Origin of the sequence: Streptomyces lancefieldiae, from assembly GCF_031845825.1 — a bacterium.
Classification (GTDB): domain Bacteria; phylum Actinomycetota; class Actinomycetes; order Streptomycetales; family Streptomycetaceae; genus Streptomyces; species Streptomyces lancefieldiae.
On sequence record NZ_JAVRFH010000040.1, the window covers coordinates 1 to 52,826 of the forward strand.

The 52,826-nt window shown below is 70.3% G+C and carries 71 protein-coding genes and 2 pseudogenes (1 of these 73 running past the window's edge); 15 read left to right on the plus strand and 58 right to left on the minus strand.

Annotated elements, in window-relative coordinates; translation table 11 throughout:
- On the minus strand, positions 1–643 hold a 643-nt coding region (locus tag RM812_RS29905), incomplete at its 3' end, for an HNH endonuclease family protein (protein ID WP_311579169.1).
- A gap of 277 nt (positions 644–920) precedes the next feature.
- Here RM812_RS29905 and RM812_RS29910 point away from each other — a divergent pair.
- Both RM812_RS29910 and RM812_RS29915 read left to right on the plus strand, forming a co-directional pair.
- Entirely contained in the window at positions 921–1,130 is a 210-nt protein-coding gene (locus RM812_RS29910; protein ID WP_311579172.1) for a DUF6207 family protein, read from the plus strand.
- A gap of 18 nt (positions 1,131–1,148) precedes the next feature.
- Positions 1,149–1,841, plus strand: a complete 693-nt coding sequence (locus tag RM812_RS29915; protein WP_311579176.1) for an ATP-dependent DNA ligase — start codon at positions 1,149–1,151, stop codon at positions 1,839–1,841.
- A 190-nt stretch (positions 1,842–2,031) separates the two neighbouring features.
- Here RM812_RS29915 and RM812_RS29920 read toward each other — a convergent pair whose 3' ends face one another.
- The 5 genes from RM812_RS29920 to RM812_RS29940 all read right to left on the minus strand — a co-directional run bounded on the left by RM812_RS29920 (position 2,032) and on the right by RM812_RS29940 (position 4,391).
- Positions 2,032–2,427: a DUF6415 family natural product biosynthesis protein gene (locus tag RM812_RS29920; protein ID WP_311579179.1), complete on the minus strand. Its 396-nt coding sequence runs from the start codon at positions 2,425–2,427 to the stop codon at positions 2,032–2,034.
- A gap of 44 nt (positions 2,428–2,471) precedes the next feature.
- Positions 2,472–2,654: a hypothetical protein gene (locus tag RM812_RS29925; RefSeq protein WP_311579182.1), complete on the minus strand. Its 183-nt coding sequence runs from the start codon at positions 2,652–2,654 to the stop codon at positions 2,472–2,474.
- Between the two features lie 94 nt (positions 2,655–2,748).
- Entirely contained in the window at positions 2,749–3,597 is an 849-nt protein-coding gene (locus RM812_RS29930) for a helix-turn-helix domain-containing protein (RefSeq protein WP_311579185.1), read from the minus strand.
- Between the two features lie 16 nt (positions 3,598–3,613).
- Complete coding sequence (locus RM812_RS29935) at positions 3,614–4,156, minus strand: DUF6879 family protein (protein WP_311579188.1); 543 nt, start codon at positions 4,154–4,156, stop codon at positions 3,614–3,616.
- Complete coding sequence (locus tag RM812_RS29940; RefSeq protein WP_311579190.1) at positions 4,116–4,391, minus strand: hypothetical protein; 276 nt, start codon at positions 4,389–4,391, stop codon at positions 4,116–4,118. The genes RM812_RS29935 and RM812_RS29940 overlap by 41 nt, the downstream gene beginning before the upstream one ends.
- 240 nt (positions 4,392–4,631) lie before the next feature.
- On the opposite strand from RM812_RS29940, the gene RM812_RS29945 reads away from it, so the two are divergent.
- Entirely contained in the window at positions 4,632–5,336 is a 705-nt protein-coding gene (locus tag RM812_RS29945; protein WP_311579192.1) for a hypothetical protein, read from the plus strand.
- Positions 5,337–5,405: 69 nt separating this feature from the next.
- Here the strand turns inward: RM812_RS29945 and RM812_RS29950 are convergent, their stop codons facing one another.
- Together RM812_RS29950 and RM812_RS29955 are read right to left on the minus strand one after the other, a co-directional pair.
- Complete coding sequence (locus RM812_RS29950) at positions 5,406–5,948, minus strand: hypothetical protein (RefSeq protein ID WP_311579194.1); 543 nt, start codon at positions 5,946–5,948, stop codon at positions 5,406–5,408.
- Positions 5,949–6,012: 64 nt separating this feature from the next.
- Positions 6,013–6,639 carry a TIGR02391 family protein gene (locus tag RM812_RS29955; protein WP_311579197.1) on the minus strand — a complete coding sequence of 209 codons (627 nt, stop codon included), beginning with the start codon at positions 6,637–6,639 and terminating at the stop codon, positions 6,013–6,015.
- A gap of 273 nt (positions 6,640–6,912) precedes the next feature.
- On the opposite strand from RM812_RS29955, the gene RM812_RS29960 reads away from it, so the two are divergent.
- On the plus strand, positions 6,913–7,434 hold the full coding sequence (locus tag RM812_RS29960; RefSeq protein ID WP_311579451.1) for a DUF6233 domain-containing protein: 522 nt from the start codon (positions 6,913–6,915) through the stop codon (positions 7,432–7,434).
- A gap of 10 nt (positions 7,435–7,444) precedes the next feature.
- On the opposite strand, the gene RM812_RS29965 is transcribed toward RM812_RS29960, so the two are convergent.
- Positions 7,445–8,056: a hypothetical protein gene (locus RM812_RS29965; RefSeq protein WP_311579200.1), complete on the minus strand. Its 612-nt coding sequence runs from the start codon at positions 8,054–8,056 to the stop codon at positions 7,445–7,447.
- Between the two features lie 87 nt (positions 8,057–8,143).
- On the opposite strand from RM812_RS29965, the gene RM812_RS29970 reads away from it, so the two are divergent.
- On the plus strand, positions 8,144–8,368 hold the full coding sequence (locus tag RM812_RS29970; RefSeq protein WP_311579203.1) for a hypothetical protein: 225 nt from the start codon (positions 8,144–8,146) through the stop codon (positions 8,366–8,368).
- A gap of 10 nt (positions 8,369–8,378) precedes the next feature.
- On the opposite strand, the pseudogene RM812_RS29975 reads toward RM812_RS29970, so the two are convergent.
- Both RM812_RS29975 and RM812_RS29980 read right to left on the minus strand, forming a co-directional pair.
- Positions 8,379–8,670, minus strand: a pseudogene (locus RM812_RS29975) (hypothetical protein).
- A 79-nt stretch (positions 8,671–8,749) separates the two neighbouring features.
- Complete coding sequence (locus tag RM812_RS29980) at positions 8,750–9,829, minus strand: replication-relaxation family protein (RefSeq protein WP_311579206.1); 1,080 nt, start codon at positions 9,827–9,829, stop codon at positions 8,750–8,752.
- A 301-nt stretch (positions 9,830–10,130) separates the two neighbouring features.
- On the opposite strand from RM812_RS29980, the gene RM812_RS29985 reads away from it, so the two are divergent.
- From RM812_RS29985 to RM812_RS29995, 3 genes are all read left to right on the plus strand, one after another.
- Entirely contained in the window at positions 10,131–10,568 is a 438-nt protein-coding gene (locus RM812_RS29985; protein WP_311579209.1) for a hypothetical protein, read from the plus strand.
- A 69-nt stretch (positions 10,569–10,637) separates the two neighbouring features.
- Positions 10,638–10,787, plus strand: coding sequence for a hypothetical protein (locus tag RM812_RS29990; RefSeq protein ID WP_311579212.1), 150 nt, complete (start codon positions 10,638–10,640; stop codon positions 10,785–10,787).
- A gap of 9 nt (positions 10,788–10,796) precedes the next feature.
- Positions 10,797–11,240, plus strand: coding sequence for a hypothetical protein (locus RM812_RS29995; RefSeq protein ID WP_311579215.1), 444 nt, complete (start codon positions 10,797–10,799; stop codon positions 11,238–11,240).
- A 582-nt stretch (positions 11,241–11,822) separates the two neighbouring features.
- On the opposite strand, the gene RM812_RS30000 is transcribed toward RM812_RS29995, so the two are convergent.
- Entirely contained in the window at positions 11,823–12,170 is a 348-nt protein-coding gene (locus RM812_RS30000; protein ID WP_311579218.1) for a hypothetical protein, read from the minus strand.
- Positions 12,167–13,927 carry a MobF family relaxase gene (mobF, locus tag RM812_RS30005; protein ID WP_311579458.1) on the minus strand — a complete coding sequence of 587 codons (1,761 nt, stop codon included), beginning with the start codon at positions 13,925–13,927 and terminating at the stop codon, positions 12,167–12,169. The genes RM812_RS30000 and mobF overlap by 4 nt, the downstream gene beginning before the upstream one ends.
- Before the next feature lie 219 nt (positions 13,928–14,146).
- Here mobF and RM812_RS30010 point away from each other — a divergent pair, with 219 nt between their 5' ends.
- Positions 14,147–14,344 (plus strand): hypothetical protein, encoded by a 198-nt coding sequence (locus RM812_RS30010; protein ID WP_311579221.1) that lies wholly within the window; start codon positions 14,147–14,149, stop codon positions 14,342–14,344.
- Positions 14,345–14,775: 431 nt separating this feature from the next.
- Here the strand turns inward: RM812_RS30010 and RM812_RS30015 are convergent, their stop codons facing one another.
- The 3 genes from RM812_RS30015 to RM812_RS30025 all read right to left on the minus strand — a co-directional run bounded on the left by RM812_RS30015 (position 14,776) and on the right by RM812_RS30025 (position 17,850).
- Complete coding sequence (locus tag RM812_RS30015; protein ID WP_311579224.1) at positions 14,776–15,771, minus strand: DUF4238 domain-containing protein; 996 nt, start codon at positions 15,769–15,771, stop codon at positions 14,776–14,778.
- Between the two features lie 150 nt (positions 15,772–15,921).
- Positions 15,922–16,446, minus strand: coding sequence for a hypothetical protein (locus tag RM812_RS30020; protein ID WP_311579227.1), 525 nt, complete (start codon positions 16,444–16,446; stop codon positions 15,922–15,924).
- Positions 16,447–16,713: 267 nt separating this feature from the next.
- On the minus strand, positions 16,714–17,850 hold the full coding sequence (locus RM812_RS30025; protein ID WP_449657850.1) for an IS701 family transposase: 1,137 nt from the start codon (positions 17,848–17,850) through the stop codon (positions 16,714–16,716).
- Positions 17,851–18,037: 187 nt separating this feature from the next.
- Between RM812_RS30025 and RM812_RS30030 the strand changes: the two genes are divergently transcribed.
- Positions 18,038–19,186, plus strand: coding sequence for a ParA family protein (locus tag RM812_RS30030; RefSeq protein ID WP_311579230.1), 1,149 nt, complete (start codon positions 18,038–18,040; stop codon positions 19,184–19,186).
- Complete coding sequence (locus tag RM812_RS30035) at positions 19,183–20,157, plus strand: ParB/RepB/Spo0J family partition protein (RefSeq protein ID WP_311579233.1); 975 nt, start codon at positions 19,183–19,185, stop codon at positions 20,155–20,157. The genes RM812_RS30030 and RM812_RS30035 overlap by 4 nt, the downstream gene beginning before the upstream one ends.
- Positions 20,158–20,218: 61 nt before the next feature.
- Here the strand turns inward: RM812_RS30035 and RM812_RS30040 are convergent, their stop codons facing one another.
- Positions 20,219–20,746 carry a hypothetical protein gene (locus RM812_RS30040; RefSeq protein ID WP_311579236.1) on the minus strand — a complete coding sequence of 176 codons (528 nt, stop codon included), beginning with the start codon at positions 20,744–20,746 and terminating at the stop codon, positions 20,219–20,221.
- A 322-nt stretch (positions 20,747–21,068) separates the two neighbouring features.
- Between RM812_RS30040 and RM812_RS30045 the strand changes: the two genes are divergently transcribed.
- Positions 21,069–21,809 carry a Type 1 glutamine amidotransferase-like domain-containing protein gene (locus RM812_RS30045; RefSeq protein WP_311579239.1) on the plus strand — a complete coding sequence of 247 codons (741 nt, stop codon included), beginning with the start codon at positions 21,069–21,071 and terminating at the stop codon, positions 21,807–21,809.
- Positions 21,810–21,869: 60 nt separating this feature from the next.
- On the opposite strand, the gene RM812_RS30050 is transcribed toward RM812_RS30045, so the two are convergent.
- The 21 genes and pseudogenes from RM812_RS30050 to RM812_RS30145 form a co-directional block, all read right to left on the minus strand.
- Entirely contained in the window at positions 21,870–24,359 is a 2,490-nt protein-coding gene (locus RM812_RS30050) for a tyrosine-type recombinase/integrase (RefSeq protein WP_311579242.1), read from the minus strand.
- Complete coding sequence (locus RM812_RS30055; protein ID WP_311579244.1) at positions 24,356–25,327, minus strand: tyrosine-type recombinase/integrase; 972 nt, start codon at positions 25,325–25,327, stop codon at positions 24,356–24,358. Before RM812_RS30055 ends, RM812_RS30050 begins: the two co-directional genes overlap by 4 nt.
- Positions 25,328–25,335: 8 nt before the next feature.
- Positions 25,336–25,542 (minus strand): annotated as a pseudogene (locus tag RM812_RS30060) (site-specific integrase); the annotation flags it as partial.
- A 104-nt stretch (positions 25,543–25,646) separates the two neighbouring features.
- Positions 25,647–25,907, minus strand: a complete 261-nt coding sequence (locus RM812_RS43115; protein ID WP_394816538.1) for a RapZ C-terminal domain-containing protein — start codon at positions 25,905–25,907, stop codon at positions 25,647–25,649.
- A 176-nt stretch (positions 25,908–26,083) separates the two neighbouring features.
- Positions 26,084–26,275: a hypothetical protein gene (locus RM812_RS30065; RefSeq protein ID WP_311579249.1), complete on the minus strand. Its 192-nt coding sequence runs from the start codon at positions 26,273–26,275 to the stop codon at positions 26,084–26,086.
- Positions 26,275–26,757, minus strand: coding sequence for a hypothetical protein (locus RM812_RS30070; protein WP_311579252.1), 483 nt, complete (start codon positions 26,755–26,757; stop codon positions 26,275–26,277). The genes RM812_RS30065 and RM812_RS30070 overlap by 1 nt, the downstream gene beginning before the upstream one ends.
- Positions 26,754–26,963, minus strand: coding sequence for a hypothetical protein (locus RM812_RS30075; RefSeq protein WP_311579255.1), 210 nt, complete (start codon positions 26,961–26,963; stop codon positions 26,754–26,756). The genes RM812_RS30070 and RM812_RS30075 overlap by 4 nt, the downstream gene beginning before the upstream one ends.
- Positions 26,964–26,982: 19 nt before the next feature.
- Positions 26,983–27,285 (minus strand): hypothetical protein, encoded by a 303-nt coding sequence (locus RM812_RS30080; RefSeq protein ID WP_311579258.1) that lies wholly within the window; start codon positions 27,283–27,285, stop codon positions 26,983–26,985.
- Positions 27,282–27,716 (minus strand): ASCH domain-containing protein, encoded by a 435-nt coding sequence (locus RM812_RS30085; RefSeq protein ID WP_311579260.1) that lies wholly within the window; start codon positions 27,714–27,716, stop codon positions 27,282–27,284. The genes RM812_RS30080 and RM812_RS30085 overlap by 4 nt, the downstream gene beginning before the upstream one ends.
- The gene (locus RM812_RS30090) at positions 27,713–28,390 is read right to left on the minus strand and encodes a GGDEF domain-containing protein (RefSeq protein WP_311579263.1); all 678 of its coding nucleotides are present in this window, start codon (positions 28,388–28,390) and stop codon (positions 27,713–27,715) included. Before RM812_RS30090 ends, RM812_RS30085 begins: the two co-directional genes overlap by 4 nt.
- Before the next feature lie 90 nt (positions 28,391–28,480).
- Positions 28,481–28,786 (minus strand): hypothetical protein, encoded by a 306-nt coding sequence (locus RM812_RS30095; RefSeq protein ID WP_311579268.1) that lies wholly within the window; start codon positions 28,784–28,786, stop codon positions 28,481–28,483.
- A gap of 111 nt (positions 28,787–28,897) precedes the next feature.
- Complete coding sequence (locus tag RM812_RS30100; RefSeq protein WP_311579271.1) at positions 28,898–29,203, minus strand: hypothetical protein; 306 nt, start codon at positions 29,201–29,203, stop codon at positions 28,898–28,900.
- 14 nt (positions 29,204–29,217) lie between these two features.
- A complete protein-coding gene (locus RM812_RS30105) occupies positions 29,218–29,412 on the minus strand; it encodes a hypothetical protein (RefSeq protein ID WP_270882822.1) in 195 nt (64 codons plus the stop codon).
- Positions 29,409–29,909, minus strand: a complete 501-nt coding sequence (locus tag RM812_RS30110) for a hypothetical protein (RefSeq protein ID WP_311579278.1) — start codon at positions 29,907–29,909, stop codon at positions 29,409–29,411. Before RM812_RS30110 ends, RM812_RS30105 begins: the two co-directional genes overlap by 4 nt.
- Before the next feature lie 110 nt (positions 29,910–30,019).
- Entirely contained in the window at positions 30,020–30,865 is an 846-nt protein-coding gene (locus RM812_RS30115) for a hypothetical protein (RefSeq protein ID WP_311579280.1), read from the minus strand.
- An 89-nt stretch (positions 30,866–30,954) separates the two neighbouring features.
- The gene (locus RM812_RS30120; RefSeq protein WP_311579283.1) at positions 30,955–31,914 is read right to left on the minus strand and encodes an ATP-binding protein; all 960 of its coding nucleotides are present in this window, start codon (positions 31,912–31,914) and stop codon (positions 30,955–30,957) included.
- Between the two features lie 95 nt (positions 31,915–32,009).
- Positions 32,010–32,177: a pRL2-8 gene (locus RM812_RS30125; RefSeq protein WP_311579286.1), complete on the minus strand. Its 168-nt coding sequence runs from the start codon at positions 32,175–32,177 to the stop codon at positions 32,010–32,012.
- Positions 32,177–32,530, minus strand: a complete 354-nt coding sequence (locus RM812_RS30130; RefSeq protein WP_311579289.1) for a hypothetical protein — start codon at positions 32,528–32,530, stop codon at positions 32,177–32,179. Before RM812_RS30130 ends, RM812_RS30125 begins: the two co-directional genes overlap by 1 nt.
- The gene (locus RM812_RS30135; protein ID WP_311579292.1) at positions 32,527–32,988 is read right to left on the minus strand and encodes a Pycsar system effector family protein; all 462 of its coding nucleotides are present in this window, start codon (positions 32,986–32,988) and stop codon (positions 32,527–32,529) included. Before RM812_RS30135 ends, RM812_RS30130 begins: the two co-directional genes overlap by 4 nt.
- Positions 32,989–33,044: 56 nt before the next feature.
- Complete coding sequence (locus RM812_RS30140) at positions 33,045–33,329, minus strand: hypothetical protein (RefSeq protein WP_311579295.1); 285 nt, start codon at positions 33,327–33,329, stop codon at positions 33,045–33,047.
- A 4-nt stretch (positions 33,330–33,333) separates the two neighbouring features.
- Complete coding sequence (locus RM812_RS30145; protein WP_311579298.1) at positions 33,334–33,891, minus strand: hypothetical protein; 558 nt, start codon at positions 33,889–33,891, stop codon at positions 33,334–33,336.
- Between the two features lie 338 nt (positions 33,892–34,229).
- On the opposite strand from RM812_RS30145, the gene RM812_RS30150 reads away from it, so the two are divergent.
- A complete protein-coding gene (locus tag RM812_RS30150; protein ID WP_311579301.1) occupies positions 34,230–34,742 on the plus strand; it encodes a YrhB domain-containing protein in 513 nt (170 codons plus the stop codon).
- Here RM812_RS30150 and RM812_RS30155 read toward each other — a convergent pair.
- A complete protein-coding gene (locus RM812_RS30155) occupies positions 34,724–35,173 on the minus strand; it encodes a DUF3885 domain-containing protein (protein WP_311579305.1) in 450 nt (149 codons plus the stop codon). The genes RM812_RS30150 and RM812_RS30155 overlap by 19 nt on opposite strands.
- A gap of 353 nt (positions 35,174–35,526) precedes the next feature.
- On the opposite strand from RM812_RS30155, the gene RM812_RS30160 reads away from it, so the two are divergent.
- The gene (locus RM812_RS30160; RefSeq protein ID WP_311579308.1) at positions 35,527–36,144 is read left to right on the plus strand and encodes a DUF6000 family protein; all 618 of its coding nucleotides are present in this window, start codon (positions 35,527–35,529) and stop codon (positions 36,142–36,144) included.
- Positions 36,145–36,199: 55 nt separating this feature from the next.
- On the opposite strand, the gene RM812_RS30165 is transcribed toward RM812_RS30160, so the two are convergent.
- From RM812_RS30165 to RM812_RS30185, 5 genes are all read right to left on the minus strand, one after another.
- Positions 36,200–37,270 carry a hypothetical protein gene (locus tag RM812_RS30165; protein ID WP_311579311.1) on the minus strand — a complete coding sequence of 357 codons (1,071 nt, stop codon included), beginning with the start codon at positions 37,268–37,270 and terminating at the stop codon, positions 36,200–36,202.
- 1,181 nt (positions 37,271–38,451) lie between these two features.
- On the minus strand, positions 38,452–38,775 hold the full coding sequence (locus tag RM812_RS30170) for a helix-turn-helix domain-containing protein (RefSeq protein ID WP_311579314.1): 324 nt from the start codon (positions 38,773–38,775) through the stop codon (positions 38,452–38,454).
- The gene (locus RM812_RS30175; protein WP_311579317.1) at positions 38,772–39,881 is read right to left on the minus strand and encodes a tyrosine-type recombinase/integrase; all 1,110 of its coding nucleotides are present in this window, start codon (positions 39,879–39,881) and stop codon (positions 38,772–38,774) included. Before RM812_RS30175 ends, RM812_RS30170 begins: the two co-directional genes overlap by 4 nt.
- A 94-nt stretch (positions 39,882–39,975) precedes the next feature.
- On the minus strand, positions 39,976–40,407 hold the full coding sequence (locus RM812_RS30180; protein WP_311579320.1) for an RRQRL motif-containing zinc-binding protein: 432 nt from the start codon (positions 40,405–40,407) through the stop codon (positions 39,976–39,978).
- 257 nt (positions 40,408–40,664) lie between these two features.
- Entirely contained in the window at positions 40,665–41,447 is a 783-nt protein-coding gene (locus RM812_RS30185; RefSeq protein ID WP_311579323.1) for a hypothetical protein, read from the minus strand.
- Positions 41,448–41,540: 93 nt separating this feature from the next.
- Here RM812_RS30185 and RM812_RS30190 point away from each other — a divergent pair, with 93 nt between their 5' ends.
- Positions 41,541–41,759 carry a hypothetical protein gene (locus RM812_RS30190; protein ID WP_029380831.1) on the plus strand — a complete coding sequence of 73 codons (219 nt, stop codon included), beginning with the start codon at positions 41,541–41,543 and terminating at the stop codon, positions 41,757–41,759.
- A gap of 80 nt (positions 41,760–41,839) precedes the next feature.
- Here RM812_RS30190 and RM812_RS30195 read toward each other — a convergent pair whose 3' ends face one another.
- The 14 genes from RM812_RS30195 to RM812_RS30260 form a co-directional block, all read right to left on the minus strand.
- A complete protein-coding gene (locus RM812_RS30195; protein WP_311579331.1) occupies positions 41,840–42,325 on the minus strand; it encodes a hypothetical protein in 486 nt (161 codons plus the stop codon).
- Positions 42,326–42,411: 86 nt separating this feature from the next.
- Positions 42,412–42,603: a hypothetical protein gene (locus RM812_RS30200; protein ID WP_311579334.1), complete on the minus strand. Its 192-nt coding sequence runs from the start codon at positions 42,601–42,603 to the stop codon at positions 42,412–42,414.
- 43 nt (positions 42,604–42,646) lie between these two features.
- A complete protein-coding gene (locus RM812_RS30205; RefSeq protein ID WP_029380917.1) occupies positions 42,647–42,835 on the minus strand; it encodes a hypothetical protein in 189 nt (62 codons plus the stop codon).
- Between the two features lie 39 nt (positions 42,836–42,874).
- Positions 42,875–45,178, minus strand: a complete 2,304-nt coding sequence (locus tag RM812_RS30210) for a hypothetical protein (RefSeq protein ID WP_311579339.1) — start codon at positions 45,176–45,178, stop codon at positions 42,875–42,877.
- An 82-nt stretch (positions 45,179–45,260) separates the two neighbouring features.
- Positions 45,261–45,689, minus strand: a complete 429-nt coding sequence (locus RM812_RS30215; RefSeq protein WP_311579342.1) for a conjugal transfer protein TraB — start codon at positions 45,687–45,689, stop codon at positions 45,261–45,263.
- 11 nt (positions 45,690–45,700) lie between these two features.
- The gene (locus RM812_RS30220) at positions 45,701–48,346 is read right to left on the minus strand and encodes a hypothetical protein (RefSeq protein ID WP_311579345.1); all 2,646 of its coding nucleotides are present in this window, start codon (positions 48,344–48,346) and stop codon (positions 45,701–45,703) included.
- Positions 48,347–48,469: 123 nt separating this feature from the next.
- Complete coding sequence (locus RM812_RS30225) at positions 48,470–48,673, minus strand: hypothetical protein (RefSeq protein WP_311579348.1); 204 nt, start codon at positions 48,671–48,673, stop codon at positions 48,470–48,472.
- Positions 48,670–49,218 carry a hypothetical protein gene (locus tag RM812_RS30230; RefSeq protein WP_311579349.1) on the minus strand — a complete coding sequence of 183 codons (549 nt, stop codon included), beginning with the start codon at positions 49,216–49,218 and terminating at the stop codon, positions 48,670–48,672. The genes RM812_RS30225 and RM812_RS30230 overlap by 4 nt, the downstream gene beginning before the upstream one ends.
- Positions 49,219–49,354: 136 nt before the next feature.
- Positions 49,355–51,223 (minus strand): DUF2637 domain-containing protein, encoded by a 1,869-nt coding sequence (locus RM812_RS30235; protein ID WP_311579352.1) that lies wholly within the window; start codon positions 51,221–51,223, stop codon positions 49,355–49,357.
- Positions 51,224–51,463: 240 nt separating this feature from the next.
- Positions 51,464–51,823, minus strand: coding sequence for a hypothetical protein (locus tag RM812_RS30240; RefSeq protein ID WP_311579355.1), 360 nt, complete (start codon positions 51,821–51,823; stop codon positions 51,464–51,466).
- Between the two features lie 111 nt (positions 51,824–51,934).
- Positions 51,935–52,246, minus strand: coding sequence for a WhiB family transcriptional regulator (locus tag RM812_RS30245; RefSeq protein ID WP_103543095.1), 312 nt, complete (start codon positions 52,244–52,246; stop codon positions 51,935–51,937).
- Between the two features lie 167 nt (positions 52,247–52,413).
- Complete coding sequence (locus RM812_RS30250; RefSeq protein WP_311579363.1) at positions 52,414–52,593, minus strand: hypothetical protein; 180 nt, start codon at positions 52,591–52,593, stop codon at positions 52,414–52,416.
- A gap of 16 nt (positions 52,594–52,609) precedes the next feature.
- A complete protein-coding gene (locus RM812_RS30255) occupies positions 52,610–52,789 on the minus strand; it encodes a hypothetical protein (protein ID WP_311579366.1) in 180 nt (59 codons plus the stop codon).
- Positions 52,786–52,826, minus strand: the 3' portion of a protein-coding gene (locus RM812_RS30260; RefSeq protein WP_311579368.1) for a hypothetical protein. The gene runs 421 nt beyond the window's last position; only the last 41 of its 462 coding nucleotides appear in the window; the start codon falls outside the window, past its right edge — the gene reads right to left on this strand; it ends in the stop codon at positions 52,786–52,788. Before RM812_RS30260 ends, RM812_RS30255 begins: the two co-directional genes overlap by 4 nt.

The following is a 52,826-nucleotide window of genomic DNA, read 5'->3' on the forward strand; positions in this document are numbered from 1 at the left end:
ACGTCACACTCTGGTCCGAACACCCGGCCGCCACCTCACGCAGGGCCGCCACCTCCGTCTCATCGGCCGCCAGGCTCCAGCGCAGCTTCGTGCCCACCCACTCCGCGACGTACCGGCAGTGCACCTCAACGGCAGGCGGCAGCCACTCGGCAGGATCCCGGTCCGCCTTCGCACGATTCGAACGTGCCGTGACCGCCACCAGACTGGCCTCGGCGCCCTGGTCGTTGGCATACGCCTCACGACGCTGCGCCGACCACCCGGACGCCCCGCTGTCCCAGCTCTCCGCCAGGGGCACCATATGGTCGATGTCCAGGCTCGAGGCAGACGTCACCCACACCTGGTCGTAGTACGACCACCACTGCCCGCCCGTCAGACGACAGTTCGGTCCGACAGTTGGTGGTTCGACCGCTTCGGAGATCAGGACCTCGTTCCGCGTGGAGCAGCCGTCGGAGGGATCGGCGCCGGTGTTCCAGTGGCGGAACGCGGTCCGGCTGTAGCCGTCGCGGGACTCGGTATCCACGGGCAGGGCGGCGACGGCATCAGCCAGTGGGAGCGTCTCCGCCGCGTGCGCGGGCGCGGGGACGGTGAGGGGCAGGACGGCGAGGGATGCGGCGGCCAGGCCGCGCAGCATGGTCTTGAGCATGAGCCGTTGATAGCGGCCGCCGAGGGGGCGCTGTCCGGTGTTCCGCGAGTGCGCCGCCCGTGTGGGTGGTAGGTCGTACCGGAACCGGCGCGGCACGGTGCTCCTGCAGCACACGGCAGTGGGACGTGTGCCGCTGGTCGGCTGCCAGGGATGTGGGGCTGATCAGGCGGTACGCGATCGCGCGGCGGAAGGTCAGCACGCATGTTTCGCCGTACTCAGTCCGGGTGACGCTGCCCGGACGGGAAACTTCGGCGAGCGTCAGGGCGTCGTGCCGGGTATGAGGCCGATCAACGACGGGCACGTGGCGGAGCCAGGACTTGCGGTGGTGGAGGTCGCGGCCGCCGATGACGAGACAGCGTTCGCGGTCCAGGAACTGCTCGCCGCACAGTGGGCGATCGCGCCGGCAGACCGCACCACCCGCGAGCCCGGCGAGCCGGGTGTACGGCTGCGCTGCTTCCTCGACCTGCGCCAGCGGCCCGACTCATAGAGGTGGAAGAAATCCGGGGTGACGTGGACACTGCCGGAGCCGATGCTGAGCGTACCCAGCCCTGATCTGCGGCCGGGCTGGGCGGGCGAGCCCAAGTGGGACGGCTTCCGGGCGGTCGTTTCGGTGGATGCGGGCCGGGTGGTGCTGCGCTCCCGGCGTGGCACGGAGACGGGGCCGGCGTTTTCAGAGATTGTGGCCGGAGCCGTGCAGCTGCCGGATGCGACCGCGATGGACGGCGAGCTGGTCGTGTGGGACACCGCAGGTCGTCTCGCCTTCGAGCGGTTGCAGAACCGGCTCGCCCGGCGGGGTGCCGGTGCGGTCCGGGCATCTGAGGAGTGGCCGGTCCACTTCGTGGCGTTCGATCTGCTCAGGCTGTCCGGGACCGTGACGACGGAATGGCCGTACTGGCGGCGGCGGGCGGCGCTGGAGTCGGTGTTCGCCGACCGCCGGCTCCTGGCCCCGTGGGCGCTGTGTCCGTCGACCACTGACCCGGACACCGTGCACGAGTGGCTGTCCTGGGCGTCGGTCGGGATGGAGGGCGTGGTCTTCAAGCGGCTCACCGATGCCTATAAGCCGTCGGTGAGGGGGTGGGAGAAGTACAAGGTCCGCGAGACGAGTGAGGCGATCGTCGGCGCGGTCACCGGGTCCCTGACCGACCCGCGGACGCTGATGGTGCCCAGTCGCTCGCCGAGCGGGACGGCACCGCGCTAGCCGAAGGGCTGTTGTCCGCCATGGCCTCAACGGCGGCCCTTCCGGGCAGCCACCTCCTGGTGCTCCACGAGGTGGGCGACGTCTCGCCGAACGGCACTGGACTGCAGTGGTGCCGTTCGGCGATGGACAAGGCGGCTAAGGGCTCCGCTCCCTGACGGGCCGCAGGCCGGCTCGCCTCAGCGTCGATGGGTCAGACGGTCCGGGTGACGGCCGCGGCCTCCAGGCGGTCCAGGCGTTCGTAGAGGGCGCGCACGAGGCGGGCGCGGTTCTGGACGCAGCGCACGGTGCCCTCGATCGGCACGGACAGCCGGCCTTCTGCCTCGCGCAGGACGACGTCGGCGAGCGCCCGGGGGCCGCTGTCCTTGGGCATCTGGTCGGCGCGGCGGCGGACGTCGGAGGCGACGGCGCGGGCGTGGCCGGTGAGCTGGAGGGCGATCTGCTCCAGGTCGCGGGCGGTGAGGGTGTCCTGGTCGGTCCAGGCGAGGACGGCCTTGACGAGGCTCTCGTACGGTTCGCGATCGAGCGGGAGCCCGGCTTCGATCAGGCCGTCGGGGTCGTGCAGGACCGTGTGGCTGCTGGTGTGCATGGCGGGCCTCGCTGCCGGGAGCGTCGTGTGCGGGTGGCCGGCGGTCACCGCTGGGTGTCCTCGCCGCCGTCGGCTCCGTCGTCCTGGTCCTCGTCGTGCTGGCCGAGGAACCGGGCGAAGCCGCAGTCCGCGCGGGCCAGCAGGGCCGGAGAGGGGACGCCGTAGGCGGGCGACTGGAGGCCGCGGCCCTCCCCGGCCGGGGCGGTGGAGTCGGTGTGTACGCGCATGAAGCCCCGCCTTTCCGGCTTGGTCCGTCGGTGCCGTCGACGCTACGCACCTACAGTCCGCGCCCTCAACGAAGTTGCGGAGAATTGCGGGACTTCACTCCAGGGCGTCGATCGCGGCCTCGATGAGCGCGCGGGCGGCGACGCCGTACACAGCCATCTCCGCGAGGCCGGCAAACGCCTTCGCGTAGTCGTCGAGCTCGCGCGGCTGTGTCACCTTGATCTCCGCCGTGAGGGTCTCCACCACGGCCATGGTGTCGTCGTGGACGTAGAAGGCTTCCAGCGGCCACACGGTGCGCTGCGCGGTGAACGGGATGATCCCCAGCGAGACGGAGGCGAGGGGCATCACGGCCAGGAGGTGGCGCAGCTGCCCGCGCATCGCCTCGGGGTCGGCCGTTCGGTAGCGCAGGACGGACTCCTCCATGAGCACGACGTAGCGGTGGCCGCCCTCGTAGAGGAAGCGGGAGCGGGCGACCCGGGCCGCGACGGCTTCGGCGACGTCGTCGGGGGTGCCCTGGAAGCGGGTGATCTGGTTCATCAGAGCGGTGGCGAACGCCGGCGTCTGGAGGAAGCCGGGCGGCACGTTGGAGAGGTAGACCCGGCAGTGGCGGGTCCGCTCGTGGAGGGCGAGCCAGTCCTCCTGGACCTGCCGCATGCCGTTGCGGTGCAGGCGGCGCCACTCCATGTACATCGAGTCGACCGCGCGAGCGGTGGCGATGAGGTCGTCGGCCTGGTCGTCGGCGCCGCACGCCGCGCACCAGGTGCGGATGTCGTTGTCGGAGGGCGCGGCCGCGCCTTTTTGGATGCGGGTGGTCTTAGCGGGGTGCCAGCCGCACCGGGAGGAGAGTTCCTTCCCGGTGAGGCCGGCGTCCTTGCGCAGGTGCGTGAGCCGCACGGCGAGCGCTTCACGGGCGGCATGCGCGCTGGAGGAGGGAGAGACGGTCACGGGCTACTCAAGGGGTCTAGACAACGTACTTCTCGTGCGGGATGCCGCGCTCCCACACTGTCTCGAACGCCGTGGCGCACAGTGCGGCCGCGGCCGGGGCGTCGGTGCGTTCCTTCCCGTCCGTTGCCCAGTCGCCGGCGCCGGTGAAGTGGTGGAACTGCACGATGCGGCCGTCCAGGAGCCAGAAGTCGTTGCCGGGCAGCGGAATGTCGCTCGCGTGACGACGGGGCAGCCAGCGCACGTCTTCCCCGGCCTGGAGGTTGAGCGGAGTGATGGCATGCTCGTAGCGGATGTAGTCGGTGACCGGCTCGGAGACAATCCGCGCGCGGCGCATCACCACACCGCGGGCGACCGCGCCCTTGACGAGTGGCATCCACTGCGGCCAGAAGGAACGGGCCGGGTCAAGGTTCGGGACGCCGGTGCGCAGGAAGTTCTCGAAGTCGTCCCGTTCGTCGCCCACCGCGTAGACGTCGCGCATCTCCAGATGGACGGCGCTGCGATGGGTGGCCGCGAGGAGGTCAGCGAACGTCGCGCTGTCCAGCAGCTCGTTCCGCCGCATCGCATGCCTCCCTCACGATCGACACCATGTGGGCCGGAATCCGGATCACCCGCTCGTGCGGGGGGATCCCGGTCCTGTGGCCGGGCACCCACTGAACGGAGCCGACCTCGGCCTTGAGGAGTTCGTCGGCCTCCTCACCCTGGAAGATCAGATCCGAGCTCTCCTCTTCCACCCACACCGTGGGCGATCCTTCGCCGCCGGTGTTCGGGTCGATCCCGACGAACCGTAACGTCATCGCGTACTCCCGTGTCGAGTCGGTTGCGCTTAGTTGCGCCGACCGTCCCGCGTCCCGGCCCCCTCGGTCAAGACCGGGGCCGGGTCAGTCCCTCGTACGGACAGAAGCGCGCCGAAAGCGACAGCCGGATGGGCCGGACGGGTTGCCGGTGGGACCGGCGCGTACCGGGGCTGGCGGGTTGCCGGTTGGAGGTTCAGCGGACCGATCGGCCGCGCACAGGGCACGTCTGCGAAGCAGAGCATGGGACGTCACAAGCAGCACAAGCCGCGCCGCTCACGGGGCGAGAACGACCGGCCGGCCACGGAGTGGTTCGGCACCGCTTTCCACTCCACCGAGGGGATACAGCACCTGGACGTTCGCCAGTCCGGCAACGGCGTCCTGATTACCTCCTCCCCTGCCGAGATCGACGGCGTGCCGGCCTCGTGGCCGCTGCGCCTGCGTAACGACGTCGACGGCGGGCTGAACGAGGTAGGCGCGGCCCTCGCGGCCGGGCGCGGCAACGTCTTCGGCGTGACCGAGGGACCCGGCCACAGGACCGCCCTGGCGTTCTTGCCCGACCACCCCGAGGAAGGCGTCGGCACGCTGGCCCGGGTCTGCACTCCCGAGGACCCGGACGGCGACGTCGTCTTCGAGCGGAGCGCGGAACGACCGATGGGGCTGTGGGCCGAAGCAGGGGAGAACCTCCTGCGGATCGTGCCGCTGCTCGGTCCGGACGCGCCGCCGGCGGACGAACTCGAGGACTGCCGCCTGTGCCCTGGCTGCTACCGGCCCGTCTATGAGAGCTCTTCCTCGCACACCCTGATCGGGGCCGGTCCGCTCCCGCTGATGGGGCTGTGCAGGCTGTGTGCCGAGGGATCCACGCTTCGCTCGCTGCGCCAGGCCGACGTGCCCATCGACACCCGCCAGCGCGCTGTCCTGGAGACGGTGGCCGCCGCCCTGGCGTAGGGGTACGGCTCGTGGCTTGTGTGTATGCGGTTCGGGCGGTGCCGCATCGCGGCACCGCCCACGCACGGATCAGGCAGGGTTGTCGACGGTCACGAAGCCCGCGTCCTTGTAGTACTGGTCGAAGTCCTCGCCCGGTTCGGCGTTGTGGACCAGTCGGGCGAAGGCACGCTCGAAGCGGGTCACCTCGAAGCGGGCCACGATGGTCTTGCCTTCCCGCTTGTCGTAGATGGGCTTGGGAACCGGGAGGATGACACGGCCTCCGTCGACCGAGACGAGCAGGTGGCGGTCGACGAGGGCGCCGTTCCAGAAGACGTCGCCCACCTGATAGTCCACCGGCCTGTCGTCGGGGAAGGTATTCCAGTCCGGCGTCATTCCCTTGTTCACGGTGATGCCCCAGGCGATGGTGAGCGCGACGTTCTCGCGGTTCACGAGGGTGTTCCCGTGGGACTCGAGGTCCAGGGACCACTTGCTCAGCTCGTCTCCCCCCAGCGTGCCCCAACGCTCCCACCTGTCGTGGAAGGAGGGCCCGGAGCCGCCGCCCCAGCACCCGATGTGATGCCAGTCCTCGTTGGTGGACTGCTCGATGGTGTTCCGTATGTCTGCGAGACGCACGTAGATCCTCCCCTAGATGGTCAGCCGTACGGGATGTGCCGCCCGGCCGTTCTCTCCCTGGCTGTCATGATGCGTCAGGCGGTGACTGTGCACGTTGTTTGGCCCGGTCGACCTGGCGTAGCAGCAGGTCGGCGAACTGGATGATCTCAGCGGCTTCGATCGGGTCGTCGAACTTCACGGTCCGATGGCTGGGCGGGTTCTTGTACGCGCCCATGGCGCCGGCGAAGAGAGCCGAGGCGGCTTCCTGCTCGCCGCCTTCGGCTTCGGCGTCAGCCAGCGGCCCGCCCGCCTTGCCGTTCTTGTGGGGCTGGAACGCCGCGCGCATGAGGTGCACTCCGACCAAGGAGTTGTCGAGTCCGGAGGCTTCACGGACGGCGACTTCGACTGCCTTCATGGCTGCGAAGCTGGCGAGCTCGTACTCGCCCAGGTGGAAGTTGGTACGCACCGGCCCTTCCAGGGCCGGGTGCAACGGGCCTGAGAGCCGTTCGCCGGCCTCGAACCGCTCCAGGCCGGTGGGGTTCTTCGCCAGCTCCATTCCTTCGCGCGAGACCCGGCGGAAGGCTTCGTTCTGGGTCCGGTCCCGGGCGAGCAGTGCCCGGGACTCGAGCCACGACCAGGCATCAGTCAGGACATCGAGGAGCGCGTCGACGTCCGGCTCGCCCTCGTATGCGCGGGCCGCCGTCGAGCCCACGATGCTGTTCAGCTGCAGAGCACGCCCGTTCCCGCTCGCCAGATGCCGGAGCAGAAGCAGGGCGACATCCCGTATCGGTAGCTCCCGTACCTGCTGGGCGGGAACCGGAGCGTGGTAGGTAAAGGTCACGTCGTCACAGTACGAGCACGCACCGACAAAGGAGATCGCTTTACCAGGTGCCCTGAATCGGAAGCAGCGTCGGCGGAGGCACGGCGGCTGCTTACGGTAGGAATCGTGACGCCCCTTTCCGACGCCGCACCCGAGCCGGCACCCGTGCCGGTGCGGGTCGTGCTGCCCGCCGACCCGGTGCTCGGGCACCCGGAGCAGGAGGTCGTGGCGCGGCTCTGGAGGCGGCGGCAGACCGAGGCGGGCTGGCTGTACCTCGTGGGGCTGCCGTCGTACCGGGACCTCGAGGACGGCGGCGTGGAGGCGGCGGAGTACCGGGTATGGGTCCGGGCGCCCGAGCACGTGCGGCCGGTCGACGACGTCGACTACGACCAGGTCCCCACCGAGCCTCTTCCGCCGGCGCCGCCGACGACGGTGGTCCGCGAGGTCCTCGGGGAGCGCCGGCCATCGGGCTGGGTCCTGGCAAAGGTCCGCGAGGGGCGGGGCCCGGCCCGCGGTGTGCTGCACACACCGGACTGCGAAGAGGCACCCGAGGGCGCGCCCCTGCTCGATGTCCAGCGGGCCCTGGACGTCGCGGAGAACCCGGGGACTCAGCTGTGCACGCTGTGCGGATGCGCTCAGGAGCTGACGCCGCTGCTGAGCGGCTTCGACCACATCACCGACTCCTGACCTGCCGTGGTCAGGAGCCGGTCTCGATGGTGACGGGGACCTCCAGCGGCACGGTCCACTCGCTGCCCTTGGACCTGGCGGTGATGCTCAGGCGCACCGGCTCGTTCGCGTAGTCGCGGTGCCAGGCGTCCGTGGTGGTCGTCGACCAGGGCGGCGGGGTGGTGGGGGTCAGGCCGTATCGCGTCCACTCGCCGATCGCCAGCTGCTGCGGGGCGACCGTCCGACCGGTGTCGTCGCGTCCGTCCGCGCTGAACTTCCACGGCCCCCAGATGTGGGCGCGGACCTCTTCGGGCGGCCGGGTGCCGGCGAGCTGGGGCCCGTCGCCTCGGTGCGGGTTGTCGTTGCGCAGGGACGCGGTGATCTCGATGGTGCCGTGGGACAGCAGGCCGGGCGGGCCTTCGAGGTGGACCCGCAGCATGGCGGTGGAGCGGGCCTCGTTGGCCACGACCGTGCAGCGGAAGTGCGGGGTGAGATCGGCGTGCAGGCGCTGCTGCTCTATCCGGGACAGGGTCTGCGCGGCCCCGTTGGCGTTGCGCGCGGCTCTCCAGGAGCCGATGGCGGCAACGGCAGCGACGACCGCGACGGCCAGAGCCAGGGCCGCGATCGTGTCGGTGGTGGTCATGAGGCAGGACGCTATCGCCACCACACGTCACAGGTCAGCGCCCTGGAGACATGGCCATCAGCGGGGGACGTCGTCCAAGGTGGGGCGATGAGCTCACTGCGACCCGGTGACATCACCGACGAGATGATCCAGGCCATGGACACGGCCAAGCGGCAGGGACTGCAGAAGGACCTGCGCGCCCTTGCCGCCAATATCCGCGCCGACGCCGAAGGCCGCTACGACAGTGCGGAGCCCGGGTGGCGGGCCGGTGTCGAGTGGACGCTGCTGTGGATCGAGAACACCGCCGCTCAGCTGACCGAGGGCAGGCCGTAGACAGCGGGCGTCAGGGTGTGTCTCCGAAGTAGTAGAAGCGGCAGCTCACACCCGGGCCGGGCTACGGGGTTCGCCGGGGCGTGGGTCGTACAGGGCGCGGCCGCCGGGCCACCGGGACAGCTCCGTCGTTAGGCGCCGTCGTCTACTTCCTCGGTCCGCCAGCCGTGGATGTCCAGCAGCAGGCCGTCCAGCGGGCCGCAGACCAGTTCGGCGTAGGTCCGGTGCGGGAGCGGGCCGGGGTTGGGGGCGTCGTGCTCCGCGCCGTAGACGCGGCCGTTCAGCAGCTGCTCGTCTCCGTTCATCCGGTCAGCTTCCCAGCCGCTACCGACAACCGGGGAGAGCCGGCGGGCCCGGCCTGGGTGGAGGCCGGGCCCGCTGTGCTCACCGCGGCTTGGGCGCTGCGGCCAGCACCCGCCGGTCCTCCTCGCCGCGGCCGACGATCCGCCACACCGGCCGGTCGGCCCCGTCATGGGTGAGCTGGTGCAGGGTCGTCGTCGCCACGGTGATCTGCCAGTTCGGCCGGGCGCGGTCGTGGAAGGCGGCCTCCCTCGTTTCCGGGGCCGCGCGGCGCTTGGATGGGGCGAAGACGAACAGCAGCAGCGGGAAGGTCCGCTCCAGTGACGGACCGGCGTAGGTCTCCTGCCAGTGGTTGCGCGGGGGGCGGGCGGCGTTGCCGCGCCCGGACGCCGGTGCGTTGCGGTAGGCGTCGTAGCGCTCCAGTTTGGCGAGCAGGCCGGCGTAGGACATGGTGCGGTCGATCTCCACGAATGCGCTGGCGCCGTTGGCCAGGAGCACCACGCCGTCGGGCACCAGGTTCCCGGCCGGGGTGGGGTGGGCGACTTCCACCCGCCAGTCGGCGTGATCGGCCACCTCCGCCTGGTGGAAGGCGATGACGGTGTCGACCAGGGCGAGGCCGTGTTCCCGAAGGCCCGTCTTGCTGGCCGCGATGCGCTTGCCCGTCGTCCGGCCGACCGGCGATGCGAGCTCACCGGAGGCGGCGGCTTCGGCGAGGCCCGCCGGGGTGCAGTACCAGTAGCTCTGCTGGGCACGGTGGGTCCGGCCGACCAGGGCCGGGGATTCGGCGAGCAGATTGCGCAGCGCGCGGCGGACGTGGTCGGTGTCCTGCTGGTGTGGCAGCAGGAGCGCCTTCAGCTGGCGGGGTGTGGCCAGGCGCAGCCGGGCGAGGGTGAGCAGGACCTCGCCGCGGAGGTCCGCGCCGGCCTTCGTCGCCGCGGCCTTCCGGGGCCGGGACGCTTCTCCAGGTACATCAGTACCTGTAGAAGAGGAGTTGCAACCGGTCGGGGCAGGCGAATCGGGGGTCTGATCAGCAACAACCGTCAGACGACGGCTGGAGCCTGCGGGGCTGGGAGCGGGGCTTGTCGCGGGGCTCGGAGCGGGGCTTGCCGTCGCAGCGGTGTCCGCCAGGGCCGGCGGGGTGTGCGGGTCGGGTGCGGTGGTCATCGCGTCCTCGGGTTTCTCCGGCCGTACGCGGCCGGGTCGGCGGTTGTCCGGCCCGCGCGCGGATCTGCGCACGGGCCGGAGCCACCGTGAGAAGGCACCCCTTGACCGTCGTCTGACGGCCACCGACAACCTGCGCCTGATTCCTCCTTGGCCGCCCCTTGCAGTCCGAGTTTGTCCGTGACCGGAGTCACGCCCGCACCGCGTCCCGGAGCTCGGTCTCTGTCCACAGGGCAGGGCGCGCACCGTAGGGCGACCGGCCGGGCGCACCAGGCATCCGGCCAGCGGACAGCAAGGAGCCGTCATGGAGACGACGTCGCCGAAGGTGCCCCAGCTCGCCCCGGAGCAGATCCTTCGGGCCGCCGACTACGTGGAGCTGGTCTGGCGGGAGCAGGGCAGCGAAGAGGAGAAGGCCGCGCTGGCGGAGTTCCACGCCGACGGCCCGGAGCTGGCGCAGCTGATCGGTGAGTTCGGTGCGTTGCTGCTGGCCGACTACCTCACCGCCGTGCCCGACGAGCACGCCGACTGCGAGTCCGCGTACGTCACCGAGAAGCTGGTGACGGTGGCGAGCCGGTACCTCAAGCGGTGGTGCCTCGCGAGCGGGGCCGGGGCGCACACCGCGTGGATCGCGGCCGGCTTCCTGATCGAGTGCATGCAGGAGGTCGATCAGGTGGGCCAGTATCTCGACGACATCCGCGGCAACGTCGGCGCGGGATTTCGGAGCGGCTCCGGCCTGAACTGAGTCGCAAGCCGGGCAGCGCCCGGGGACGGAGATCTCTCCTCCCCCGGGCGCTGTCCCTTTTGGTGCGGGATGTCGCAGGTAGCGGAGGTGGACAAGGGGGGCGCCGCGCACGGCGCGGGGAGGGCTCTCTCCCCCGCCGACGGCTGGACTCTGTCCACAGGGCCGCAGTTCGAGGCTGGTTTCGAGGTCGCCGCGATCAGCGAGGCGGCCCGTACGTGAGGAGCTGTCATGCCCGAGAACACCGTCACTACGCCGCTCGCCCCGATGGAGCCGGAGGATGTCGCCGTTGCCTTCGCCTACATCCGGGCGCTGCAGGCCGACGACATCGACACCGCCTGCGCGGTCGTCGACGGCATGGGCCCGGAGGTGCTCCGGATGCTCCTGGACGTCGCCGCTCGCATCGTCATCCCGATCACCGCCGTGGACGACCACGACGGGGAGCCCTGCGCGCATTCCTTCCTGGCGGCGGCGCTCGGACGGCTTCTGCTGGAGCTCCTCTGCGACGGCGAGTGCCTGGCCGGTGCGCTGGGCATCGCCCAGACCATCGTCCGCTTCACCGAGAACATCCTCACCGAGGAGCACAGCGACGTCGCCGACGTCCTGCGCCAGTTGGAGGCCGCGGGGTTGAATCAGGCGATGCAGGCGCACCCAGCGCACCGCACCTCCGCGTAGCCGCACCTTCGCGACGGCGGTGGTGCGGTCCGGCGCGCATCCCCACCGCACCACCGCACCACCGTGGTGCGCTCCACCGCGCCACGGCACCACACCGCCGGGAGCCGCGGTGCGGTCTCCCGACATCGCCGCACCGCGCCTGGCCCGGCACGGCCGGGCGGGCTCCTCTATCACACACCCCCTTGACCGCGACCTGATCGCGAGCCGAAACCGGCGATGGCAAGGGAAAACGTCGCGGTAGCAGAGCTAGACAAGGGGGTGTAGCGGAGCCGGACAAGGGGTCGTGCGCGTCCGGCCCGCACCCGAACAAGGGTGGCCGACTGCGGGCGCACCGGTGCGGTGCGGAGCATCGGGTGCGGCGCACCGACGCGCGCGAGGGTGCCGGGCATCGTCGGGTGCGGTGGCGCACCATCGCGGAGCGCACCACAGTGGCGTCCATCGTCGTCCGGCGCACCGGAGTGGAGTCCACTCGGTGGAGTCCACCGGGTGGAGCCCACTGAGTGGAGCCCACTCGGTGTTCTGCATCCGGTGGCGACGCCCGGCATCGGGTGGACTCCACTCGGTGGACGGTGCCCGGCATCGTTACCACAGCCAGGCGTTGGAGTGCCGCACCCGGGACAGGGCGCGGGCATCCCGGCGCGCGGCAGCGCTGCCGATCGGGCTCTGCTGGGAACGGGGCCGGCGTGAGTTCCCTGCGGCGAGTCTGCGCTTGGCGGCGTCCTGGAGCCTCCGCCGCTGCATACGCAGGGCCTCCTTCTTCGCGGCCTTCGACTTCGGCGTCCGGGGCCGCTTCCAGATCGACTGCCATCGCACGGGCTCATCGGCCTCGTGCTCCTGGTCCCCGTCGAGCGCGGCGGCCATCTGCTTGCGGGCGGCACGGGCGCGGGCGAGTGCGTCGTCGGGGTTGGGGCGCTCTTCCGGGGTGCTCACGTGACTCCTCCTGTGGTTCGGCCCGGCGCGGGTTGGGTGCCGGGTTGCTGGGTGCGCGGCGGCGGGGTCGTCGCCGGGGTGGGCTGCGGGCGAGGGCCGTGGGCGGCTTCGCGTGCCCGCCGGCTGTCCTGGAGCGTGGCGGCCACCTGCGCGGCGGCGGCTTCCAAGGTCTGGCGCGTTCGTTCCACCGTGTCGACGCCGGTCTCCGGCTCCAGGAGGCGGCCGTCCTTCGGGCCGGTGCGGAACGGCCGCGGGTGCGACCTCGAGGCGGCGGGCACGGCGACGGTGCGCGGCCGGGTACGGGAGCGCAGGCGCTCCGCACGGCGCACCGCGTGGACCCGGGCGGCCAGGGCGTCGGCGGCGAGGCGGGCTCGCTCGTACGGCGGGGCGGTCCGCTTGCGGGTCAGCGGGCGCAGCACGGCCTGGTCCTCGGTGTCGCGCGGGTACAGGGCGCGCAGGTCGGCGGTCATCATCCGCCGGCTCGCCGGGCAGATGTAGTCGTCGACGACCGTCTGCACGATCTGTTCGTCCAGGCCCGGCTCGTGGGGGCGGCCGCGCAGGACGTAGGAGAGGTGGCGGCGGGCTTCGGCGAGCAGGTGGTGGCGTTTGAACGCGCCGCGCATCACGTACACCACGGCGACGACGTCGACGGCCGCCAGGGCGACGTCGACCACCGGCCGCACCCGCGCCCACACCGCCGCGGCCGCCACCCGCGCCCGCTCGGCGAGCCGGTAGACGGTGCAGGCGCCGAAAGCCCGGATCGCCGATTCCCGCCACCGCCTGCGGGGCTCGCTCAGCGACAGCAGCTCGGTGCGCTTGGGCGGGCGGGTCTGGTCGGCGGCCTGGCAGGCCAGCGCGTAGCCGGCCTTCTCCCCCGGCGCATGGCCCTGCCGTTCCTCGTACTTGTCCGTGAGGACGGACAGGGCGTCCTCGATCTGCTGACGGCGGGTCGACTGCCAGCCGATGAGACGTCGGTCGATGCCCGCGATATCCATGACGGGCCGGCGGCCGGGCGTTACCTCGCGTGGCTCCCACGCCCACCCGAGCCGGGCGGACACCTCCTCCATGAAGTACAGGGTGTAGAGGGTGTCAGCGGCGACTATGTGGGTCATCAGCGAGTCCGCCGACAGGTTGCCCCACTTCCCGTCGTGCGGCCGCCGGGCACGGATCGACACGACCGCGTGCGCGTGGAGCAGCGGCCTCGATTCCGTGGCCCTGGACTCGTAGTGCTGGAACACCGCGACGACCAGCCCGTCCTTGACCCGGTCGCGTTCCTTGCCGCCGGCCTTCCAGCGGATCTCCGCGACCGACTCCTCAAGCCACGCCAGCGTCTTGTCCTGAGCGATGCCGTTGCACAGCTCCAGCACCCGGCGGTGCCGGTCGTCCATCAGGGCCCACGCGATGTGGGCCGTCGGCGGGGGCCGGAACGTCAGGTCGAAGGCCAGCCAGGGGATGCGCTCCTTGGCCTTGTCGGTCTTCGGTGAGCGGTTGTGCTCGATGGGCCTGCCCAGCACGGTCACCCGCCGGGCCTGCTCCGGGCTCTTGCCCTGCGCCAGCAGCTCACGCTCGATCCGGTCGGCGTCCGGGTGCCGGCCTTCCCCCAGGAGAAGTTCGGCCTGCCGCTCGGTCACCACGTCCCCAGCCGTCAGGCCGAGCGCGGCCAGGCCCCGGCCCTTCCACACGCCGGGCGGGACACCGGCTTCGTCCTGGGCGGCGCGCAGCGGCGTGCCCGCCCGGCGGTAGCCGTCGCCGACCATCACACCGCGGAAGAGATAGCGCCACCCGTTCCCCGGGCGAACCTCCGACATGCTGATCACCGGCCCATGGAAACCCGGCGCTGACCTGCGAGAAAGCGCGAGCCCGGGTACGTCCCGCCGGGCGGGAGGGCATCACGAGATCTTTACCGCAGCGCCCGCCAGGCGGGCCGCCGGGCCAGCCCGAGACGGTAAGCCGCCGGTGTGTGCACAGTCCGCCGCATGAACACGAACCTTTTCCACGGAGACCTCTGCCCGCTGTGCGGCCGGCCCCTCACGCTGCGCCCGACCGTCACCGTCCACTCGAACGTGCCGTACCCCACCCGGACCGACTACCTGCCCCACTGCACCGTCTGCGCCAACGACCTGCCCAACGTGCAGAGGTGGAACGACCTGATGAACGACCGCTACGGCCTCTGACCCGGACCGTGCGAATGCTGCGCCACGACCACATCAGCACCACCCACTACGAATCCGACCCGAGCCGAATCCAACGCCATTCAACGCGCACCAACGCACCGCTTCCCCAACCGCCCACCACCGCTGAGCGCACCGCGTCACCGACGCCCTTCAACACGACCAGCCTCCCCGGCCGACTTCGGCCGGGGGCCTCGTGCGCCCTGAAGGTTCACCGTTCCCACCCGCGAGACCCGGCCACGCATCGCCGCCGACCTGGACCGCCTCACCCCGGGGGCAGCGCCGTCGATCCCGCCGTGCCGTGGCGGCCTTCGTCGAGGACCTGCGCACCGGCAGCTTCCGCGAAGGCCTCCGCGAAGGCACTCCACGCCGTAGAGATCAGCGGTACGGCCCCGGCCCAGCCTCGCCGTTAACGGACCGCTCGGGCGAGGTCGTTAGTCGACGGCAGCAGCCTTTGGGGGCGGATGCTCAACGGTCCAACGACGCTCGATGTTCCGATCTCGAGGAAACACCGGGTACTCAAGGGCGTACTGCGGGGCCGGATGGCTTTCGCCCGCCCAAGGCCGCGGCTGGCGCGGGCCGGCGGGCTTCCAATGCTTCCAGGGATCGTGCTGCGGGTGGTACACGACGAACTGCTCGGCTATATCCCAGGCAATCCCAACGAGGGCCATACCTACCGCGCCCTTGATGTGGAGCAGGTGGTCGACGCGCTTGCGGAGATCAGCTCTCTGCTGGGCGGGGCTCGGCAAGAACAGGAGTCGGTGCGGGTCCAGGGGGAGCATGACGTCGCTCTGTGCGACGGCCAGGATCTGATCATCCTCGTCGGGGCGGTTCCAGACGGCTACGGGGACGTCGCTCGTAAGGAGGCACATGTCGCTGAAGCCCAAGCCCCAGGGACGGTCGTAGAGCGTGGCGGCCAGGGCTGCGATGTTGTCGACTATGTAGTGCAAGTGTGGGTTGTTAGCAGCGAGCTTGCCAATGTGCTCCGGAAGCTCGTGATCCTTGTCCGTGGGGGGAAGGACTTGCGTGAGGCGCTTGCGCTGGCGGGTCGTACGCAGGACCTGAGCCGCCATCCACCAGGCGAGGGCTCCACGCTGTTCGGGGGCGAGCGGCCAGTTCGGTGTGAGCGCCCACTCCTTGTCATCCAGAATCGTCTTGAGTACGGGGTCAGCGCTTCCTTCAAGTTGGCTGAAGAACTCCTCACAGGCGTGGTGGGGGATGTTGTCGAGGGTCGTGCCCCAGTAGAAGCCCGTTTCGACGCTGATCTTGCTCGGCGCTGCTGGAATCACCCGACTCGGGTCGTTGATACGCCGCATCGACAACAGGTGCTGGCGTCGTGCCTGATGCTCGGCGAAGTGGCGGAGGTACATCTGAGGAACGGTGTGATCACGGGTTCCGCCTTCCTTCCTCTTCTGGGACGCCCTGCCCACGCTCTGGTCCTTCCATCGGACTGGTGCTCGCGCCAGTAAACAGCTCGACGTCTTGGACCTGTTAATACTGCAGCCGCAGTTGCGGGAGCGGGTGGCCGCGGCCACCGGCCACATGCCCGGTCGACGGCCGGTGAGTGGGGTGGCCTGGTGTCAGCGGTTCTCCTTCGCTGTCTCCGACGCCTTGCCGGGCCAGATGGTGGTCGCTATCGGCCAGATGAGGCTGTAGATAAGGACCTTGGTGAGCGGGTTGAGCCAGACAAGTAGTGGAGCGCCTTCGTCGAGGGTGCCGATTAGCATCACCAGGCCGAAGATCAGGCCGACGCTGATCGCATAGGCCAGCAGGAACCTGAGCCAGGACTTCCAGGCGTCCACGACGGCCGCGCGGCCGCGGAGCTCAGGGCGCCGCGCGGCAGCGGCTCCGCCGAAGCTGCGGGCGAACTTCGCGTCTGCCCAGCGGACGGTGCGGTGGCCGTAGACCACGGTGATTCCGAGGTAGGCCGCCGACAGGCCGTGCCAGACCGTTGGCTCAGCGCCGTCCTGGATGCTCAGGACGGTGGCCCCCAGCAACACGACATCAATCAGCGGGACACACAGCAGCAGCGCGCCGCCGAGGATCCGCCAGCCAGCGGCGTAGCGCGCGGCCAAACCGCCCACAAGGAAGATCCAAAAGAGCACATCGCAAGCGAGAATCAAGAAAAAGATGACGCAGCCCCCCCCCAGCGCACAATGCGATCATTATTGTCCCGGGCGGTTCTGATCCGGAGTCCGGATCCAGCCAGTGCTACGGGGGTCGTTGGCCTCGCCGGCGATAGTGGCTGAGACGGGCGCGGTGTTGATGGCGGCGGCGCCAGTATGACCAGTGCAGGAAGTGACCGGCTTCGTACCGGGCGGTGTGAGCGAACCTGTTCAGCAGGCGGCGGATCTCGTTCACGCTCAGCCGGATCAGGTCGCGGCTGTCTCCCCCTTTTCACCGGTGGTGGTCCGTACGGCGGTCAGGTGGGCAGCGGCCGCCATGGCCAGGGTGATGTGTCGGTACCAGGCCGGGTACTGACGGACTTGGTAGTGGTCCAGGCCGGCCTCGTTCTTGGCTGCCTGGAAGCACTCCTCGATCGCCCAGCGGGCCCCGGCAGCGCGGACGATCTCAGTCTGCGGAGTGTTCGCGGGCGCGTGAACCAGGTAGTAGGCGCGTTCGCCGTCGGCGAGGCTGCGGCGGATCAGCAGGGCGTCTTCGAAGCCGTCGTCGCGCGCGCCAGGCATTGGGACCATGGCCCAGGCGTATTCACGCAGGCCGTGGGCGCCCTCTCCGGCGGAGCGGATCTCCCAGGCATGTTCCGGCAGGATCGCAGAGACGGTGCGGGCGTTCTGTCCGCGCGGCCCGCACCGGTGCTTGCAGGAGACCGCCAGCACGTAGCTCAGGCGCTGCTCGGCCAGCCAGCCGCGCAGGAGCGGGTCCTGGCCGTAGACCTCGTCGCCGGTCACCCAGCGAAATGGCACCTTCGCGGCAACCGCCCGCTCCAGCATCGTGCGGGCCAGCGCCGGCTTGGTGCGGAAGGCGACCTCGTCACCGATCCTCGCGTCCGCCCGGCGGGCCGGCTCCTCAATCCAGGAGGTGGGCAGGTACAACTCCCGGTCGATCAACGCCCGCCCTCTCGTGGAGGCGTAGGCCAAGAACACCCCTACCTGGCAGTTGTCGATCTTCCCAGAGGTGCCGGTGTACTGCCTCTGCACGCCGGCCGACCGGGCGCCCTTCTTGACGAAGCCGGTCTCGTCCACGGCCAGCACGCCGTCCTCGGCACCCAGACGCTCCAGCACGAAGCCGCGAACCTCGTCCCGGACCGCAGCCGCATCCCAGTCGGCCTCGTTCAGCAACCGCTGCATACCGTCCGGGCGCAGCTCGCCCGCTTCCTCGGCCAGCGTCCAACCGTTCTTTCGCTCTAACGGCGCGAGCAGCCCGCGCAGATACTCCCCTGCCCGCCGACGCGGCTCCGAGCGACGGAAATGCCCACCGATCCGGGCATGCAGAACATCCAGCCCCGCCGCCCAGCGGCGCACCTCATCAACCGTGACGTCCCCACCCATGCCCAGCTCAACGAGAGGCCCGAGCACCCGTCACATCAACTGCGGCTGCAGTATTAATGGCTCTCCCCGCCCTGGCCGTTGTGGTGTGAGCGTGAGGAGCCTTAACCGGGTTAAGAGGGCGGGCAGTCAGGTCGGGCGGCCTGTCGGCCGTACCCACCGAACCGATCTCCTAGTAATGTTAGGCCGCATGAGCATCCCCAGCCCTCGGGGAGAGCGAGAGAAGCTAATTACAGCCCTCACTCCCCAACTACGTAGGCACCTAAAGATCCGCGCCTTTGAGCACGGAATGGACATCCAGGACGCGACCGAGCACGCGATCAACGCCTGGTACTCAGCGGAGGGCTTGCCCGAGGTCAGGACCGACGGGGCGAAGACCTGGGGCACGTTTCTCCCAGTCGGCGGGCCGGACAAGTTCAAGGCGGCCTGCTCGGAGCGCGGAGTCACCTACGTACAAGGACTGGCACAGGCCCTCACCCTGTGGCTCGACAACCACCCCTCCCCCACCACTCCGTTGGTGGCTCAGCCCGTGGTGCGGGTGATAGTGGCGAACCAGAAGGGTGGCGTCGGGAAGACGTTCCTGTCCTCCGGCATTGCACAAGCTCTCGCGGAGGCCGGCCATCGGGTTCTGCTGGTCGACTACGACCCGCAGGGGCATCTGACGGCGGAGCTGGGCTTCGAGGACCTCATGTACGAGGACGACGTCGAAACCCTGATGATGCACATGGACGGCAGCGCCAAGGGCGACATTCATGACTTGCTGGTGGCCCTGGACGGGGAGCGGTTTGGGGAACGGCTTCATCTGCTGCCAGCGTCTGACGACGCGTTCCTGCGCGACGTGGCTCTGTCTAAGGTGAGCTTCAGCGAGGCCGCGCTAGAGCGGGCGCTGGAGCCGTTGGAGGCGGACTACGACGTCATCATCATCGACGGACCGCCCAGCCTCGGGCTGAACATGGACACCGCCCTGTACTACGTACGACGTCGCGACGGTGAACTCGCCGACCGCTCTGGCGTCATCACGCCCGTCTGGGCCAACAAGGCATCGCACCGAGCTTTCCGGCTCCTGAAGTCCCAGATGGACGATCTCTGCCGGAAAGGTCGCATCCAGGTCGACTACCTGGGCCTGATCATCAACGCCTACGACAGCCGCCGCGGCAAGCTCGTGAAGGAGAACAAGGACCAGTGGGAGAAGAGCAGCTCCCCCTCCGTCCTTGCCGTAATCGGTGATCTCAAGGAGGGGCGTGAGGCGGCAGACGGTGAGATCCCGCTGCTGGAGTACGCACCAGATAGTGAGCACGCACAGGTGATGCGCGATCTGGCTAAGGAGCTGGCCGTATGACGCCCCCGACGCAGCGGGTCACCCGCGGCTTCAGCATCGATGAGGACGGCTCGGACTCGAAACCTGCACCCCGTCGGATCCGGACTCGGCAGCAGATCATGAGCGGGGAGGGGAAGCGCCCGCCGGCGGCTGTGCCGCTGTCCGTGCTGGCGCACAATCCGCTCAACCCTCGCGATGAGCTGACCGAGATCGAAGAGACCGCAGCCTCCCTGAAAGAGAAGGGCCAGCTCCAACCCGTCGCGGTCGTCAGGCGAGCAGCCTTCTTGACCGCCCACCCTGACCTGGAAGAGGAGATCGGGGCGGCTGAGTACGTCGTCATCGACGGCAACAGGCGACTGGCGGCCGCGTCCGTCGCGGGCTTGGCAGAACTACGGATCGACGTCAACGACGATCTCGCTGCCAGCGCGGAGGACATGCTTGAGAGCGCGCTGATCGCCAACGTTCACCGGGTCGACGTCCCCCCGCTGGACCAAGCAAAGGCCATCCAGGAACTCCTCAGCAAGCACGGCAGCCAGGAGAAGGTAGCCAAGAGGCTCGGGAAGTCGGGGGCTTGGGTGTCGCAACGCCTGGCGCTGCTCGGGCTGAGCGAGGACCTGCAGGAGAAGGTCGAGTCCGGCGAGCTGACCGTCAAGGATGGACGCCGCATCGGTCGACTCCCTGCCGACCAGCAGCAGACCGAGGCCGCCGCAGCCCTTAACCGGGTTAAGACGCCCCGGAAGCCACGGTCCAAGAAAGCGAGTGTCCCGTCCGTGGACTCGGCGGCTTCTTCGATCCCCTCGCAGGCGGCTGGCGCGGGGGAAGCCGAAGGGACGGGCACCGTCGGTCTTAACCCGGTTAAGGGGGAGCACACGGACGACAGGGGGCCGGACCTCCCGTGGAACGACCCGAAGTGGTTCAACGACCGGCTTCGCGCCCACATGTCGGCCGAGCACCGCGAGGAACTCGTGCTACTCCTCATGGCCGACAGCTGATCGCAAGAAGGCCCGGCACCGCCCCCAGATCGAGCTGCGGGAGGTGCCGGGCCTTCGGTTGTCAGGTTGCCCAGGTCGCAGGTGCGCCTGAGTCGGGGTTGGGGATGCTGGCGGCGGTCGTCGGGGCGGCCGGGTGCCGCATGGCGGTGATCGGGACGGCGCCGGGTTCGGTGCTGGGTGTCCAGATCATTCGCCAGGTGTCGTCCCACTCGCAGGCGCAGCCGTGGTCGGGGTGCGGGTGCCGTAAGAAGACGCCGTGTGTGAGGACGGCGCGTGGGATGCGGGGGATGAGCTCCGATGGGTCGTCGCCCGGGTAGAGGTGCAGGTTCCGCCATCCGTGGACGCGGGCCATGTACGCGGCGGCGGCCTCGATGATGTCGGCCCACCGCTGGTGTCCGAGGACGACGAAGCCGATCGGGAAGAGGCGGTCCTCGGTCGGGTCGTCGATGCCGGTGACGTACAGGCCGCGATGGACGATGAAGCCGTTCTCCGCTGCGTCCTCGCCGGGTGTCCAGAGCTGTTCGGCGGGGTGCATGGTGCCGTCGTCGCCCTCGCTGGTCACGAGGTCGTACAGGCCGGTGGTGATCATGCGCTCGCTCCATTGCTGGTGTCGGCCGCCTTGAGGACGCGCGGCAGGTGGACGTGGAGGTGTTCGACGTCGACCTGGCGGCCGCGGTCCCGAAGTGCTCGGGCCAGGAGTTCGGTGAGACCGCTGGCACTTTTCCGGACTAAGGAGTGGGTCGCGGACTGACCTGATTGCCGCCATTCGACGTCTGCGGTGGCCGTGGCTTGCCCTGGATGGATGGGGCCTCGGGCAGTCAGAGGGGCTATTCGATTGCGGACCGAGCCGATGGCTTGGCACGGTTCAGGGCATCATGCGCGTCTGAATCTTGATCTGAGGAGGCACCCTCGTGTCTGTCGTTCCGGAACGTCGTTTGGCTCTCCTTGGAGGCGGCTTCTCCACCGACGACGATGGGCTGCTGGATGACTGGGTGCTCGATCAGGTGCCCGTTCCTCGCCCCAGGGTGTGCTTCATTCCGACAACCAGTGGCGACGCCCCCGCCTACATCGAGCAGTTCTTCGGGGCGTACCAGTCACGTTCCTGCGAGCCCAGCGTCTTGCATCTCTTTCGGCGGGAGTTCGATGACGACGCCCTGCGCACGTTCCTGCTCTCTCAAGACGTCGTGTATGTAGGTGGGGGTAACACCGCGAACATGCTGGCGGTCTGGCGCGCGCACGGCGTGGACCGGCTACTTCGCGAGGCCTTCGACCGGGGGACCTTGCTGTGCGGCATCAGCGCTGGTGCCAACTGCTGGGCCGAGGGCTCGCACACCGACTCTTTCGGGCCGCTGACTCACCTCTCGGACGGGCTGGGCCTGTTGTCCGGCTCGGTCTGCCCGCACTACGACAGTGAGCCCGGCCGGCGATTGTCCTATCAGGCAGCCGTGGCAGACCGCGCGCTTCCGGCCGGCTGGGCAGTCGAGGACGGTGTCGGCGCCCTCTTCACGGGCGGTCTGCTGACGGACTCCGTGACGCGTACGCCTCAGGCCTGTTTGTATCGGGTAGAGCCCGGCAAGGATGGCGGAGTCGACGAGCAGGCCATGCAGTGTCGCCTGCTCGTCGCAGCACAACAGCCCACTTCAACCGCGTGAAGTGGTGAGAGAGCGGCCCCGCCTGGTGCGGGGCCGACGGCCGCGTGGGTGCGGAAGCAATCAGCCTTGAGGCTCGTGTTCTGGTAGTCCCGGCGCAGGTGACGGTGCGTGGTCGGTGAGGACGGGCATGCCGAGGTCGACCAGCTGTGGCCGACCGTCGGCCCGAGTCCGGCTGAGGCTGTTGAGCTTGGCGGTAGCGGCGTCGAGGCTGACCTGGAGTCCTTCGACTTCTCCGAGCCAGCCGTTGCCGCGGGCTTCGCGGATGCGGTCGCGGAGGTTCTGGATGATCTCGATGATGCGGCCACGCTGGCGGGGGTCGATCTGGAGGACCGGGCAGCGGATGCAGGCGTGTTCGTGCTTGCAGGGGGTTCCGTAGGGCCGTCCGCAGGTGCCGAGGGACACCTTGCGGAGCTCGAAGTGCTGTTGGAAGTCATGCCACTCCGCCGCAGTCGGCTCGCGGTATTCCTCCTGGGGACGTTCGGCCCGGCGCCGGTCGAGGAAGCCCCGGTAGGTGCGCACCAGGTCGTCCTGGAAGACGGCAAGGTATGCCTGGGTGGTGGTCAGTGTTTTGTGACCAAGGATTCGGGCCGCGATATGAACGGGTAGGCCGCCGGTGACGGCCTCAGTCGCGAACATCCTGCGGAAGTCGTGCGGGGTGTAGCGCAACGGCTCGCCGGCCTGGTCGCGGAGTCCGGTGGCCTCCAGAGTGCGGTCAAGTGCGCGCTTGATGCCGGCCTCGCTCATGACCTGCGGCTGCCAGTAGGGGCGGCGCTGGAACAGGTGAGGCAGCTGGGGGCCCGTGACACGCTCGTGCGAGTCGTAGCGGGAGATCAGCGGGACTTTCCCGCCGTTGGCGTCGCGCAGGCGCTTGATGATCGTGGCCAGGACGCTGGCCAGTTCGGGGCTGACCAGCAGTAGCCGTTCCTCGTTGCTCTTGGAGGGAACGATCTGGAGGAGCGGGACGACTTCGTTGGTGTCGGCCAGTTTGTAGGAGACCAGCGCGAGGTGGGTGAGCTCGGTCAGTTCTTCGGCGCGAACTCCGGTGTGCCGTAGCGTCTCGATGATCGCCCAGGCCCAGAAGGCGTCATCCTCCACGAGGCTCTGGTTGATCCTTCGTTCGCTGCTGTCGACCTCCTTGATGTAGACATGCGGTGAGCCGTGGTCGAGGCGGCTGGGCACCTGGTTCACCTTGGGAAGAACCCGCAGGTATCTCGTCTCGCCGTGCTCGAAGGTCTCGTTGAACGGGGTGGCGCGGGCGGCCTCCAGCAGAGCGACGGCCTCTCGGTGCACTCGCTCGGCTGTCTCCAGCAGCACGGGAAGATGGGGCAGCCGCTCACGGACTCGCTGGTGCATCCGGGATGTGGTCTGTTTGATGATCTTGTGGTTCCCGGCGCCGTCGCCCCGGGTGATCGGGCTTGGCACTGCCCACTGGACCCAGAACGGGTCGTCGTGGGCCCACTCCTGAATGTCGAGGTAAAAGCCGCGCACCCGCATCATGACGTCGATGCGTGAGCGGCGCTCTTTGACCTCTCCGCTCTTGTTGACGTAGGTGACCAGGCGTTGTTTCCAGCCGTCGACGACATCGTCGGGCAGACGAAGGGTGTCGATGCCGGGGTGGTGTGCCTCGATGTCCGCCCAGAACACGCCGGCCAGCTCGCGTACCAGTCCTCGGAAGGTGCCGTAGTCGATCCCGGGGCGGCGTTCTTCGAGGTAACGGACGAGCAGGTTGCGGACCTGCGTGGACTGGATGTTGTAGGCGTCGACCAGCTCGGCGGTGGGCCGCTGCCCGTGGCGCAGCGCGTCCTTGAGGGTGTCCTTCGAGTCGATGACACCGGCGCCCCGCAGCAGGTCCCAGGCGCTGTGGGTACCCACGTATGCCTCACCGGTCTCCCGCCGTCCGACGGCCCGCAGGTAGAAGACGTCCTCGGCGGTGAGCTGAGCGAGGTCCCGGCCCGTGTGCAGGATGATCGAGGAGATGACGCGCAGGCCCTCGTCGATGTGGCGGGGCGTCATGCCGATCTCGGCGCCGAAGTCGCGCATTCGGTCCAGCTGCCCGGCGGGGAACATCTGCTGGACGTCCTTGAAGAGTCGCATCGCCTTGTAGCCGCGCAGGAAGACGTAGCGCGGGAGAACCACCCGGCTGATAAGCAGACTGTTGAGGCCCATCATGAGCTCGTTGCGCCTGGACTCCTTGCAGCGCGGATCGTCCTCGTTGAGGGCCAGGATCAGCTCTTTGCCCTGGTCCGCCCCGGCCGCGAGCCACCGTCCCTGCCACCCGTCTTCGGGGAAGGTCAGCAGCCAGTCGAGGATCTTGGTTGCCCCCGCGAGCCGGATAGTTCCTGGCCACATGCCGCGGCTGTACGTTCTCTGCGGCCAGAGCGGCGAGGTCGGCAGCAGCGCCAGGACCTCGTCTCGGGTGAGCCGGTCGTGCGGGCCGATACGTTCCTTGTCCGCTTTGAGGTCGTGCTCGATGAACAACGGCTTCGCCGGCGTGGGGCCGGTTCCGGCCCGGCGGACGGAGTTGGCTCGGCGGCTTCCTTGTCGCGTCACGCCTGGCCACCCCCGAACAGCACGGCCAGGTCGCTTGCCTCGTAACCGGTCGCGACAGCGGTCGGCGCGGGGTGCTTCGCGCGTTCCTCACGGTCGGCGAGGTACTCCTGAACCCGGGCGATGACCTGCTCTTCCTCCTCGACGAGATATACGTCGGCGGTGGTGCTCAGGTTGGCGTGACCAAGGATGGTCTGCACGTCCCGCAGCGACAGCCGCTTGTCGCGGGACATCCGCAGCGCGGCGGTGTGCCGCAGATCGTGCATCGACCAGTTCGTGCCCAGCAGGGCGTTGGTCCGGCGGAACACCGCGCGCAGGGCCTCGTAGTTCATCGGCTGGTAGGCCAGCCCGGCGCCATGGTCACGACGCCGGAGTGTCCACCACAGCGGGGCCTGCGGGTCCAGCGGCGGGCCCTCGCTCTGGTAGAGCCGCAGCCAGACGAACGACTCCGGGCTGGAGGGAAGCCACTGCTCAGCCTGGGAGCCCTTGCGTTCGACGCGTACCAGCTGGTCACCCCAGTCGACATCGACACCGCGGACCCCGAGGAGCTCGGATGCTCGGGCGGCGTTGCTGATACCGAGCGCGAGGATCGCCCGGTCCCGGTTGGACCGCAGGGCCGCGAACAGCTCGTTCCACCGCTCGTCCGGCATCTGCCGAGGACGCCGGCGCGGGATCTTGGGGTTGTAGCGCAGTCGGCCCTCGCCGCCGTAGGGATCCAGCGGGTTGTGATGGGCATGTGGGCGGCGCCTCGCGCTCCGGGCCAGCGGCACCGGGTTGACCAGCGGGCCGCTGCCCGACTCGATCCAGAATTCGTAGAAGCTGCGGAGTACGGCGTTGCTGTGCCGGATCGTGCGCGGCTTGTAGAGGTCGTCCAGGTACGGCTTCTTCGTGATCGTGTTGGTCGTCCCCCCGCGGTCGCCGCCGAGTGCGTCCGCGCCGACGTCCGAGGTTTCGTCGTGACCCGCAGCCACAGCACGAAGTCGCGCACCTCGACGGACGTGGCCCGGTCCCATTCGACCTGGACCACCCGAAGCCATCGCCACCAGCGCAGGAGATCGAAGGCGTAGCTGCGGACGCTGCCCGGCCGGTTGTCCCGAGCGACGAAGTCGATCAGGAACCTGCGAATCGGCTCCACCGCTCTCCCCTCCTCGTCGAAGACCAGCCAGGGCACCGCCCCGGCTCCCACGGCTACCCGCCCCCATCGCGGCAGGCGGATCAACTGGATTTCACGAGATGCTGCGTCCAACTTCGTTGCGCTCCTTCGTCGTTCGGATGCGCAACGTCTACCGACTAGGCCATGCGGGGGATGTGCTCATCTCCGGCGTGTCGTGCGGTAGTCCGGTCAACACCTCGGTGCCGGCCTCCCGCGCACCCGATGGCGATGCGGCGGGGGCCGGCGGGGAGGTCGGCGTAGTCGGCGAGGTTGGCGAGCAGCTCGCGGGCGCCGGGGGTGTTGAGGACGACGTCCTGGACGCGGGGGCTGAGGCCGTCGAGGTCGAGGATGTCGCGGGCGGCGGCCGGGTCGCGGAGCCGGTCGCGTACGTCCTCGATCCGGTCGGCGGCGGGCGGGACGGGGGGAGCCGTCCGGGCCGGTGGGCAGGTGCAGGTAGCCGAAGGAGATCAGGCGGATCGGATGCAAGGGTGCCTCCTGCTCAGGGGTGAAGGGCGGGGACGTGCGGAGCGCCGCGCTCGGCCAGGAAGGGCGGGCGCGGCGCTCCGGGGTGGTGCTACTGGGTGGTGGTGTCGGTGACCACGAGGAACTGGTCGGTGCGCAGGTCCATCACGACCCGGGCGTCCGGCTGGCCCTGGGCGCGCTGGGCGGCGGCGTACTCTTCGGCCGGCCAGGAGCCGCGGGGGCTTCCGGCGGGGAATCGCTCGAGGACGGTCCGGGACGGCGTGCTGGTGTCGGAGGTGGTCATCAGGCGTCGCCGCCGTTCACGCGCTCGTGGATGTCGATGAGGGTGGCGATGGCGTCGGGGTTGTCCGCCAGGCCGACCCACTGCCCGAGCGCGGTGAAGACGGGCACGGCGTCGCTGTCGGCGTTGAAGATGACGCAGTAGTCGCCGTACCGGTCCATCACCATGTCCCGCAGGATCGGGACCAGCGCGGTGTCCAGGACCTCCAGGGCGTCGACGGTGAGCCGGGCGGGCTCGCCGGGCGACGGTGGCTGGACCAGGGTGCCGGTGACACGGACCAGGTCGCTGGGCTGTATGCCGTTCAGCAGCTCGTGCGTGATCCGAGCGGTCTCGCTGGTGCAGGACACGATCGTGTCGGGGGCGTCCTTGGCGACGGTATCCGGGTCGTCAGGTCGGACGACCAGGTCGAAGGTGGCGGTGCCGCGCGGGCCGGGGGCCGGTGGCACGTCGACCCAGCCGTCGACGGTGCAGTGCTTGGTGGTCATGAGTGGGCCTCCGCCAGGGTCTCGGTGGGGCGAGGGGAGCGGGGTCGGGTGGTGCGCTGGGCGATGTCCAGCAGCTCGCGGTTGCGCCGCTTCTGGGCGTCGGTGAGCGGGCGGGCCGTCGCGCCGCCGTGGCGGTGCCAGAGCGGGGAGGCGGGCGGCTCGGGGTAGGCGAGGGCGTGGTCGACGTCGCGGTCGGTGCTGCTCATGGGGTCCTCCAGGTGGAGGTCAGGAGTGGTCGCCTTGGCCCTTGGACTTCGACTTGGAGGTGGGCTTCGGCGTGAGGTCGGAGGCGAACCGCCCGAGGCGGGCCTCAACGGGGTTGGCGGTGATCCAGTCCTCCGCGCATGCCTTGTGCACGGGCTCGCCGGCGTGGGAGCGCATGGGCGTGGGCTGGCCGCACAGCGTGCAGGGGAGGTCCTGCCAGCGGTCGAAGTGCTGGCTGTCACGCCAGACGAGAAGGTGGCCGGGAGCCGGGATCAGGCCCGGCTCGAACGACGGCTTCTCCTTCTCGCGTCCCCTGCGGGTCACGGCCGGAAGTTGGGCAGCTGCTGGAAAACGCGCTCCAGCAGGTCCGGCGACGCTTTCCAGGGCACGTCCTGCCCGCGTGCCGGGACCGGCAGCTCCTGGACGTCGTCGAGGACCAGGTGCCAGGCGCCCGGGTGTGCCCACTGCGAGCAGAGCGGCGCTCCCTCGGGGTCCTGGTGGCAGTCGGTAATCCGGGCGACGCCGACGACCGCTCCCGTGACCAGCTGGCGGCCGCGGATGGTGCGGCCGATCAGCGGGATGCGCAGGGCGGGCTGGTCGATGGTCTTGCTGGTGTGCAGCAGCACCCAGCCGGTCCGCCACCGGCCGGGACGGTTCTCGATGGTTTTGGCACCGGCGAGGATGCAGGCCGCGTACGGCTGCCTGATGCTGATGCCGCGGATCCAGTCGCCCTCGGGCAGGGTCGCGAGGCTCATGCGGCTCGCCCCCACACGGCCGTGCCCGGACGGCCGGCCCGGCGTCCGTTGACGGACGGCACCGCGACGTGCGCGGCGTCGGCGACGATCGCGTGCCCGGAGTGCTTGCCGTCGTACAGGGCGGCGTCGGCGGTCCGCTGCAACAGGCTCAGGTCGCGGGAGCCGACCGCGGCCGGGGTCGCGGCGCCGACCGAGGCGGCGACGGCGACGGTGCGCCCGTCCTCGAGGACGACCGGCGTGTGCAGCATCCGGATCAGCTGCGCGAGGCGCTGCTCCGTGCGGGCGGCGGGCAGCTCCAGGACGACGGCGAACTCATCGCCTCCGAGCCTGCCCACGGCCGCGCGCGGGCCCGCCCACGCGGTGAGCCGGGCGGCGGTGGCGGCCAGGACGGCGTCGCCGGCGGCGTGACCCATGGTGTCGTTCACGGCCTTGAAGTGGTCCTGGTCGATGAGGACCACGGCCGTGTTGGCGCCGTGGCGGGCCAGGAGCCGGCGGGCGCGGGCGGTGTAGGCGTCGCGGCGCAGCAGGCCGGTCAGCGGATCCTTGCGGGTCGCCGCGAGTCGGCGGTGCAGCGCGACGGCGTGCACGGTCCAGCCGGTCAGCGGCAGCGCGGCGGTGGTGATCAGGAGGGTGCGCGGGCCGATCCGGCCCTGAACGCGCAGGACGGAGTCCATACTGGGGATCTCCCTCTCGTCTCGTACGGGTTGGGTGGGCCCGGGACGGGCGGTTGGTTTGGACGCCGTGTCGTCCGTCCCGGGGCGTAGCTACAGCTCGAAGTCGCTGCGGGTGGTCCAGCTGTAGGGGCTCTTCCAGGGGCCGGCTTTCGCGGCGAGCCAGTCGAGCTCCCAGCCGGGTCGCAGCCCGTGCGCGGTCCAGCTGTCCGGCTGCTGGCCGGGGATCTCCAGTCCGGCCTGCCGCGCGGCGAGCGTCGCGTCGTACACCTCGTGGGCGCGTCGCAGGGCTGTACTGCGGGAGTCCGCCTCGCCGGCGAAGACGTGCAAGCCCCGCAGGGCCGGGTTGCTGGTGTGGTGTATCGGGACGTCGACCTCATAGACCTCGCGGTGCGGCATGACGACCCATCTCCTCTCGCTCTCGTGGTTGAGGGGCCACTGCGACCGCCCCGGCCCCGGCGGGTGCGGGGTCCGGGGCGGCACAAAGTGCGCTCAACTCGAAGGCGGGGATCAGCTGGCCGTCGTGACGGCGTCGCGCAGGTGGGTGCGCGCCCAGGCCAGCAGCGACGCCTGGTCGCCGTCCGTGCTGGTCAGTGCGTCGGTGAGGTGACCGACGGCGCGGTCCAGTTCCTCGCTGGCCTCCCGCCAGGTGCCGATGCTGGACGTGGCGAGGACGTCGCGGACCTCTTCGACCAGGTCGATGAACGCGTTCGGCGTGGTGCCGCGCGGCGCCTGGTCGCCGATGAGGGCGGCGAGGTCGGCGGCGAAGCAGTCGCGGAGCGCGGCGAAGGTGTCCGTGCGGGTCTGGGTGGCCATGAGGGGCCTCCTTGTCAGTAGTCGAGCTGGATCGTGATGGGGCGCCGGGGGTCTCCGGTGTGGGTGTGGACCGTGCGGCGGTGCGCGGCGAGGCCGGCGGCCCCGCCCTGGATGGGCAGGGGGCAGTCCGGGCAGCCGTGCCACCAGTCGTCTCCGGCCGGGAGGTCGGCCGGGGTGAGCGGGTGGGGGTGCGGCGGCTGGGCTCTCATTCCGTCTCCCTCGAGCCGGGGACGTAGTCGATGGCCGTGGCGACGTGGTGGATGTGCATGAGGCTTCCGGCGTCGTCGATCCGGTCCCGCAGCCTGTTCAGCTGCGCCCACGCCCGCCGCAGCTGCTGAGTGAGCCACTCGGTGTCGGCAGGGGCAGCGGCGACGAACTCCCCCAGCGGGAGGTGTTCGGCGCCGCTGGTGCCGAGGACGGCGACAGGCCGGCCGTCGCCGTCCTCGATGACGCCGGTGTCACCGCCCCTCTGCCGCCAACCGCCGGGAACGGCCTTCAGCCGGGCCTCAATGGCGGTCAGCCGGTCCGCGTCGGGGAGCTGGGCGGCCAGGTACGCGGTGGCCCGGGTGGCTTCCTCGTCGGTGAACAGTTCAGCGAGGCGGGCGCTGTCGGCGTACCGGGCGCGGTGCAGGTACTCCTGGGCGAGCTGCCAGTCCGTCCGGTCCGGCTGCGCGCTCCTTCCACGGTGAGCCTGCTGGTTCGGCATGACGTCCATCCCTCTCTGGTCCTGGTCCCGGGGCTTTGGCTGCTTGAGGGACCACCGCGACCGCCCCGGCCTCCGTCGTACGGAGAGGCCGGGGCGGCACGGAGCGTCCGTCAGGCGCGGTAGACGGGCGGGCGGACTCCGGCACGCAGCTCGCGGATGATCGAGCAGGGGCCCTTGGTGGCGCAGAACGCGTCGTCGGTGTCCGGCAGGGCGTTGCCCGGGGTGCCCCACACGTCGCGGGCGACCGCGTTCACGGCGCGCAGCATCTCGCCGCTGTTGGGGCGGCAGGCGCTGTGCTTGTCGCCGACGCCGTGCCGGTGGGCGCTGATGATGTGCTGGCGGGCCTGGCGGGCGGCCCAGCGGCGGCTGCTGGGGCCGGTGTTCTCGTGGACGTGCCCGCAGTAGTGGAAGGTGTCCAGGTGGCAGCCGGTGCAGTGGTAGGTGACCAGCTGCTGCGGCTCACTGTCGGGAAGCCACTTGCCTTCGAACTCGAAGACGACGACCTCCGCGCCCGGGATCTCGGTGTGCGCGAAGGCGGTGACGAGGCCGACGCCGTCCGCGATGCCGCCGCGGGCCTTGACGTTCCAGAAGGTGCGGGGGAGGAAGTCGTCCCAGCCCTTGCCGTGGGGCCACTGGGCGTACAGGACGCCCTGCGAGGCGTCGAAGGTCGCCTTGCCGTCGGTGTTCTCGTGCTTGTACTGCTCGATCTGCTCGATCGACCCGAAGTAGGTGGCGGAGTACTCCTCGGACTCCAGGAAGATCAGCCCGTATCCCTCGGGGCGGGTGTCGTGGCCGTTCTCCTTGAGCATGTCGACCATGTCCTCGTAGCCGGGGTTCCCGGGGGCGATGGTGCCGACGAGGGGGAGCCGGTAGTAGTCGCAGCTGGTGACGTGGGCCGGGTTGGTGTCGCTGACGTGGTGTGCGGTGCCGTACGTGTTCGTGATCGTGATGCCCATGACGGGGTGTCCTTCCTGGGAAGACGGCGGGCGCCGGGCGTGCCCGGCGCCCTGTGGGGTGGGGGTGTTCGGCGTGACGGCGGTACGCCTCACGCGCGGACCGCGTCCGCGTACTGCGCCTCAAGGTCGGCGCGGCCCTCGGGGTCGTCGTCCTGGTCGTCGCCGTTGTTCGGGCCGTGGACGGTGCAGACGATGTCCTCGTCGTCGTCCAGGTCGCCGTTGAGCGCGCGGAACAGGCAGGTGACGCTGTAGGCGGGCACCCAGGCCCGGCCGATGCATTCGTCGTCGTGCGGGCACGGCACCAGCACGTCGAACCCGTAGTCGCCTTCACCGTCGACGTCGGTGCGCAGGGCGAGAGTGAGGTACTGCTGACCGAGGCGGATCTCCGCGACGCGGTCACCGTCGGCGACGTTCGAGCCGGGCTTCCACTGCCACAGCGGCAGGATCTCCTCGCCGAACACCCGGGATACGAGGTTCAGCTCACCGAGGCCGGGGCCGCCGTCCAGTCCGAGGTCGGCCTGCCGGGCATCGCTCAACCGCTCCAGGAACGGCAGCAGCCGGTAGAGGCTGTCGGAGAAGACGACCTCGCGGAAGCCCTCCGCCTTGAGGGTCCGGTGCGAAGCGACCATGTCCTGGCGCTGCTTGATGACCGTGGCCTCCGGGACCGTGCGGTTGGCCGGCCGCGGGCTCTGCCGCTCCATGCAGACGCTGCCGGGAGTGGCGACCATGACCGCGATGGGCAGCATGTCGTGCCGCGTGGCTGCGGCAATGAGCGGCTCCCTGGCGGCCCGGGTGACGTTGGTGGCGTCGACGACCGTGAACAGCCGGCGGCGCATCCTCGCCTCCAGGAGCAGATGCAGGGCGGCGACCGCGTCGCCGGTCGCGTCCTGGTCGCCCGCGTCGTCGCTGACGACCTCGCGCAGCGCGTCCAGGGACAGCACCTGCGAGGCGGGCCAGGTGCGCGCGATCGTGGACTTCCCGGCGCCGGACGGGCCGATGAGGACCACCAGGCTGTGCTCGGGCATCTCGGGGTAGGTCAGCTCGGTCATGCGGACTCTCCTTGCGGGTGAGGGACGCCGGGCAGCCCGGATGGGGCACTTTCCGGCGTGGGCGGTGAGCAGGGTGGTGGCTTCGCGCAGTGGCGTCAGCGGACGATCATGTGGTCGGGGTGGCCGTTCTTCATGTGGTCCACGCACTGCGGGCAGTCCTCACGCGGGCCGAGCCCGGCGTGGGCCTCGCGGCTGGCGTACGCGTGGAACCAGCACTGCGTGCACTCCCCTCGGGGCGGGTTCGTCGCCTTCGCGCTCGCCATCAGATGTCTCCCTGCTGGGGGTGAAGGGCGCGGGCAGCCCAGATGAGGCGCTGCCCGGCGTCGTCGGTGATCAGGGCGGCGGCCTCGTGCAGGGGGCACGAGGCGTCGCCGTCACGGTCCGGCTCGACCTGCTCGGCACGACACGCGGCGGCGGTGAGCAGCTGCGCGACGGCCGCCATAAACCCGCCGGGCGGGTCGGTGTCCTCGATGAGCTCGCGCAGGATCGCGGCGAGCTCCTCCTGGTCGACGTCGGCGGCGCGAAGGTCGTCCTCGATCTGCTGGAGGGCCAGCGAGGCGATCCCGACCGAGGCGCGGACGCGTTCCAGGCGCGTGCGGGTTACGGCCGCCGTCACAGCGCGAGTCCAGCGGCGGCCAGCACGAGCAGGACCAGGGCGGCGAGCGACAGGTCGACCGCGCGCCGTAGGTGGGTGAACTTCCGTACGGCGAGGATGGACAGGACCCGGATGCGGGCGGCTCGGGTGTCGCCGTCCATGCAGGCGCGGATCTCGTCTTCGTCCAGACGTGCCCAGTACGGGAAGGACCCGCGGTCGGCGCCGCTGAGGCGGGGACGGACGACCAGGAGCAGCAGCACGGCGGCTGCGCCCAGGGCGAGGACGGCGCTCGCGCCGAACACCTTGGTGAACAGGGGCAGGTCCTTGTCGGCGACGGACGCGAGGCCCGCGAGGACGGCGCCGTTGAAGGCGAGCAGTAACGACGACTTGCCGTCCGTGCGGCTGATCTCGCCTGTGACCGAGGCGCAGGCGGTGTCCAAGTTCTTGTCGATGCCGGGAGAGGTGACCGTGGAGGTCATGGGCGTTGCATCTCCTTGTCGTTGCCGGGCGGACCACGCGGCCCGCCCGGCAGGGGTCAGAACGGTGGTTCGTCCGGCCAGGCCGGGACGGGCAGGAGGCGGATACGCAGCTCGGGCCGGTTCACCCAGCAGCCGCACGACTCCATCTCCGGGTTCGCGCCGCCGACCCACCAACCGCCCGTGCCCCGGCAGTCGGGACAGGAGCGGAGGGGCCGGGGCGTCAGCTCGATGCGGTGCTGGTCGGCGTGCAGCCGCCAGTGACCGGCCTTAAGGACGGCGGCCGCCGTGCCGACCGATGCCGAGACGACGGCCGCCAGGAGCACGGCCGTACGGGGGCGCACTGCGTCACTTCCGGGGCGGGGGCGGCTGGAGCAGGAACCGGGTGCCGGTGTCGCCGCTGTACGCGGGCGCGGCCTTGAGAAAGCTGCGATCGGTCCGGGCGATCTCGAACATCGCCTGCTTGATGAAGTCGTCGTCGCGCTGGAGGTCGACGCGGTCCTCGAGGAAGTCGGTCAGGCGCACCGGGTATGCCGAGGGGCCGTACGGGCGCAACTTCCCCAAGCGGTTGCGCACGATCTTCACGGCGGTGTCGTCGTCGGAGATCGCCGGGAGGCCCCGGTTGATCGCCCGGCAGTGGGCGGCGTGCGTGTTGGCGAGGTCGGCAGCTTCCGCCTCTCCCAGCCGGGCGCGGTGGTCGTTGCGGGCCGCGCGGTAGGTGCAGCCCAGGCACGCGGCGGCGTAGGCGGAGCTGCGGTCGCTGGCGGAGGTGTAGACGAGGACGATCGCGCCCTCCAGCGGTCCGAGGGTGTTGCGGTAGCGCTGGACGACGGTGGTGCCCGGCGGCGTCCAGAAGAGGTCCGGGTCCGACGCGGCGGGGCGGCGGGTGAACAGGCTGCTGAGCATCGGTGACTTCTCCTTCGGGAGGGTCGTTGTTCAGGCGGCCAGCCGGTGGGGCACCGGGGCCGTGGAAGCGAAGTACGTGTCGGGGCTGGGCTCGTAGCCCTTGCCGCAGGGGTCGCAGCGGCCCTGGGTGCGCAGCGGTACTGGCGCAGAGCACTTGTTCCGCAGCTGCCGTATTCCTGGGCGAGAAGGTTCGTTGGCCCTTCTGCGTGGCCCTGAGCCGTGGGAATTCGCTGGTCGAAACCGGGCCCGTACGGGATGCTGCACGCGTGATCGAGCGAGAAGCCGCCGTTCGGGCTGTCGAAGAACAGCTGGAGCGCGACTATCAGCAATAGCGGGCTGTGAGCACGGACGCGGTGAGGATGGCTGTGGTCCGTGTCGAGGAGCACGAGCTGGTGTGGATCGTCTCCTGGCAGTCCGAGGAGTTCGCAAGCACTCGGAACTCGAAGTACATGCTGGTCGGCAATGGGCCGTACCTGGTGGACCGCGTCGACGGGGGACTACACCAGATCGGCGGCGTCTCCGCGGTAACCGGGGAGTGGGAGAACGACTACCGGGCCCGAATACGTGGGCTGCCGGTCCACACTGCAGTAGACGACCTGCGCGATGCGCTCTGCGGATTCGCCGCTACACACGGACGCATGCACGCTGTGCGGACACTGCGCCAGCGGCTGCCGATGCTCTCGCCTGCGGAGGCCATCGAGTACGTGAGCGCCCTGCTGGACGGTGATGCGCCCGCGCGCCTCGTGGCCGTCGCCACCAAGGAACTCGTGGAGCCTCTCAACCCGGTACTTGCGGTGAGGACCATTTCGAGTGGAGCAGTGATCCGAACCGATCAGAGACCCGACGGATGACGGGAAAGCCAGTCGGCATGCCGATCGCGCACCCGGTCCCGTTCCTCGGACGTAGCGAGGAAGACGTCGGCGCCACCGTCGTAGGGGTGATGGATGCGCTGCATCCGGGTGTCGGTGATGAGAACGCCCGCCACCTTGTCGTCGGCGATGTCTCGGAGCGACTCGTCGATGCAGCCTCGCCGCCAGAGCCGGCGGGCGGCGAAGAGGTGGCAGTACGTGCGGAACTCAGGGTCAGGATCGTCCTCCACCAGCAAGCTCTGCCAATAACCCGTGACGGGTTGCAATGACGGAACCTCGGCTTCGGTCGTCCACAGCGGAGTGATCACGTACACGTCCGCACCGGCGAACAACTCATCGAGGACGGTGTTGTAACGCTCCAGGACGACGGTGTACTCGCTCTCGTCGTCCGCGTACCACTTCGACTCTGGCAAGCTGTGAAAACGTACCCAAACGTCCCGATACGGGTCACGGAGCTTGTACCCAACCGGAGGGCAACTAGGCCAACGCTGCTGCCACAGCTCCGTCAAATCCGCCTGCCCGTCTCCAGACACCCGCCGCACTCGCCCCTCTCGCGTATGGACTCACCGACGACCATGATGCCGGGGCTCACCCCCGAGGGAAACCGACTTCTCAGCTGTCACTTCGCGGGCTGCTGATGCGGCCCGGTCCAGTCGCGCTTGACGAATTTCGTCCAGTCCGTCGCGCTGGTGCCGGTGAGGGCGGCGGACGAGGAGCGCAAGAATGGGATGGCCTCGTTCTGCACCAGCAAGGCAAGATCAGCCGTGTGATACGCGATCCTCGTGACGATGCCGAGTTGCTGGTTCTGGTTCGCCGCTATGTCACGCCCGAGCGGCGTTATCTGAAGCTCGGCGGCAGCTTGCTGCGCATGCAAAGTCCTGAGTGCGACCGATTCATGCGAGATCTCCGTGAGGACGCGGGACTCATCACCGCAGATGAGATCGCCAAGCTTCTTGAGGGCGGCTGGCGCGAACGACGAACTGCGGCTTGGCTCGTAGCTGTCTCCCGCCGGACCGAGTTCCGTGAGCGCCTCGGGGAACTCCTGCTGGCCAGCGAGGTCTGCTGCGCTGGGCTGGCCTACAGCGTAGCCCTGGCCAGTTTTGGAATGGCGCGCGACGCTGATCTGCTCGCCGCCTACCTTGATCGCTACCTCCGCCGCCCTGACCTCGCATACGACCAGACCGTTGTCATGGGCGCTCTCCAGTTCATCGACCTGAACCTTGGCGGTGGTCAAGCCGACCGCTTCCGAGAACCGGGGGGCCTGTGGCAGCAGTGGCTCCAGGATGCACCTCACATGCAGGACGACTCGGACCCCACCCCCTCCTTCTTGAGCCTCATTCGTCGGCTTTGCGCGTTCGTCGAGGAATGCGCCGAGGCTCTATGACCGCCCCCATCTCGTGGTGCTCTCTCTGGACCATGGCCGCCGCCCGGAGGAGCGGTCAGATCTGTGTGCGGGACGCAATGTAGTCGAGCCAGTCGCGTCTGGCGTATCCGGTCCAGCGGGTGGCGTTGCTGATGCTGGTGCCGGTGAAGTCGGCGAGGACGGACGCCGGTAGGTCTGTGGCCAGTGCGAGACGAGCGTTGTTGCGGCCGGCGCGGGGCGCGATGCCGTGTCGGCGGAGCTTCAGATTGAGGTAGGTGGCTCCGAGGGGGCGGGCGGGCTCCTGGCCGGGGAACAGCCACGGTGTTGTGCTGGCTGTCTGATCGAGTTGCCAGCGTGCGTGGCACTGGTCGCGTTGCGCACGGACCAACCGGGCGACTTCGGGCGGCAGCGGAAGACGATGGCCTGCGAGGTTGAGCGCCACCATCGCGTTGTCGTCTATGACGTCGCGCACGGTGAGTTCGAGCAGTTTGGTGTGCTGCAGCCCGAAGAGGAGCGTCAGAGCGCCAGCCGTACGAACATCGAGAGGCAGAGAATCGTCGCCGAGACACCGGTGCAGCTGCTCGGCCTGCTCCTCGTCCGTCATGAAGACGCTGGGGGCGGCGATGCGTGCCCGGGGAACAACGAGCTCGCCGACAAGGCCCCGACCTCGCGCCCAGGTGACGAAGGCACGCACCTCACGACGTTCTACAGCCCCTTCCTCCAGCCACATCTCGAGTTCTGGCTGTGTGAGTTCCCCGAGCGCGGTGCCGTGCTCGTCGAGCCAGTCGAGCAGTTCCAGGGCCCGGCGCAGTCGCGATCGCATCTGGTGCTGTGCGCTGGCGCGTAGCGGGCGGTGCCGGTGGGCCCAGCGGATGCGGTGGAGCAGATACCAATGAGTGAAGGGGGTGACGAGCTGCCGCTGGGGGAGCGGTGCCTGGGCCAAGAGGGCGTCCGCCCAGCGGGGCAGGGCCTCCAATCGTTCGTCTCGTGGCGGCAGCACCGCGGCGACAACGAGGACGTCGCGGATGTAGCGAGTGGTCGGCGTGTTGGGGAGATCATCGAGCTGTTGGTGGGTGATCTCCTCATCGGAAATGGCTAGCTGGGACAGGAGGGCGGGCACTCCGGCGCGGGTCAGCCAATGCGCCACTCTGCGGGGGTGTCCTGCGGTGGTGAGAGCCGAGTGGAAGTTCTGCCGCTGCGCGGGGACCGTTGTGTCTTGTCCACCGAGAGCTTCGGCCAGGTGCTTCGTGGCGAAGCAGTGGGTGCACAACTGCTCGCGGAAGATCCTGTCGCTCGTGCCGCAGCGCTGGCACGCGTAGGTGAGATCGACTCCGGCGCAGGGCCCGCAGATGCCGGCCCCTGCTTCGGTGGAACCGATGAGTGGACGTCGCTCTTGGCACTGAGCGCAGGCGCCGGGACGTGCGCGCACTGCCGCGTAGCAGTGTTTGCAGATCGGGCCCATCGGCCAGTAGGCATGGACAGGACGGTCGTGGAGACAGCGTGCGCATGGGCCTGTAGGGCGGGGACAGCAGCTCTGGCAGAACGGCTTGCCCGCCACCCTGCGCGCGCAGGTCCGGAGCCGGCCGCAGGAGGAGCAGGCGACCGGCGGAGCGTGATAGCAGCGGGAGCACAGATCGGGCCTGCCGTCGCCACCGCGCCGGTCGACCGTGCGTACTTCTCCGCAGCTGCCGCAGCGGCGCTGGGGTTGTCGGTAGCAGCGCCGGCAGACGGGACCGTCCGCCGAGATCGCTTGGACTGGGGCTTGAGCTCCGCACCCGACGCAGGTGCGCTCGGGGCGTGGGTGGCACCCCTGACAGCGGACACTGCCGTCGGGCATGCGGTAGGTCGCGCGGCGTACGCGCCCGCACTGCCCGCAGGTGGTGGCAACGTGCTTGCCGTAGCAGGTGCCGCAGAGCGGCCCGTTGGGGCCCCGGGCGTTGATCTTCATCTGTCGGTCGCAGCCTGAGCAGGTTTTCGGCGGCCGCACTCGACGAGCACAGGCCGAACAGCAGTGTCCGGCCGGGAGGCGATGGGTGAGTTGGCGCGAGGTCTTTCCGCAGCCGGCGCAGGTCGGCATGGTGACCGGGCCGTGTCCGGCAGCCGTCAGGGCATGCGCGAGCCGCACCAGATTCTGCGGAGGTGTCGGGCCCGGATTCGTCAGGGCGTCTGGGTGATCCTGGAAATGGCGGGCAAGGGCGACGCAGGAACGTGCTGTGATCTTCCCGCGCTCCAGTGCCTGCGCTGCCTGTTCGCCGGTCACCCCCGTGAGCCGGGCGGTCAGGTGGGCGACGACCTGTCGATGTGCGTCGTCGAGGCGGAGAGGAGCGGTCATTCCGGGCCTGGGCGCCGGATCGTCGTGCGACGCGCTTGCGGCCGGGGCGCTGTCTGCTCGCCGGCGGTCTTGCGCACCTCAGCGTTGGCGACCTCCACCTGGATCAGGTCGTTGGGCTCACACGCGAGGATGTCGCACAGCGCGGCGAGCGTGTCCATGGACAGCCGTTGCGGTGTCTGGGTCACGAGACGAAACACCTGCTCACGTGACAGATGCACGCCGCGTTCGGCCAGCAGCGGAACGAGTTCCGTGGTCTGGAACATGCCCTTCTCCGCCATCCGGATCCGAAGCTGCCAGTCGATGCCCATCTTCCTGATCACGTTTCCTGCCCCCATAGATCGCCGTGCCGGGCTTGCAGTGAGCGTCGCAGCAGCCGGTTTCGGAACTCGTCCGAGACGTGGCTGTAGATGGCCGTGGTGCTGGCGTAGGCGTGGCCGACCTGGTCCTGGACGAACTTCTCTGGATAACCGAACTCGATCAGATGGGTCACGTAGCTGTGCCGAAGCGAGTGCAGGTCCAGCTCCGCGGGCAGGTCGGCGGCCTGGCGCGCTGTCTCGAAGGCGTCGTTCAGCCGTCTCAGGGACATCCGGTCGCGGCGCTCGGTGATCCAGAATGCCGGGTGCTTGCCAGGCACGAAGGCGGGGCGGACCTCGCTGACGTACTGGTCCAGAACGTCCACGATCCAGTCCATCTCCGGGACGGTCAGAACGCTGCGGCGCTTGGGGGGCCCGCCCTTGGAGGCCTTGCCGTGGCGGACGAAGATCGCTCCGAAACGGCCGTAGTCGGCGACCTTGGGATTTCGGCGCAGGTCGCACAGGTCCAGGCCGCAGGCTTCCTGGCGCCGCAGGCCGAAGGCGTAGACCGTCTTCAAGACCATGGCGTCGCGAAGGGCCGCGAGCGAACCCTTGCGCCGTCGTGCGCGGATCTCCTCGACACGACCGTCGGCGGCGTCGAAAAGGGCCTGGACTTCGTCATAGGTGAGCGGACGACGTTCGGCGGCTCCCTCGTACTCGCTGGTGTGGGTGACCGTGTTCCACTCGTGCAGGAGCTGGACCGGAGCCCGCCCGAATCGCTCGTTGCATGTGGACGGCCAGCCGTAGCGGGCGTCGGTGATGTAGTCGAAGAACAGCCGAAGGTCGTTCTGGTAGTTCCGTGCGGTCGACACCGCCAGCGGCCTGCCAGGGCGCCGGGTACGAAGATCGTCGAAGAATGCCTCCACCTCGGCGGGGTCCCACTGCCACGGGTACTCATTGGTAAATCGGGCCAGTCGACGGACCAGCGCGATCCGGGGGTTGATCGTCGTGTCCCTTAAGAAACGCGTGCGCTGCTGCAGTGCCCAGCCTTCCAACATCGCTTCCAGGACTGCGGGTTCGGGGTCCAGGTGCACGACTCCGTCGGCGAGGACCAGGCGCGCGGCTCCAGGCATATCTACGACAGCACTCACGATGCATCTAACGCATCATCGTTGAGTCGGTAACGGGTGCCAGGTCAGCGCATCCCAACCAACCACCGAGCCGACGCTAACCTGGGCACCAACTGCAGCTCAGCGAGTTGGCGCAGTGCGAGATGTGTTGCATTGGATGCAATACGGCAGCCTGGAGGCAGAAGGAATACCGGCGCCCGCACTGCGGGCACGTGGACCTCGCGGCCATGGCCCTGTCCAGCGCCCATTCCTGCGCGAGCGTCGGCACGCGCTTGGGCCGGGCGAGTTCCACGCTGTAGAGCCAGGCCCGGGTGGGATGGATGCACGCCTGGTCGGGCCGGTAGGCGCACGCCTTGCAGCGCAGGACCGCAACCGGGCCGTGTCCGCCGGGGCTCAGCCCTTTCTCCCGTAACTGCCGCCGGGTGACCAGGCCCTCGGGACAAGCGCGCCGGTCGTACTCCGGCAGCATCGCGTCGCTGCGCGGCACCTTCGTGATCTCGCGGCGTCGCTTCTTCCGGGGGCGGGGCATCACCTGCTCCAGGTGCCGGGGAGCCGGGCGGGGCGCTGCGGGTAGCGGGGGCCGGGACGCTGCGGGCGGGGTCGGCCGGTCCGGCGGCGCGGGCGGGGGATGAGCACGAGCGGTTCCTCCTGATGTCGGTGGACAGCAAGCGCCGCGCCCGCCGGCTGTTCGTCGGCGGGGCGTGGTGCGAGGCGGCCGGTCGGCCTGTCCAGCCCTCGCCCACCCGCGAGTGGGGTGGGCGAGGACCAGGCGGAGCGACCGGAAGGTCAGTCCCGGAAGGGGCAGCTGCTGTGCGGGTGCTGTTCGGCGGGCTCGGCCGGGACCGGGTACGGCACCGGGATGTGGATCTCGGGCCGGACGCTGACCTTGGCCGGGCGTCCGATGACTCGGCGGCGCAGGGTCAGGCCGCGCAGGGCGACCGCGGACAGGAGCGTCCAGGCGAGGGCGGCGAGGCCGGCCGCGACGGGGCGGCTGGTGTCCGGGGTGGCCGTCCAGACCATGAACACGGTGGCTGCGCCCCATGCCGTCCACATCGCGCGCACTCCGTTGTTGCGGGTGAGGAAGCCGAGGAGCAGGCCGGTGATGCCGGTGAGCAGCCACAGCGTGTAGACGGTGGAGGCCGCGACCGGGAGGCCGGTGGAGTGCTGGGCGATGTAGGTGCGCACCGGCTGGTCGACGACGGCGGCGACGCCGTTGGAGGTGTCGACGCCGACCTGCACCTTGGGCACGGCGGTGAGGATCTGGTGCAGGGCCTGGAGGAGGACTTCGCCGGCGCCCTTGGCCATCAGCACGATGAAGGAGACCCCGGCGACCATGAGGACGGCGCGCAGCCAGGGCGCCATGTGGCGCAGGCCGTCGTCGGGGGCGCTGAGGACGTCGTCCCACATGTCGTACAGCACGCCGTCGATGTCCCAGGCGCGGTCCCACCAGTCGCGCAGTGCTTCGCGCAGTGCGGCGAGGCGTGACGGCTTGGCCGGCTCCTTCGGGAGCGGGACGGGGAGGTAGGCGAGCTCCTGGCGGCCGGGGCCGGTGTTGTCGTTGGACTGCACGGGGCAACTCCTTGTTGTCGATGTGGTGTTCACGGAGCGTGCGAGTGGGCCAAGCTGTGAGCGACGGGCCTGGGAGAGAGGGGAGGCGCTGCGATGGGGTGGTTCACCCGCGATGAGCCGGAGGAAGTCGTCTTCGAAGAGGTCGTGGACACGGACGGGACGATCTGGCCCGCGTTCACCGACGACGACGGCGTGCTGTGGATCGACGTGGACTACGACGTCGAGGTGACGATCAACGGCGCGATCGTCGACGGGCAGATCCGGGGTGCCGAGGTCGACGACCACGGCCGTATCTGGATCGACTACGACTGACCGCGAGGCCGGACGGCCTGTCCCGCACCCGAGCCCGGCCGTCGTGGCGGGGTGTCGGATACGAGGCAGGGCGCCCGGACTCAGCGGATGTCGTTGCGGGTGCGGGAGAACATCCCGCGCTGGTTGCTGGTGTTGTTGATCTGCGTGTTCTGTACGACCGGGCCCTCGTAGACCGTTTTCGACACGGACTTGCGGGCCTTGCTGAACGCGCCGCCGATCGCGGTGGCGACCATGGCGACGCCCGCGAACGGCAGGGTGACCACGAGGACGCCGTAGAGCGTGACGGAGGCCAGGCCCTGGAGCACGAGCCAGGCTCCGCAGCCGACGCCGGTGATGCCGGCGCCGACGCCGATGGAGGCGACCGCGACCCCGGCCGCCCAGGCCGGGACGATCCGCTTGTCGTCCTGCTTCTCGGGCGGGGTGTCGCCGTAGGCGGGCAGCGGGGTGTCGTCGCGGAACGACGTCGGGAAGTGCCGCTCGGGGCGCATCGCTTCGGCGATGATCCGCTCGGCTTCGGCCTTGGCCTCGGAGTCGGACAGCGGGCGGGTGATGTGGTCGAAGTCCACGGTGATCTCCGTTTCGGGGGCAGACGCGGGCGCCCTCCCCGCCGTGGTGGCGGGGAGGGCGCAGGGGCGAGGGGAGCGGGGCGGGGCTACTGCTGATCGGCGGCGGCCTCGAGGGCGTCGGGCGTGGGGTACTGCAGCGGCCGGCGCTTGTGGGAGCGGACCACCAGGCCGCCCTGGCGGCCGGTGCGCAGCAGCTCGTCGACCAGGGCGCGGGCCTCGGGGCTGGCCGCGAGGACGTCGGTGGCGTCGTCGACCACCAGGACCAGGGGGCGGTTCATCGTCGGGTTCTCCTTCTCGTTCGGTGGGACGGGCTTGGGATGGTCAGAAGCTGCTGATCCAACCGGTGAGGGAGGACACGGCGCTGGTGATGGTGGGGGCGATGCCGGTGCTGGCGAGGAAGAAGCCGAACAGGCAGACGGCGATGCCCGGCATGATCCGCTGGTAGCCGGTGCGCACCAGGATGACGACGATGATGCCGAGCAGGAGGACCAGGGAGATCGACAGGGCCACGGGTATCGGTTCCTTCGGTGAGTGAGTGGTGGGTGCGGGTCAGTTGTCGGCGAGCTGCCACAGGCCCCGCTTGCGCGAGATGGCCAGGCCCTTCGCCTTGAGCTGGGAGCAGGCGTTGCTGACGCTGGAGGGCTGGAAGCCGGGCAGCGCGGCGCGCAGCTCCTTGAGCTGCTTGGGTCCGTCGGCGAGCAGTTCGAGGATCTGATCCTGGAGGCCGGGCTCCTCCCCGATGTCGGGGCCGCTGTCGCCGAACGGGATGCCGAACGGCGCCTCGAACGGGGCGGGTGCCTCGCCGCTGTCGCCGTCGGTGTCCGCAGCGGTGTCCGGGGCCGCGGTGCCGGCCGTCGGCTTGCTGCCGGGTGCGTCGGAGAACGCCTGGGCGAGGGTGTCGCAGTCGGCGTACGGGTTGGTGTGCCGCACGCCGTAGATCGCGGCACCGGCCTGCGCGGCCTTGGCCTCGCCCTCGGTCAGCCCGGTGGGCGGGTCCTCGCCGTACAGGGCGATCAGGTCGGGGTAGACCCCGTCCTTCTTCTCCGCGAAGAAGGTGCGCATGAACTTCGCCCGGCCGTCGAGGAACATGTACGCCATGCCCGCGGTGGACTCGCCGTCCTCGTCGTCCTTGCCGGAGAACAGCGCCTCGATCTGCCCGTTCTCGTAGATCCGGGCGGGGATGTTCTCCATTTGGAAGCCGGTCGGGGCGATGCCGTCCAGGCCCATCTCCTTGGTGGAGGAGGAGGCGGTGCGCATGAGGAACAGCGCGCCGACCTTGCCCTGCTGGCGGATCGCGTCGTCGTCGCCGAGGTCCTTGAGGTGCAGGGACTGCACGGCGAGCCGGATGCCGATGCCGACCTTGCGGCCGGTCTTCTGGATGTCGGCGATGAGGTAGGCGGTGGCCTTGCGCATCGCTTCGTCCGGGTGGGACAGCAGCCGGTTGATCTCGTCCAGCGTGATGTTGATGAGCGGCCACGGCTTGTTGAGGGCGAAGTCGCCGCGGCCCATCTCGTTGGAGATCCGCTCGCGGTACTTCATGACCGCGTGCGCGGCCGTGAGCATCAGGAGCGTCTCCACCGGGCCCTTGGCGAACCAGTCGACGCGGCCTTCCGCCTCCGGGAGGGACATGCCGCCCTGGACGTCGCCGACCCAGGAGACGACGCCGCTCCTCTTCTCCGCGGCGAGGATCAGGTTCTGCAGGACGGACTTGCCCGCGCCGGTGACGCCGGCGGTGATGCCGCGCAGCGCGCCCTGTCCGGGATCCCACAGCCGCATCCGGGCGGGCTTGCCGTCGTGGCAGACGCCGATGGTGACGCGGCCCTTGGAGTCCATCGTCAGGTCTTCGACGGTGGCCTTGCGGACCTTCATCAGCGGGTTCGTCTTGTAAATGGAGATGACGCCCATACGAATTCCATCCGTTTCGATGACGAGGCGGGAGGGGTCGTCGATGCCGAAGGCGGAGCAGATCGCCGTGTGCGGCAGGTGGATTTCCTTGCCCGGCGGGGAGGCGACCAGCAGCACGATGCGGTGCGGCTCGCACCGGTAGTCGATGAGGTCGACGCCGGGGGCGGCCTTGCCCGGGGCGGCGACCGCGGTCTCCCACAGGCCGCGGATGCCTTCGGCGGCGGCCTCGGTGTCCTCGGTGGTGGGGCGGGCGACCAGCCGCATCCGGCCGGGCCCGGAGCCCTGGATCGGGCGGATCTTCACGGTGCCGACCGGGAAGTCGAACGCGGCAGCCAGCTGCACCTCGGTGAAGGTGGGCACCGCCTTCCCGACCTGGGCGACGACGACGGCCTCGAAGTCGGGCCGGTCGGCGCGGTACGGGGTGATGGACACCAGCCGGGTGCCGTCGCCGGTGGCCTGCTGCCACTTCGCGGCGAGGAACTCGGTGTAGGTCAGCGGCTCACCGGGACCGGTGCCGGGCTGCGCCTGGTGCTCGGTGAGCTCCAGGACCAGGCCGGCGCTGCGGGTGAGCGGCGCCATCCAGCCCATCAAGGACGCCCACGCGGCCGGGGCGACGACCTCCCACCAGTTGAAGCCGGGGGTGATCAGGTTCGCCACGTAGGTGCCGGCGGCCGTCAGGAACGGGATCGCCCGCTGCGCCCGCGTGAGGACGCTCAGGCCCTGGTCGGGGTCCTTGGTCTTCGCGTACAGCCAGGCGAGGGTGCCCAGACCGACTCCGCCGGAGGCGAGGTAGGACCAGGCGCTGTCGTCCAGCTGCGGGCCGACGGCCATACCCGCGGCCGCGAGGGCGTAGGAGGTGCGTTCGGCCAGGACGCGCCGGTAGATGACGTGGCCCGGGACGCGCTTGGTGGTGTCGGCGGCCGGCGCCGCCTGGTCGATGGTGCTCAACACAGCCTCCGTTCAGGGGCAGGGGGCAGCAGGGGCCGGGCCTGCACGGCGGGCACGGCCCCTGCTGCGGGGGTGGGGTGGGTCAGCGGCGGCCGGTGCGCCGGTAGAAGCCGGGCTTGGCCTGCCGTACGCCGGAGCCGTTGGAGGCTTCGTAGCCGGGGCGGTACTCCCGGTCGTGCGCGTTGTTGAAGCCGCGGGCGTCGGTGTCGACGGCGTCGGCGGCATTGACCATCTCTCCGGACGCTTCCGCGACCGCGGTGAGGGCGGCGGAGGTGTCCTCGATCATCGAGGTGAACCGGGGCTCGACTTCGGCCTGGCCGCACATCTCCGACAGGCGCATGGCCGCGTTGGCGTTGGCCTGCATGTGGGAGCGGAGCAGGTGCATGCCTTCCTTGAGGAAGAGGGCGGAGGCCGCGAGCTTGGCGGTCCGGCCGGCCAGGGCGAGGAAGCCATTGCCGGTGCTGACGACGCCGTTGTTCATGCCCGGGATGGCGGGGAGGTTGTCGCTCACGTGATCTCCTCTCAGTTCTCGTTGTGGATGCGGGCGGCGGGCACGGCCAGGCCCGCGTCCTCGGTGGCCTGCTGAAGGGGCCGGTAGGCGTCGAACATCGCGTTCTCCGCGCTCTCGGAGAGCTCCGCCGCCGTCAGGGACTTGGTGGACATCTCGTCGGCTTTGCGGGCCAGCAGCTCCATGGACTCCGCGAGCTTGGCCATCGCGGCGCCGGTCATGCGGCCGATGACGTTGTGCGTGGAGCGCAGGTCGGCGGCGAGTTCGTCCAGCTCGTGCCGGATCTGCCGCGCCTTCTCGGAGAGCTTGCGGCAGGTCTCGTGCGCCTTGAACGACTGCCCGGTGAGCTCCTCCAGGACGTCGAGCGTGTCGTCGAGAGTGACCTCGGTCTCGTGCTGGGCGTCCATGTCCGCGACGCTGCCGCTGCCCCACTTCGTCAGCCAGGCGTCACTCACGCTGTTCTCCTTCGTGCTCGTGCTCGAGGTGCCGGCGGGAAGGCCCCCGCCGGACGTAGCCGGACCGGACCCGGGGGAGTCGGCCCGCTCGACCGTGATGGGACCAGCCGGAGCGGACACCGCCGTCGCCATGCCCATCGCCTCGAACGGCGACAGGCGCGGCGTGCCGGTATCGGTGCCGGGCACCGTGCCGCCGCCCGGCGGGGGCGGGGCGGTGGTGGCCCCGGCGACCGCAGCGGCCGGGGCCGGTGCAGCTGCCGGAGGACCGGGCGGGCCAGGCGGCGGGGCCGGTGTGGTCGTGCCGGTCGTCGGTGCCGGGCGGGGCCCGGGAACCGTGGTGGTGCGCATCCGGGCGCGCTTGCGGGCCCGTGCCTTGGCCGTGGACCAGGGCGTGCGGCGGGTCGGTGCCTTCGCGGCCGGGCTGGTCGGCCCGGCTCCGGCAGGCCCGGCGGGCTTCGTGGTGCCGCCGGGCTTGGTGGTCTTGGTCTTCGGGCCGGCTTTCTTCTTCGGCTTTCTGACCTTGACCTTCGTCACGACGGGCGGGCCCATCTTCTTGCGGCGGCGCTTGAGCCGCTTGCTCGCGGTCTCGTGCACCGCCTCGCCAAAGGTGGTCCGGCCGCGCGCGGCGGACTTCATCGCCCCGAGGACCTTGCGGTTGTACTCGCGCTGGAAGCGCCGGCACTTTCCGCAGCGGCAGCCGTACTTGTCCGTCGCCGCGAACGTGCCGTGCTCGATCCCGGGCGTGAGCGTGATCTTCTTGCCCTTGCGGGACTTCCCGCGCGGCGTCTTGGGCAGCGGGCCCACCGGGCCGGTCCCGCCCTTGCGGGAGCCGGTCTTGCCCTTCGTCTTCTTGCCTCCGCCACCCTTCCCGGGCGCCGTCGTACCCGAGCCGCCAGGGCCGGTCGTGCCCTTCCCCTTCGTCTTCGTCTTCGTCTTGGGGCCGGTGCCGGAGGTGGTGGTGCCGGGCTTCTTGCGCAGGATCCCGGACGGGCCGGTCGTGCCGCGCGGCGACTTCTTCGTACCGCTCTTCGGGCCGGTCCCCGAGCCCTTGCCGGTGCCGGTCCCTTTCGGGCTGGTCGTGCCGGGCGTGGTCTTCCCGCCCGAACCTGTGCCCTTGCCGGGGCTCTTGGTGCCGGGGCCCGTTCCCTTGCCGGTCCCCGTCCCGGAGCCCGGTCCGCGCTTCTTGCCCGGGCCGCCGGACGAACCGCCGGCCCCGGCCCCAGTGCTTCCGGGGCCGCGCTTGCGGTTCGTGGTGGACCCGCCGCCGGAGGAGCCGGAGCCGCCGCCGGGGCCGCGGTCCTTCTTCCCGCCTCCGCCGCCGCTGTTGCTCGGGCCCTTGCCGCCTCCGGAGCCCCCCGTGCCGCCGGACGATCCGGGGCCGCGGTTCTTCTTGAGGTTCACGCCGCCGCCCTGCGAGGTGCGCTTGAGCGGGGTGATCCCGGAGCTGTTCTTGTTCGGCGAGGTGGTGCGGCCACCGCCGCCCGAGCCGGTACCCGGGCCGCGTCCACGCCCGCCACCACCGCCACCGGAACCGCTGGGCGAACGGGTCGTCGACCCGCCGCGCCCCCGGCCACCCGAGCCGCTATACGGCCCGCTGCCGCCCCGCCCGGACCTGCCCGGACCCGAGCCGCCGGAGCGGCCTCCCAGGCCGCCAGGGCCGCGCTGGAGGGTCTTGCGGCCGTACTCGTGGCTGGGCTGTACCTGCTTCTTCGAACCGTCCTTGGAGGAGCCGTCCTTGGCAGTGCTCGCAGTCTTCGCGACCGCTTCGCGCTGCTCCCGGTTCGCCCGGCCCGCCGCGACGGCGGAGTGGATGCCGCGCATGGCCGCCAGGGACACCGCGAGGATCGCCGCCAGGGACAGCGATCCCAGGCGCGGCGCGGCGGGCTGCGCGCCCTCCGAACGGAAGGTCGCCGGGACCATCGTGCCCGCCGTCGCAGGCGCCGCGGCGGGGGCTGCGGCGGGCTCCGAGTCGGCAGCGAACGGGGCCCCGAGACCAGGCTCGGGCAGGGTCGCGATGACGCCCATCGGGTCGGTCCGCGTCGCGGGTGCAAACGCTTCGGGCGTGGCCGGGGAGGTGTCTGCGGGGGCGGCGAACGGCACGTCGGCCGGGGCCGAAGCAGGGGGTTCCGCGGGGGGTTCGGCCGGGGCTGTGTAGCCCACGCGGGGGAAGTGGATCAGGTTGTTCGGGCCGTCGTCGTCGGCCATGACGTCTCCCTCTCGGAGTTGACAGACGGTCACCGCCTGGGGCACCCTCGCGCGCGCACGACACGCGCGCGCCTTGGGGTGCTCCAGGCGGCGAGGAGGAGGCGGTGATGAAGAAGAACTTCGTCACCCTCCGTGGTTCTTGTAGAAGTCGTGGAGCGTCTTGGTGAGCGCGGGCCACAGGTTCGGCTTGCCGTCGCGTTCGGCCTGGCGGGCCAGGGTCCGGCACGCGTCGTACCAGACCCCGGCCCGCTCCTGGTCGCTCTGGGCTTCGGCGACCCGCGCGTTCCAGAACTTCGCGCGGTTTTGCGTCTGCCGAGGCGTCGTCACTGCCCTTCTCCCTTCGCGAAGTAGTCGTTGATCGTGCTGGTCGGCCGCTCACCACCGGCCGCCATCGGCCACTGGTTCCAGGGGTTGTCCGGGGTCACGAACTCCGCCGGCCGCGCCTGCGGAACCGCGCCCGGGGCCTGCTCGGTGGGGGTGTTGAGCGCGGTCACCGTCTTGTCCAGGGACTTGGCGACGGCGGCACCCAGGGCGGCCTGCCTGCCCTGCTTGCGCTCCAGCTTCCGGGCCTCCGCCGCCGCCCTACGCTGGGGGAGCTCCAGGACCTCGTTCTTGTAGGTCGCGTACAGGGCCTCCGCCTTGCTCGCGGCCTCGCCGGACGCTTTCTGCATGGCCTTGAGCTGCCGCGACACCTTCCAGGCGCGGAGCTTCTTGGACATCCAGCGGTCGCCCTCGATCGGCGTCTGCTCCAGGCGCCGGCGCACGATGTCCGCGATCTGCCCGTACTGCTGGGCGTCACGAACGTGCTGGTCGCGGACGGTGGCGGTGAAAGCCCGCAGGCCCTCATCCGTGAACAGGGCGTTGATATCCATGAGTGGGGTTCTCCTTCTCGGGGCGGGGGCGATCTGGGAGGCTTTGTCGTGGCGTTTCGGCGCCTTCACCGCGCTCCCGAGGCGCTGACTTCGTCTCGGGGGCCGGTGGAACCGTCGAAACCGCGGTTGGTGCAGGTCACTGCTCCGGGCGGTATCCGCCGGCGAGCAGCTCGGCTGCCTCCTGGCGGTACTCCGAGGCAGTGCCGGGCGAGGTGACCGCCAGCTCGCGCTGAATGTCGGCGAGCGGCAGCTGGTTGGCGTCGCCGCCGACGGCGAGGATCATCCGTGCGACCTTGCGGACCGCGCGCTCGCGCGGCTTGAGCTTCGCGGCGTCCTCGGCTTCGACCGCGCGCCGCTCGATTTCGGCAGCGACCCGACGCGTTTCGGCAGCAGCCCGCTCGGCTTCGGCGGCCTCCTTCTGGGAGCGCGCGATGTCGGCGAGAGCGGCCGCCTGGCGGCGCTCCTCCTCCGCCTTCTTGCGGTCGGCTTCGGCAGCAGCGCGCCGCGTTTCGGCAGCGGCCCTCTCCGTTTCGGCAGCACGCCGGTCGGCTTCGGCAGCGGCCTGGCGGGCTTCGGCGATGGCCTGGGTCTCGATGGCCTGTGCCTCCGCCGCGGCGACCCGGTCGGCCTCCGCCGCTTCCTTCCGCTTCTGTGCGGCCTGGCGCTCCAGCTCGGCTGCCTCCAGGTCCGCCTTGGCCGCCGTCCGGCGTGCCTGCGCGATCCGCTCGGTCTCGATCGCGCCAGCCTCCGCCGCCGCGACCTTGTCGGCCTCGGCCGCCGCCTTGCGCTGCTCAGCGGCCTTCCGCTCGAGCTCGGCCTTCTCCAGGTCGGCGGCGGCAGCCGCCTTGCGCTCCTGGGCCTCCTTGCGCTCCGCCTCCGCCTCGCGGGCGCGGGCTTCGGCGATCACGGCGTTGTCGAGGGCCTGCTGCTCCAGCTCAGCGGCCCGCTCTGCGGCGCTGACCTGGGCTCGGGCGTGGGCGCGGGCCTGGCCGGTCTGGCCGTCGACCTCCGCCTGGACCAGCTCCACCTTGGCCTTGGCGCGCAGCCGCTCTGCCTCGGACTCCGCCTTGGCGACCTCGCTGCGCGTCTCCGCGTCCAGGCGGCGGCGCTCGGCCTCCTCCGCACGCTCCTGAGCTGCCTGTTCCTGTTCGTCGGGCATGGCCAGGGCCTGGGCGACGGTGTAGCCGTAGGGGGCCATCTTCATCGGCAGCAGCTCGTCCTCGGTGGCCTTGGTGATGTCGCCCTCGTACTTGCGCTTGAGCCACTGCTCGTAGGCGATGAGCTCCTGGTCGCGGCGGATCATCTCCGGGTAGGAGGTGACGCCCCACAGCCGCATCCGGCGGAAGATCCGGGCCGTCGCCACCGGGGCGAGCACCCACCGCAGCCACGGGATCGAGTCCCGTTCGGCCTGCTCAGGGCGGACAACGCGGTCGATGGCGTCGCGGCCCAGCTCCACCACTGTGATGAAAAGGACCGGGACGACGCCGTGGGCGCCGGCGGCAACGTAGTCCAGCAGCTTCCACGCCCCCTTCGGGGCCCCGGAGGCCGCGTTCAGGACGACCGTCGCGCCGGTCAGTAGCCACACCGGGTAGCGGATCCAGCTGATGGGGCGCTTGAGCCAGGCCATCAGCAGGTCGACCGCGATCATGACCATGATGCCGACGTCCACGCCGACCGCGAACAGCTGGCCCTTGCCCAGCGATTCGAAGCGGAGCTGCTCGAAGGCGAAGACCGCGACGTGCTCGAAGGACAGGTACAGGCCGATGCCCGCGAGGGCGAGCGCGGCAGCGACGATCGCTCCAGCCGTCCACTTCTGGGTGCCGGTCAGCTTCGCCGGGGAGGGCTTCGTTCCGGTTCCGCTTTCCGTCTCCGAAACGAACTCCGTCCTCTCCGAAACGGTGCCGGGCGTCCGCGAAACCGGCTCAGGCGTTCCCGAAACGGCGGCCGGTGAAGCCGAGTCGGGGTCGGGCTCAGCCGCGGATCGCGGCCAGTCGGTGATCGTCATGGGGGCCTCCGGAGGGGGTCGTTCAGGGCGTGCGCGAAACGGCGGGGGCTGCTCCCGAAACGCGGTGAGGCGTTCCCGAAGCCGCCGGTTGTGCGGATGGTTGCTTGCGAACCGGACACCGGCTCTACCCGCTCCGCACGCGCGAAAAGGCCGGCGGCCCGGGGGGCGGGCGGCCGTACTCGCGAAGCGGCGCAGGGCGGGCTCGAAACCGGGATCGGCTCCCGCCGGGCGGGCGCGAAGTCAGCTCGTGTGGAGCTGCGCGTCGTGGCGGCGGAGGTCGTCGGTGGTGATGCCGTAGATCCGGCATTTGTCGATCAGCGGCTTGAGCGCGGTACCGGCGGCGCGCGCCTCGGGCGATCCCTCGCCGAACAGCTTCTCGGTGTTCAGCAGGTCGTTGATCGCGGTCGCGGTGCGGGCGGCGTGCCGCTCGAAGCGGCCCTCGCCCACCCACTCCTCCGCGATGACGTGGAGGGTGGTGCGCCAGCTGCCGTCGTAGTCGTCGGGGTCGATCGGCGGAATGTCGCTGCCGAAGATCGCGAAGGCGGCGGCCTGGGCGGCGGCTTCCGTGCCGGGCTGGAGCGGGGTCATCGTCGTGGCCATGAGGGCCTCCCTAGGCTGTCGGTCCGGGCTGTCCGGCTCCCCGTCACAGCCCGTCCCGGCCGCCGTGGTGCAGCGGCCGGTGCGGGCGGATCAGGCAGCCGCCAGACCGGATCAGGCGGCCTTGGTGCGGTTGCGGGCGGCGCGGCGCTTGATGCGGCGGCGGTCGTCCTCGCTCATGCCGCCCCACACGCCGTGGGCCTCGCCCATCTCCAGCGCCCAGGAGGCGCAGCGCTCCAGCACGGGGCACCTGCGGCAAACCGACTTGGCCTCCTCAATCTGCAGGAGCGCCGGACCGGTGTTGCCGATGGGGAAGAACAGCTCGGGGTCCTCCCGCGTACAGGCGCCGTCCTCGCGCCAGTTGGTGTTGACCGGCAGGTCGGCGTCGGGGGCGTAGCTGGTGCGTACGATGGAGTCGCGATTCATCAGGGCCTCCCAGAAGGTCCAAGAGCGAGAAGACAGCCCCGGGGTGGCCGCCCCGGGGCTGTTGCGTGTTGTGGCGGCCGGATGGCCGGAGCGTGCGGGAACTCCCGGCGCTCTCCGCCGCCCCGCCCAGGAAGGGGCGGGGACGACGGGCAGGGCCGGAGGATCGGTCAGCGGGTGTTGCGCTGGCGCTCCAGGTAGGCGTCCTGCCACCGCGTGAACGCGGTGAACAGCCGCTGTCCCTCGGGGCAGCGGCTGGAGTCCGTACAGGTGGAGTCGGTGCAGGCGTTGCGGTGCTCCAGGTACGTGGCGAGGGCTGTCAGGTAGCGCTGGTACAGGTCGTCAGGCATGTGGGTGTCCCTCGTGTTACTGGCGGGAGTGGTGCAGGTCGGTGACGCAGTGGCCGGCGTCCCACGCTGCTGCTGCGGCCATGGCGGCGGCTGCGAGCAGCAGGCGGGCGAGCGGGTGATGTGGGCCGACCGCGAGCGCGGCACGGGCAGCACGGTGCTGCGCTGTCCGTGCCGCGCGTATGAGGGCGGATGTCACCGGCCGCTGGCGGCGCAGGCGGAGCAGGTCCACCCGG

Bases quoted from the DNA above. Each gene is read 5' to 3' on its own strand.
- RM812_RS29910 (WP_311579172.1), top strand. From the start codon at position 921: ATGAGGCCGATCAACGACGGGCACGTGGCGGAGCCAGGACTTGCGGTG.
- RM812_RS29920 (WP_311579179.1), bottom strand. From the start codon at position 2,427: ATGCACACCAGCAGCCACACGGTCCTGCACGACCCCGACGGCCTGATC.
- RM812_RS29925 (WP_311579182.1), bottom strand. From the start codon at position 2,654: ATGCGCGTACACACCGACTCCACCGCCCCGGCCGGGGAGGGCCGCGGC.
- RM812_RS29935 (WP_311579188.1), bottom strand. From the start codon at position 4,156: ATGCGGCGGAACGAGCTGCTGGACAGCGCGACGTTCGCTGACCTCCTC.
- RM812_RS29940 (WP_311579190.1), bottom strand. From the start codon at position 4,391: ATGACGTTACGGTTCGTCGGGATCGACCCGAACACCGGCGGCGAAGGA.
- RM812_RS29945 (WP_311579192.1), top strand. From the start codon at position 4,632: ATGGGACGTCACAAGCAGCACAAGCCGCGCCGCTCACGGGGCGAGAAC.
- RM812_RS29965 (WP_311579200.1), bottom strand. From the start codon at position 8,056: ATGACCACCACCGACACGATCGCGGCCCTGGCTCTGGCCGTCGCGGTC.
- RM812_RS29970 (WP_311579203.1), top strand. From the start codon at position 8,144: ATGAGCTCACTGCGACCCGGTGACATCACCGACGAGATGATCCAGGCC.
- RM812_RS29980 (WP_311579206.1), bottom strand. From the start codon at position 9,829: ATGACCACCGCACCCGACCCGCACACCCCGCCGGCCCTGGCGGACACC.
- RM812_RS29985 (WP_311579209.1), top strand. From the start codon at position 10,131: ATGGAGACGACGTCGCCGAAGGTGCCCCAGCTCGCCCCGGAGCAGATC.
- RM812_RS29990 (WP_311579212.1), top strand. From the start codon at position 10,638: ATGTCGCAGGTAGCGGAGGTGGACAAGGGGGGCGCCGCGCACGGCGCG.
- RM812_RS29995 (WP_311579215.1), top strand. From the start codon at position 10,797: ATGCCCGAGAACACCGTCACTACGCCGCTCGCCCCGATGGAGCCGGAG.
- mobF (WP_311579458.1), bottom strand. From the start codon at position 13,927: ATGGTCGGCGACGGCTACCGCCGGGCGGGCACGCCGCTGCGCGCCGCC.
- RM812_RS30010 (WP_311579221.1), top strand. From the start codon at position 14,147: ATGAACACGAACCTTTTCCACGGAGACCTCTGCCCGCTGTGCGGCCGG.
- RM812_RS30025 (WP_449657850.1), bottom strand. From the start codon at position 17,850: ATGGGTGGGGACGTCACGGTTGATGAGGTGCGCCGCTGGGCGGCGGGG.
- RM812_RS30030 (WP_311579230.1), top strand. From the start codon at position 18,038: ATGAGCATCCCCAGCCCTCGGGGAGAGCGAGAGAAGCTAATTACAGCC.
- RM812_RS30035 (WP_311579233.1), top strand. From the start codon at position 19,183: ATGACGCCCCCGACGCAGCGGGTCACCCGCGGCTTCAGCATCGATGAG.
- RM812_RS30040 (WP_311579236.1), bottom strand. From the start codon at position 20,746: ATGATCACCACCGGCCTGTACGACCTCGTGACCAGCGAGGGCGACGAC.
- RM812_RS30065 (WP_311579249.1), bottom strand. From the start codon at position 26,275: ATGACCACCTCCGACACCAGCACGCCGTCCCGGACCGTCCTCGAGCGA.
- RM812_RS30070 (WP_311579252.1), bottom strand. From the start codon at position 26,757: ATGACCACCAAGCACTGCACCGTCGACGGCTGGGTCGACGTGCCACCG.
- RM812_RS30075 (WP_311579255.1), bottom strand. From the start codon at position 26,963: ATGAGCAGCACCGACCGCGACGTCGACCACGCCCTCGCCTACCCCGAG.
- RM812_RS30085 (WP_311579260.1), bottom strand. From the start codon at position 27,716: ATGAGCCTCGCGACCCTGCCCGAGGGCGACTGGATCCGCGGCATCAGC.
- RM812_RS30090 (WP_311579263.1), bottom strand. From the start codon at position 28,390: ATGGACTCCGTCCTGCGCGTTCAGGGCCGGATCGGCCCGCGCACCCTC.
- RM812_RS30095 (WP_311579268.1), bottom strand. From the start codon at position 28,786: ATGCCGCACCGCGAGGTCTATGAGGTCGACGTCCCGATACACCACACC.
- RM812_RS30100 (WP_311579271.1), bottom strand. From the start codon at position 29,203: ATGGCCACCCAGACCCGCACGGACACCTTCGCCGCGCTCCGCGACTGC.
- RM812_RS30105 (WP_270882822.1), bottom strand. From the start codon at position 29,412: ATGAGAGCCCAGCCGCCGCACCCCCACCCGCTCACCCCGGCCGACCTC.
- RM812_RS30110 (WP_311579278.1), bottom strand. From the start codon at position 29,909: ATGCCGAACCAGCAGGCTCACCGTGGAAGGAGCGCGCAGCCGGACCGG.
- RM812_RS30115 (WP_311579280.1), bottom strand. From the start codon at position 30,865: ATGGGCATCACGATCACGAACACGTACGGCACCGCACACCACGTCAGC.
- RM812_RS30120 (WP_311579283.1), bottom strand. From the start codon at position 31,914: ATGACCGAGCTGACCTACCCCGAGATGCCCGAGCACAGCCTGGTGGTC.
- RM812_RS30125 (WP_311579286.1), bottom strand. From the start codon at position 32,177: ATGGCGAGCGCGAAGGCGACGAACCCGCCCCGAGGGGAGTGCACGCAG.
- RM812_RS30135 (WP_311579292.1), bottom strand. From the start codon at position 32,988: ATGACCTCCACGGTCACCTCTCCCGGCATCGACAAGAACTTGGACACC.
- RM812_RS30145 (WP_311579298.1), bottom strand. From the start codon at position 33,891: ATGCTCAGCAGCCTGTTCACCCGCCGCCCCGCCGCGTCGGACCCGGAC.
- RM812_RS30175 (WP_311579317.1), bottom strand. From the start codon at position 39,881: ATGCCTGGAGCCGCGCGCCTGGTCCTCGCCGACGGAGTCGTGCACCTG.
- RM812_RS30180 (WP_311579320.1), bottom strand. From the start codon at position 40,407: ATGCCCCGCCCCCGGAAGAAGCGACGCCGCGAGATCACGAAGGTGCCG.
- RM812_RS30190 (WP_029380831.1), top strand. From the start codon at position 41,541: ATGGGGTGGTTCACCCGCGATGAGCCGGAGGAAGTCGTCTTCGAAGAG.
- RM812_RS30200 (WP_311579334.1), bottom strand. From the start codon at position 42,603: ATGAACCGCCCCCTGGTCCTGGTGGTCGACGACGCCACCGACGTCCTC.
- RM812_RS30220 (WP_311579345.1), bottom strand. From the start codon at position 48,346: ATGGCCGACGACGACGGCCCGAACAACCTGATCCACTTCCCCCGCGTG.
- RM812_RS30230 (WP_311579349.1), bottom strand. From the start codon at position 49,218: ATGGATATCAACGCCCTGTTCACGGATGAGGGCCTGCGGGCTTTCACC.
- RM812_RS30235 (WP_311579352.1), bottom strand. From the start codon at position 51,223: ATGACGATCACCGACTGGCCGCGATCCGCGGCTGAGCCCGACCCCGAC.
- RM812_RS30240 (WP_311579355.1), bottom strand. From the start codon at position 51,823: ATGGCCACGACGATGACCCCGCTCCAGCCCGGCACGGAAGCCGCCGCC.
- RM812_RS30245 (WP_103543095.1), bottom strand. From the start codon at position 52,246: ATGAATCGCGACTCCATCGTACGCACCAGCTACGCCCCCGACGCCGAC.
- RM812_RS30250 (WP_311579363.1), bottom strand. From the start codon at position 52,593: ATGCCTGACGACCTGTACCAGCGCTACCTGACAGCCCTCGCCACGTAC.